At 67.6% G+C, this 57432-nt stretch carries 46 protein-coding genes (1 of these 46 only partly in view); 22 read left to right on the top strand and 24 right to left on the bottom strand.

Features of this window, described 5'->3' with window-relative positions:
• Nucleotides 1-325: 325 nt before the first annotated feature.
• The 4 genes from ACTOWJ_RS27305 to ACTOWJ_RS27320 form a co-directional block, all read right to left on the bottom strand.
• Nucleotides 326-637: a DUF5076 domain-containing protein gene (locus ACTOWJ_RS27305; RefSeq protein WP_441337786.1), complete on the bottom strand. Its 312-nt coding sequence runs from the start codon at nucleotides 635-637 to the stop codon at nucleotides 326-328.
• A gap of 195 nt (nucleotides 638-832) precedes the next feature.
• Entirely contained in the window at nucleotides 833-1135 is a 303-nt protein-coding gene (locus tag ACTOWJ_RS27310) for a hypothetical protein (protein WP_441337787.1), read from the bottom strand.
• Nucleotides 1132-2043 carry an RHS repeat domain-containing protein gene (locus ACTOWJ_RS27315; RefSeq protein ID WP_441337788.1) on the bottom strand — a complete coding sequence of 304 codons (912 nt, stop codon included), beginning with the start codon at nucleotides 2041-2043 and terminating at the stop codon, nucleotides 1132-1134. The genes ACTOWJ_RS27310 and ACTOWJ_RS27315 overlap by 4 nt, the downstream gene beginning before the upstream one ends.
• A gap of 15 nt (nucleotides 2044-2058) precedes the next feature.
• Entirely contained in the window at nucleotides 2059-7317 is a 5259-nt protein-coding gene (locus ACTOWJ_RS27320; protein ID WP_441337789.1) for a hypothetical protein, read from the bottom strand.
• 377 nt (nucleotides 7318-7694) lie between these two features.
• Here ACTOWJ_RS27320 and ACTOWJ_RS27325 point away from each other — a divergent pair, with 377 nt between their 5' ends.
• Both ACTOWJ_RS27325 and ACTOWJ_RS27330 read left to right on the top strand, forming a co-directional pair.
• On the top strand, nucleotides 7695-8402 hold the full coding sequence (locus ACTOWJ_RS27325; RefSeq protein WP_441337790.1) for an aspartate/glutamate racemase family protein: 708 nt from the start codon (nucleotides 7695-7697) through the stop codon (nucleotides 8400-8402).
• An 83-nt stretch (nucleotides 8403-8485) separates the two neighbouring features.
• Nucleotides 8486-9088 carry a cytochrome c oxidase assembly factor Coa1 family protein gene (locus ACTOWJ_RS27330; protein WP_441337791.1) on the top strand — a complete coding sequence of 201 codons (603 nt, stop codon included), beginning with the start codon at nucleotides 8486-8488 and terminating at the stop codon, nucleotides 9086-9088.
• Here the strand turns inward: ACTOWJ_RS27330 and ACTOWJ_RS27335 are convergent.
• Complete coding sequence (locus tag ACTOWJ_RS27335) at nucleotides 9060-9536, bottom strand: Lrp/AsnC family transcriptional regulator (RefSeq protein WP_441337792.1); 477 nt, start codon at nucleotides 9534-9536, stop codon at nucleotides 9060-9062. The genes ACTOWJ_RS27330 and ACTOWJ_RS27335 overlap by 29 nt on opposite strands.
• Before the next feature lie 136 nt (nucleotides 9537-9672).
• Here ACTOWJ_RS27335 and phhA point away from each other — a divergent pair, with 136 nt between their 5' ends.
• The gene (phhA, locus tag ACTOWJ_RS27340) at nucleotides 9673-10566 is read left to right on the top strand and encodes a phenylalanine 4-monooxygenase (RefSeq protein ID WP_441337793.1); all 894 of its coding nucleotides are present in this window, start codon (nucleotides 9673-9675) and stop codon (nucleotides 10564-10566) included.
• A 313-nt stretch (nucleotides 10567-10879) separates the two neighbouring features.
• On the opposite strand, the gene ACTOWJ_RS27345 is transcribed toward phhA, so the two are convergent.
• Entirely contained in the window at nucleotides 10880-11401 is a 522-nt protein-coding gene (locus ACTOWJ_RS27345; protein ID WP_441337794.1) for a DUF6622 family protein, read from the bottom strand.
• A 467-nt stretch (nucleotides 11402-11868) separates the two neighbouring features.
• On the opposite strand from ACTOWJ_RS27345, the gene ACTOWJ_RS27350 reads away from it, so the two are divergent.
• The 5 genes from ACTOWJ_RS27350 (at nucleotide 11869) to ACTOWJ_RS27370 (ending at nucleotide 16526) form a co-directional block, all read left to right on the top strand.
• Entirely contained in the window at nucleotides 11869-12492 is a 624-nt protein-coding gene (locus ACTOWJ_RS27350; protein WP_441337795.1) for a hypothetical protein, read from the top strand.
• Between the two features lie 69 nt (nucleotides 12493-12561).
• Nucleotides 12562-13185, top strand: a complete 624-nt coding sequence (locus ACTOWJ_RS27355; protein WP_441337796.1) for a hypothetical protein — start codon at nucleotides 12562-12564, stop codon at nucleotides 13183-13185.
• Nucleotides 13182-13679 carry a hypothetical protein gene (locus ACTOWJ_RS27360; RefSeq protein WP_441337797.1) on the top strand — a complete coding sequence of 166 codons (498 nt, stop codon included), beginning with the start codon at nucleotides 13182-13184 and terminating at the stop codon, nucleotides 13677-13679. Before ACTOWJ_RS27355 ends, ACTOWJ_RS27360 begins: the two co-directional genes overlap by 4 nt.
• Nucleotides 13679-14494, top strand: a complete 816-nt coding sequence (locus ACTOWJ_RS27365) for a hypothetical protein (RefSeq protein WP_441337798.1) — start codon at nucleotides 13679-13681, stop codon at nucleotides 14492-14494. Before ACTOWJ_RS27360 ends, ACTOWJ_RS27365 begins: the two co-directional genes overlap by 1 nt.
• Before the next feature lie 10 nt (nucleotides 14495-14504).
• Nucleotides 14505-16526 (top strand): carboxypeptidase-like regulatory domain-containing protein, encoded by a 2022-nt coding sequence (locus ACTOWJ_RS27370; RefSeq protein ID WP_441337799.1) that lies wholly within the window; start codon nucleotides 14505-14507, stop codon nucleotides 16524-16526.
• A gap of 151 nt (nucleotides 16527-16677) precedes the next feature.
• On the opposite strand, the gene ACTOWJ_RS27375 is transcribed toward ACTOWJ_RS27370, so the two are convergent.
• The 3 genes from ACTOWJ_RS27375 to ACTOWJ_RS27385 all read right to left on the bottom strand — a co-directional run bounded on the left by ACTOWJ_RS27375 (nucleotide 16678) and on the right by ACTOWJ_RS27385 (nucleotide 20508).
• Entirely contained in the window at nucleotides 16678-18063 is a 1386-nt protein-coding gene (locus ACTOWJ_RS27375) for an FAD/NAD(P)-binding protein (protein WP_441337800.1), read from the bottom strand.
• A gap of 260 nt (nucleotides 18064-18323) precedes the next feature.
• Nucleotides 18324-19679: an alpha/beta hydrolase family protein gene (locus ACTOWJ_RS27380; protein ID WP_441337801.1), complete on the bottom strand. Its 1356-nt coding sequence runs from the start codon at nucleotides 19677-19679 to the stop codon at nucleotides 18324-18326.
• A 91-nt stretch (nucleotides 19680-19770) separates the two neighbouring features.
• Entirely contained in the window at nucleotides 19771-20508 is a 738-nt protein-coding gene (locus ACTOWJ_RS27385) for a hypothetical protein (RefSeq protein WP_441337802.1), read from the bottom strand.
• 158 nt (nucleotides 20509-20666) lie between these two features.
• Here ACTOWJ_RS27385 and ACTOWJ_RS27390 point away from each other — a divergent pair, with 158 nt between their 5' ends.
• The 4 genes from ACTOWJ_RS27390 (at nucleotide 20667) to ACTOWJ_RS27405 (ending at nucleotide 27046) form a co-directional block, all read left to right on the top strand.
• Nucleotides 20667-21806, top strand: coding sequence for a sensor histidine kinase (locus tag ACTOWJ_RS27390; RefSeq protein WP_441337803.1), 1140 nt, complete (start codon nucleotides 20667-20669; stop codon nucleotides 21804-21806).
• Nucleotides 21803-22450 (top strand): response regulator transcription factor, encoded by a 648-nt coding sequence (locus ACTOWJ_RS27395; protein ID WP_441337804.1) that lies wholly within the window; start codon nucleotides 21803-21805, stop codon nucleotides 22448-22450. The genes ACTOWJ_RS27390 and ACTOWJ_RS27395 overlap by 4 nt, the downstream gene beginning before the upstream one ends.
• A 330-nt stretch (nucleotides 22451-22780) precedes the next feature.
• Nucleotides 22781-23668 (top strand): RNA polymerase sigma factor SigJ, encoded by an 888-nt coding sequence (gene sigJ / locus ACTOWJ_RS27400; protein WP_441337805.1) that lies wholly within the window; start codon nucleotides 22781-22783, stop codon nucleotides 23666-23668.
• 150 nt (nucleotides 23669-23818) lie between these two features.
• Nucleotides 23819-27046, top strand: coding sequence for a hypothetical protein (locus tag ACTOWJ_RS27405; protein WP_441337806.1), 3228 nt, complete (start codon nucleotides 23819-23821; stop codon nucleotides 27044-27046).
• Between the two features lie 139 nt (nucleotides 27047-27185).
• On the opposite strand, the gene ACTOWJ_RS27410 is transcribed toward ACTOWJ_RS27405, so the two are convergent.
• From ACTOWJ_RS27410 to ACTOWJ_RS27430, 5 genes are all read right to left on the bottom strand, one after another.
• The gene (locus ACTOWJ_RS27410) at nucleotides 27186-27878 is read right to left on the bottom strand and encodes a helix-turn-helix transcriptional regulator (protein ID WP_441337807.1); all 693 of its coding nucleotides are present in this window, start codon (nucleotides 27876-27878) and stop codon (nucleotides 27186-27188) included.
• 103 nt (nucleotides 27879-27981) lie between these two features.
• Nucleotides 27982-29223: an NIPSNAP family protein gene (locus ACTOWJ_RS27415; RefSeq protein ID WP_441337808.1), complete on the bottom strand. Its 1242-nt coding sequence runs from the start codon at nucleotides 29221-29223 to the stop codon at nucleotides 27982-27984.
• Nucleotides 29224-29240: 17 nt separating this feature from the next.
• Entirely contained in the window at nucleotides 29241-29870 is a 630-nt protein-coding gene (locus ACTOWJ_RS27420) for a hypothetical protein (protein ID WP_441337809.1), read from the bottom strand.
• Between the two features lie 303 nt (nucleotides 29871-30173).
• Nucleotides 30174-31697, bottom strand: a complete 1524-nt coding sequence (locus ACTOWJ_RS27425; RefSeq protein WP_441337810.1) for an ATP-binding protein — start codon at nucleotides 31695-31697, stop codon at nucleotides 30174-30176.
• A complete protein-coding gene (locus ACTOWJ_RS27430) occupies nucleotides 31694-32359 on the bottom strand; it encodes a response regulator transcription factor (protein WP_441337811.1) in 666 nt (221 codons plus the stop codon). Before ACTOWJ_RS27430 ends, ACTOWJ_RS27425 begins: the two co-directional genes overlap by 4 nt.
• Nucleotides 32360-32616: 257 nt before the next feature.
• On the opposite strand from ACTOWJ_RS27430, the gene ACTOWJ_RS27435 reads away from it, so the two are divergent.
• Complete coding sequence (locus ACTOWJ_RS27435; protein WP_441337812.1) at nucleotides 32617-33150, top strand: GNAT family N-acetyltransferase; 534 nt, start codon at nucleotides 32617-32619, stop codon at nucleotides 33148-33150.
• A 123-nt stretch (nucleotides 33151-33273) separates the two neighbouring features.
• Here ACTOWJ_RS27435 and dinB read toward each other — a convergent pair whose 3' ends face one another.
• Both dinB and ACTOWJ_RS27445 read right to left on the bottom strand, forming a co-directional pair.
• A complete protein-coding gene (gene dinB / locus ACTOWJ_RS27440; RefSeq protein ID WP_441337873.1) occupies nucleotides 33274-34347 on the bottom strand; it encodes a DNA polymerase IV in 1074 nt (357 codons plus the stop codon).
• 173 nt (nucleotides 34348-34520) lie between these two features.
• Nucleotides 34521-35150 (bottom strand): hypothetical protein, encoded by a 630-nt coding sequence (locus ACTOWJ_RS27445; RefSeq protein ID WP_441337813.1) that lies wholly within the window; start codon nucleotides 35148-35150, stop codon nucleotides 34521-34523.
• A 33-nt stretch (nucleotides 35151-35183) separates the two neighbouring features.
• On the opposite strand from ACTOWJ_RS27445, the gene ACTOWJ_RS27450 reads away from it, so the two are divergent.
• From ACTOWJ_RS27450 to ACTOWJ_RS27460, 3 genes are all read left to right on the top strand, one after another.
• On the top strand, nucleotides 35184-35675 hold the full coding sequence (locus ACTOWJ_RS27450; protein WP_441337814.1) for a hypothetical protein: 492 nt from the start codon (nucleotides 35184-35186) through the stop codon (nucleotides 35673-35675).
• 189 nt (nucleotides 35676-35864) lie between these two features.
• Nucleotides 35865-36923, top strand: a complete 1059-nt coding sequence (locus ACTOWJ_RS27455; RefSeq protein ID WP_441337815.1) for a class 1 fructose-bisphosphatase — start codon at nucleotides 35865-35867, stop codon at nucleotides 36921-36923.
• Between the two features lie 477 nt (nucleotides 36924-37400).
• Nucleotides 37401-38867 (top strand): sigma 54-interacting transcriptional regulator, encoded by a 1467-nt coding sequence (locus tag ACTOWJ_RS27460; RefSeq protein WP_441337816.1) that lies wholly within the window; start codon nucleotides 37401-37403, stop codon nucleotides 38865-38867.
• 12 nt (nucleotides 38868-38879) lie between these two features.
• Here the strand turns inward: ACTOWJ_RS27460 and ACTOWJ_RS27465 are convergent, their stop codons facing one another.
• Nucleotides 38880-39245 (bottom strand): hypothetical protein, encoded by a 366-nt coding sequence (locus ACTOWJ_RS27465; RefSeq protein WP_441337817.1) that lies wholly within the window; start codon nucleotides 39243-39245, stop codon nucleotides 38880-38882.
• A gap of 555 nt (nucleotides 39246-39800) precedes the next feature.
• Here ACTOWJ_RS27465 and ACTOWJ_RS27470 point away from each other — a divergent pair.
• Entirely contained in the window at nucleotides 39801-40538 is a 738-nt protein-coding gene (locus tag ACTOWJ_RS27470) for a 2OG-Fe(II) oxygenase (RefSeq protein ID WP_441337818.1), read from the top strand.
• Between the two features lie 325 nt (nucleotides 40539-40863).
• Here the strand turns inward: ACTOWJ_RS27470 and ACTOWJ_RS27475 are convergent, their stop codons facing one another.
• Together ACTOWJ_RS27475 and ACTOWJ_RS27480 are read right to left on the bottom strand one after the other, a co-directional pair.
• A complete protein-coding gene (locus ACTOWJ_RS27475; protein WP_057941066.1) occupies nucleotides 40864-41298 on the bottom strand; it encodes a response regulator in 435 nt (144 codons plus the stop codon).
• Nucleotides 41291-42436, bottom strand: a complete 1146-nt coding sequence (locus ACTOWJ_RS27480; protein ID WP_441337819.1) for a sensor histidine kinase — start codon at nucleotides 42434-42436, stop codon at nucleotides 41291-41293. Before ACTOWJ_RS27480 ends, ACTOWJ_RS27475 begins: the two co-directional genes overlap by 8 nt.
• A 144-nt stretch (nucleotides 42437-42580) precedes the next feature.
• Here ACTOWJ_RS27480 and ACTOWJ_RS27485 point away from each other — a divergent pair, with 144 nt between their 5' ends.
• From ACTOWJ_RS27485 to ACTOWJ_RS27495, 3 genes are all read left to right on the top strand, one after another.
• The gene (locus ACTOWJ_RS27485; RefSeq protein ID WP_441337820.1) at nucleotides 42581-44380 is read left to right on the top strand and encodes an SLC13 family permease; all 1800 of its coding nucleotides are present in this window, start codon (nucleotides 42581-42583) and stop codon (nucleotides 44378-44380) included.
• 573 nt (nucleotides 44381-44953) lie between these two features.
• Nucleotides 44954-45172 carry a hypothetical protein gene (locus tag ACTOWJ_RS27490; RefSeq protein WP_441337821.1) on the top strand — a complete coding sequence of 73 codons (219 nt, stop codon included), beginning with the start codon at nucleotides 44954-44956 and terminating at the stop codon, nucleotides 45170-45172.
• Between the two features lie 374 nt (nucleotides 45173-45546).
• On the top strand, nucleotides 45547-47472 hold the full coding sequence (locus ACTOWJ_RS27495; protein WP_441337822.1) for a M4 family metallopeptidase: 1926 nt from the start codon (nucleotides 45547-45549) through the stop codon (nucleotides 47470-47472).
• A gap of 140 nt (nucleotides 47473-47612) precedes the next feature.
• On the opposite strand, the gene ACTOWJ_RS27500 is transcribed toward ACTOWJ_RS27495, so the two are convergent.
• The 3 genes from ACTOWJ_RS27500 to ACTOWJ_RS27510 all read right to left on the bottom strand — a co-directional run bounded on the left by ACTOWJ_RS27500 (nucleotide 47613) and on the right by ACTOWJ_RS27510 (nucleotide 50286).
• The gene (locus ACTOWJ_RS27500) at nucleotides 47613-48767 is read right to left on the bottom strand and encodes a lysozyme inhibitor LprI family protein (RefSeq protein WP_441337823.1); all 1155 of its coding nucleotides are present in this window, start codon (nucleotides 48765-48767) and stop codon (nucleotides 47613-47615) included.
• A gap of 104 nt (nucleotides 48768-48871) precedes the next feature.
• Nucleotides 48872-49075, bottom strand: a complete 204-nt coding sequence (locus ACTOWJ_RS27505; RefSeq protein WP_441337824.1) for a hypothetical protein — start codon at nucleotides 49073-49075, stop codon at nucleotides 48872-48874.
• Between the two features lie 308 nt (nucleotides 49076-49383).
• On the bottom strand, nucleotides 49384-50286 hold the full coding sequence (locus tag ACTOWJ_RS27510) for a LysR family transcriptional regulator (protein ID WP_441337825.1): 903 nt from the start codon (nucleotides 50284-50286) through the stop codon (nucleotides 49384-49386).
• A 130-nt stretch (nucleotides 50287-50416) separates the two neighbouring features.
• On the opposite strand from ACTOWJ_RS27510, the gene ACTOWJ_RS27515 reads away from it, so the two are divergent.
• Nucleotides 50417-52036, top strand: a complete 1620-nt coding sequence (locus ACTOWJ_RS27515; protein WP_441337826.1) for an MFS transporter — start codon at nucleotides 50417-50419, stop codon at nucleotides 52034-52036.
• 387 nt (nucleotides 52037-52423) lie between these two features.
• Entirely contained in the window at nucleotides 52424-54325 is a 1902-nt protein-coding gene (locus ACTOWJ_RS27520) for a hypothetical protein (RefSeq protein WP_441337827.1), read from the top strand.
• A 68-nt stretch (nucleotides 54326-54393) separates the two neighbouring features.
• On the opposite strand, the gene ACTOWJ_RS27525 is transcribed toward ACTOWJ_RS27520, so the two are convergent.
• Both ACTOWJ_RS27525 and ACTOWJ_RS27530 read right to left on the bottom strand, forming a co-directional pair.
• Entirely contained in the window at nucleotides 54394-55401 is a 1008-nt protein-coding gene (locus ACTOWJ_RS27525) for a questin oxidase family protein (RefSeq protein WP_441337828.1), read from the bottom strand.
• A gap of 135 nt (nucleotides 55402-55536) precedes the next feature.
• On the bottom strand, nucleotides 55537-57432 hold the 3' portion of the coding sequence (locus ACTOWJ_RS27530; protein WP_441337829.1) for a glycoside hydrolase family 3 N-terminal domain-containing protein. Its footprint extends 300 nt past the window's final position; 1896 of the gene's 2196 nt are visible here — the last part of the coding sequence; its start codon lies off the right edge, out of view — the gene reads right to left on this strand; the stop codon is at nucleotides 55537-55539.

The raw sequence follows: 57432 nt of genomic DNA on the forward strand, positions 1-57432 counted from the left end.
GGTTGGTGGCGAATCACATAGCCACATTGGCACATCGATGCCGTGGCCGGAGGGACCGCCTTGCAGGCGACCCTCTCGCGCCACCGAAGACTAGGCGGAGGCGCCCATACCATCTGAACAACTCGCCGCAAATAATCTAAAATCCGAACTCAGTGCCAACAGTTCCTTCCACGGCGCATCTGCTCCATTTTCGACAGGAACTTCTAGCACAGTGTCCGCTTACCTTTACCTTCCCGTTCTCCATCGCAAAAGCTCCGTTGCATAAGGGACGTTCCCGGTAGACCCAGCAACATTGTCGCTTAAGAGAGAGTAGTTCAGACCCTCCCTAGTGTTCCTTGTTGAAGCCCCCTCGCATTCGGCTGGTTGGCTTGGATATTTCATCATTGAAGTGCCGGCAGATTGTCTGGAGAGTACCAACATAGTTCTTGTTGTATCCGCTCTCCAACCCGTCAGAGATATGCCGCACCGCATCAGCCAAAATGATGCCCCATGCCTTCTCTTCTGACGCACCGCTCTTTTTCTCATACATACCGATTTTCAGCGAGCAATGTAATCCCTTTTGCGCGATCCAGACACGCAGCATCTCGACAGAGTTCTCGTCCTCTTGAGCTGCCGGTGGAATATTCAGTTCATTCATTGTTCTTTCCTGGATCCCTGACCGGTGGTTCGATTCCTCGAGCACCCCATTTTTCCGCGGCGACCTCATCGCGCTTGTTGTCGAGATCACCCTTTCCTCCGCGCTCGTTCATGCCTTTCTGCTCGACATCCTACCGCTTCCCGCAATATTCACCTTCTCGCGGCATGGCCCGGGCCCTCCCAGGAGTTGTGCGAGTTAAGTGCACATAAACTCTTTTCGCCGAGTTTCATCGAAGCAAACCCGATCAACTGCTATAGAACCGACACCAAGTCCTCCTGGATGGCTGGACCAGGACTCAAGTAATCGCTGCGATTCAAGTAGATCATGACCTACAAAGAAAACTGAATAATTTTTCGAATATTCATCGGTGTTATCGTCGAACGGGCTATCAAGGATCCAGAATCTTGCGTCGTGATCGCCGGCAAGAATTAGTCGTGGAAAATCATGAAAATCTCGGTAGTCCAATATTGTCAGCGGAATGTTTTGTGGGATGTTCATTTAATTCTGTCCTCCTTCAGGACGGGGTTTGGCTGTGGAGGACCGAATGAACTAGCCCGCCCCCCTTCTGTAACGTTTACATGCTGCCCATTGATATTGCCCGAACGCGTTGGTTCGGGTGCAACTTCGACAGTGCCGCCATTTCCTCTGATTTCCCCGGCTGTTGACGGCCTAATCGTGTTATGCGGAACTCCGGCCGAAGCCTCTTCGACCGTGCCACCCTGAGATCCAGAAAATGTAGTTCCAGGTTCCGGCATATCGCCTTGGCCCCCACGAACAATCACGCCTTCGTCTGGAACGTCACCTGGCGCATGAGGGTTACCCTCGCTACTACTCGCGTTTCCTGCTTCCTGCGCTTGATTCATTGCCCACACGATGGCACCACCAATTGCAGTCCCGGCGATCGCTGCTCCATATAAACCTATCTTTGCCGGCGCAACAGCATCTGAAGGATCGGGTGTAACTGCATCTGCGCCAGCAGTCGCGAACACCATACGAAGTGCAAAGAACTCACCCTGTCGCTCATCTGGGTCGGTGAACTTGTAAGGATTGTTGTTGGCATAGAGGTAACGACCAAAATTCGCCCCCGTCATGTTTGCCTGAACCGGATCGACGCTTAAAAAGCGGCCAATCTGCGGGTCGTAGTAGCGTTGCTGCATGTACGACAGCCCGGTCGCTGCATCACTGACATGCCCGGTATAGCCCTGCCCATCTTGCACCGGCCGATTGATCTGCGCTCCATACGGCTCGTACTCAGTACGCTCTATGACGTTCTGATTCGCGTCGGTCACCGCGACCGGACTGCCCAGCGCATCCGTGTGGATGTACTCAATGGCCGTCTGTGCGTGTGCGCTGGACGCCACGCTGGCCAGGATCGCGGCCGCTACGAATTTGGATATCCATTTCATGTCGATCTCCTCAGATCAGTCCATTGGCTCGGTGCGTTGGGTGGCCGGGAACGGCGGGCTCGACCAGGTTGAGCAGCCTCCCGAACCGCAAGCGCGCACCGCGTAGTTCGACGCGCAGTACTCGCTCTTCGACCTGGATGCGATTTGATTCAATGGGCCGCGGTACAACAGCGCGCCGGTGTCCGACGACTGCAGTTCGTAGTTGGTGGTTTTAGCGGCCGCCGTCCATTTGATGGTGCAAGTCTGATTGACGAGTCGACCGTTCAAGGTCTGCCTTAAAAGGTCAGCGAACGTGATGGTCGGCGTCGACGGCGGCAGATCCACGGTGATGAACTGCGCATCGCCGTACGGCCCGCAACCGGCGGGGTTGCAGCCGCGAACGCGGTAGCCGTAACGGCCGTCGCCACGGTTCCACACGGTGGTGTCGCCTCTGCCGTCCTGGTAAATCAGCGTCCAGGCCGCGCCTTCGCGGCTTTCCTCCAACTGATAGACCGTGGCGGTCGCCACGCCGGTCCAGCTCAGGCCGAACGTGCCGGTGTTGCTGCTGACCGGGACATTGACCCACGGTGCCACGGTCGGCGGGCCGATCACCTGGACGTTGGCTTGCGCTGAGGTAGCGCCGCAGCCGGCGGCGTTGCAGGCGCGGACGCGGTAGCTGTAGGTTCCCGTGCTGCCGCCGTGGATCACGCGGCTGGTCGCATTCGCGTCCTGGATCAGACCCCAGCCGCCACCGAGCGCGCTTTGTTCCAGCTGATAGCTCGCCGCGCCGTCGATCGCGTTCCAACTGACCGTGAAGCTGCCCGCGTCGCTTTGCGCCGGCGCGCTGATCGTCGGCGCCGAGCCGGGCGGATACAGCACCTGCACGGTGCTGGCGGCCGAGGTGGGACCGCAGCCGGCCGGGTTGCAGCCCTTGATCCGATAGGCGAACGAGCCACCGGGTTTGCCGGCGAACGATTGGCCGAGGTTGCCGCCGCTGTAGGCCGTCGTCCAGGCGCCGTTATTGAAGCTTTCCTCCAGCACGTAGTCGGTCGCGCCGCCAGCGGCGGTCCAGCCGACGCTGTATTGGCCGTTCAAGGCCGTGGCCGGCAGGCTCAATACCGGCGCGGTGCTCGGCGGACGCTGCACGACCACCGTCGCGGCGGCGCTCCAGCCGCCGCAGCCGGCGCTGTTGCACCCGCGCACCCGGTAACCGTAGCTGCCATCGGTCTTGCCCGAGATCGCACGGCTGCGTTCACCGCCGCTGTACAGGCCTTGCCAGGCGCCGCCATTGGCCTGCTCTTGCAGCTCATAGCTGCCGGCCGTAGTGGTTGCGCTCCATTGAACGGCGAAGCCGCTCTGCGAGACGTAGCTCGGCGCGGTCAGCACCGGGACATCGGGAGCGACCGGTGTGGTCGCGCGAGCGACCAGACTGCCGTTCAACTGGATGTAGGCGATGTCCTTCTCTTTGCGATAGTCGCGCTGATAGCGCAGCACGCCGTCCTGGCCGTACATCGATACGATGTTGCCCAAACTCGGGCTGGTCGAGAGCACACGCCGGCCGTGGCCGTCGTAACGGTAGGTTTCCTTGCCCACCGCTTCGCGCAAGCGGTTGCCGAAGTCGAACTGGAACTGCTGGCCGTTCTTGTTCTCCAGATTGCCCTGCACGTCGTAACCCAGGCCGATCACCGACTGACTGGTGCCGGTCAGTTGCACGTTGGTCAGGCGATTGGAGCCGTCGTAGACGTAGGTGTGATCGCGGCCGGCCACATTGACCGTACGCAGGTTGTCGAGCACGTCGTAGCTGTAGCTGGCCGCGCCGAACATCGCCGAGGTGGCGGCGGTCAGCCGGTCAATGCCGTCGTAAACCATGCTGCGGTTGCCGCGCGCGCCGGGCAGGCCGTCGCTGATCGCGGCCACGTTGCCGTTGGCGTCGTAGTCGTAGTTGTCGTCGTGGACGACCGCGTTGCCGGCATCGCGGCTGCGTTCGGCCAAACCGCGCAGGTTCTGTTGCAGGGTGTGGACGATGCCGTTGCCGTATGCGAAGCGCGACATGCCGCCGTTGGGGAAGTAGCTCACGCCGGTCGCGTAGGCGCCGGCCTGGCGCGGCTGACCCAGGGCGTTGGCGGCATAGGCGACCGGCTGTCCGTTGGGATAGGTGTGCGCCTCGAGATTGCCTTCGTTGGTGTAGGCCGAGCCGATCGCCCAATCGATACCGTCGAACTGCAAACGCTCGCGGGTCAGCAGGCGACGTTTGTTGTACTCGTAGCTGTTGGTCACCGTGGCGCCGCCATTGGCGTTGTGGGTGACGACCGTTTTGACCTGCCCATCGGGGTAGTAATCCCAGCCCTGATTGCCGCGGCCGTCGGGAAAATTCAGCGTCTTGACCCGGTTGCGGCTGTCGTAGCTGCGCGATGCCGCGCGTCCGGCGGCGATCGCTACATCGCGGTTGCAGTTGTCAGTCGCTGGCGCCGCCACGCCGGACGCCGACCAGGCGAGGTTGCTGGCGTCGTCGTAATCGACGATGGTCGCGCCGGTCTCGGGTTCGATCGATTTGCACAGGCGGTTGCGGTCGTCGTAGACGTACTGACGCAAGGCTTGCACGCTGCCGTCGGCATTGCGCCGACGCAAGGCCTGCAACGATCCGAACACGTCGCGGTGCAACTCCGTCGCGATGCCCTCGGGGTGATTGATGCCGACCGCGACGTCGTAGCCGGGCTGATCGTAGGCCTGGAACGAGGTGACCGTCGCCTGCAGGCGCGGATTGGTCACCCGCGTCATCAGCTGCGGCAGGTATTCGGTGCGGGTGATCAGCTGGCCCAGTTCGCTGTCCTGCTTGACCAGCGTGGTGCGGCCCAAGGTGTCGTACTCGGTGTGCACGCCCTGGGTCGGCGCGGCGGCGGTGGCGCCCGGATAACTGGCGAAGACCGGCCGGTTCTGATCGTCGTAGCGCGCCGCGGTGGTGCGCAAGGTGCCGGCCAGATCGGTGCTGTCCCATTCGTGGGTCAACACAGGCCGCCACAACGCGTCCAGGAATAGGTTCTTGATGCGGTTGCCCGTGGTGGTGTTCTGCATCCAATGGCCGGGCGCCAGCCCGTGCTCGTCGATGTCGCGACGGGTGAAACTGATCTGGGTCGCAGACCAGGCGTTGGTGTCGGCGCCAGGGTACGCGATCGTTTGCAACCGGCCCGCCGCGTCGTAGGCGTAGGAGGTGGTGAACGAATTTTCATCCGCCACCGAGGTGATCCAGCCGTTGTCGTCGACCACGGCCGACTCGCCGGTCTGGTCGGGGTAGCCGATCGACTGCGGCAAGCCGCGCTTCCAGTTGTTCAGCGAGATCGCGTTGTTACGCCCGTCGGTCACGCTCGCCAAGGTGCCGTCGGCGTGATAGCCGTAGCTTTCGACCAGACGGCCGAACGAGAAACGCTGCACCGGCTGCGCTTTGTCGTTGTAGACGGTTTCCGAGACCACGCGGCCGGTGTCGGTATTGGTTTCTTTCTTGGGCTGACCGAGCACCCACAGCGCCAGATCGTCGTGGTACTCGCTGGTGTCGCTGCGGCTGCGGTCGCTTTGCGTGGCCGCGGACCACCGACGCACGTTGAGCGGACGCACCAGGGCATCGAAGCTGTTGAAGCTGCGATTGAAGGTGGCGCTGTCCTGGCTGGTGACGACCGACTTCAGCGGCCGGTTGGAGTTAGGCAGGCGATCGGCGTACTCGTCGCCGCTGGAGCCCATCCACGCGGGGAACGGCTGGCTGGCCGCCTCGGCTTCCGATAGGTAATCGTTCTGGACGACCTTGTGGACCGCACCGTTCTTGCGCGTCTCGACGCGGAACAACTGGCCTTCGTTGATATCGCGATCGCGACCGAAGGTGTGGACGTTCTGGGTGCCGTCGGGTTCGGTTACCGTCACCGTCTTGTAGTTCGGTGCGGGCGGCGCGTACTTCGCGTTCCAGCCCGGGCCGATATCCCAACGCGATTCGTCTTGGGGCTCATAGCCCTCGTCCAGGCCGTTGTAGGCGTAGGTGTACACCTGTGGTGCGACATTGGAGCCGGAAATGCGTTTCTCGATAAGCGACCAGGTGTCGTGGTAGGTCGAATAGCGGTTGCGTCGGCTCTTCCCTTCGTCGAAGCCGGTCTCGCAAATATAGGGAACGTTCGCTCTGCCGTGCCGCATCGGCTTGAACACATACTCGCCGACCGCGCCGGAGGGGTGGGTTACTTTGACGGTATACCGAGTGTCCAGAAGGATGGACCCGGGCGAGCATGGAACCTTCTGGTCCTCGTAAGTTTGATTGTTTCGCGGGTCTCTCAAATATTCAGCGACGGAGAGGCGATACGGAGTCGCAGTGCCGGACCCCTCGAACTTCCATTGAGTGCCGTCCGGGTTCTGCACGTTTCCGCCTTTAGCCGACTGATCCGTGAACGTCCAAGTGCGGTTGTTGGCGGTCGCCGTCAGGATATCGGCGTGATAGTTGCCTTCGAACATATGGATGGCCGGCGCCGTGTACGTCATCGTGATCTGGCGGCCATCGCTGGCGTAGATCCGTTTGGGGTAGTCGTACTCCCAGTCGTACTTGACCCAGTTGCCGTAGCGGTCCTCGATCTTGGTGACGTAGAGCTTGAGCTTGTGCCGCGGCATCAGAGCGTTGGGGACGTTGTAGCCCCAGGGATGAGAAATGGTGGAATAGCGCCGATACACCAGCCAATCGAAGGTGTATTTGTTGCCGTCGGGCGCGTAGCCGATCAGGCCCTTGCCGGGTCCGTTCTGCACACTGGGCAGTTCGGAGAAGAACCAACCATCCTTGGTCGCGTAGGTATAGGTGACCGAGTTGTTCGGCTTGACGCGCTTGGGGTCGACCGGGATCTTGAGCAGATCGCCACCACCACCGCCGTTGATCGTCAGCCGGTTGCCGCTCCAAAACATCGAGCGGTCGAAGCTGACGGAACCGTTGCTGACCTGGTGAGGCGGCTCTGGCACCCAGCCGTTGACCTGTGAGTTCTTGGCGGCGTGGATCGCGCTAACGTGCGGGATATCCAAATCCCAGTAGCCATTCAAATGGCCCTGGGTGATGTCGTGCGGGTCGAAGAAGATGCCCAGCCCCACCGGCAACGCGCTGTTGCCCGGAACCGAAATCAGATCGTGGGCGAAACGCACGGTGCCGTTGAACAGATTGACCTTGTCGCCGAAGGCCTCATCGCCCAGCGGCGAGACGTTCTCGGTCGAACGCACGCGCTTGGCGTACTCGTTGGGCCAGTCCGTGCCTTGGGCGTGCGCGGCGCCAAAGGAAAACAACAAGACAAGCGCCATCCAAGCTGCCCCGACCCGGAGCCCGCGGTTGAAGTTTTTACCCGAAGATTTCATACCTTCTTCCATGTCAGTCAGCCATTGCGGCTGGGACTAGTTCCCCCGGGCATTCATTGCCCGCCTTGCACAGGGTCGTGCTCATCGCGACGACCTTGCAGCTGTAGTCTCGCAGAAAACAGGATCGACACCAAAGCGATACGACAAGCGGCAGACTGCGCTTCGGCGACTATTCTTGCGACCGGATCGATTCGCGACAGTACGCGCCGATAGCACTCATGCAAGCCATCAATTGAGTGACCCGACGCCACTCCCACTACAGGCGGCTGGTCGGAGTGCGTGGCTATACTCGCCCCATGAGCCAAATCCCCATGAAAACCCTCGGCCTGCTCGGCGGCATGAGTTGGGAATCCACCCTGCCCTATTACCGCCTGATCAACGAGACCGTGCGCGAGCGCCTGGGCGGTCTGCATTCGGCCAAGCTGCTGTTGTACAGCGTGGATTTCGCGGAGGTCGAACGCTTGCAGCACGCCGGCGACTGGGACGCGGCGGGCGCGCTGCTAGGTCGCGCGGCGCGCTCGTTGCGCGACGGCGGCGCGCAGTTGCTGGTGATCTGCACCAACACCATGCACAAGGTCGCCGATGCGGTGGAAGCGGCCTCGCAGTTGCCGCTGCTGCACATCGCCGATCCCACCGGTGCGGCGATCCGCGCCGCGGGCATGGGCCGGATCGGGCTGCTCGGCACGCGCTTCACCATGGAGCAGGACTTCTATCGGCAACGCTTGATCGAACGCTACGGTCTGGAGGTGCTGGTGCCGCAGGCTGAGGAACGCGAGATCGTGCATCGGGTGATCTACGAGGAATTGTGCCTGGGCAAGATCCGCGAAGAATCGCGCGAGGAGTATCGACGCATCATCGCGGGGTTGGTCGCGCGCGGCGCGCAGGGCGTGATCCTGGGCTGCACCGAAATCGGTCTGCTGATCGGGCCGGGCGATGTCGACATCGCTTTGTTCGACACCACTGCGCTGCATGCGCGCGCGGCCGCGTTGGCCTGCATCGGCGAAACCGAATCGGGCTGAAAGGCGCCACCGCCGCGCGACGGTGGCGTCGCGGCCGCGCTGCCGCCACACTGCGGTCTTGACCTGCGCAAACGGAGCCTGCGATGAACGACCGCCCCAATCCCGGCTGGTTCGGCCGCAACTGGAAATGGTTCGTGCCCACCGGCTGCCTGACGCTGGTGTTGTTCGGCGCGCTGTTGTTGGCCGGTCTGATCGGGCTCGGCCTGAAAGGCGTGTCGGGACTTTTCGCCGGCTCCGAACCGGTCCGGCATTCCATCGAACTGGCCGAAGCCGATCCGGCGGTGGTCGCGGCGCTGGGCAAACCGCTGGAAGCGGGCATGATGATTCAGGGCAGCATGCAGACCCACAACGACGACGGCAGCGCCGATCTGTCGCTGCCGCTCACCGGTCCCAAGGGCAAAGGCAAGCTGTATCTGAAGGCCGAACGCTCGGCCGGGCGCTGGACCTATTCGCTGATCGAGATCGCCATCGACGGCAGCGACCAACGCATCGATCTGCTCGGCAAGGGCGAAGGCGCGAACGGGCGCGCATCGCCGGATCGCGAAATCGCACCGCCGGACATCGATCAGCCGCCTGCGCAAGCGCCGTCGAAACATCCGGCTGCGCCCAAGGACGAATCCGAACAGGACCAACCGCCCGAGGAAGGCGCCCCCAAGGTCAACGCGATGGCAGCGGCAGTCCCTTGAACGCCTTGACCGTGCGCAGCACCAGGCTGGAGTTGATGTCGGCGCCGCCGGCCTGATTGAGCAGGCGGTCGAGCAGGAAGCGCGAAAGATGCTCCAGGTCGCGCACGACGATCTGGAGCAGATAATCCATGTCGCCGGTGAGCGCGTAACAGGCGACCACCTCGTCCCAGGTCTCGACGAACTCGGCGAAGGCGCCGACCGCCTCGCTGTCGTGGCGGCCCAGGCGCACCCGCACGAAGGCCTGCAGGCCCAGGCCCAGGCGCGCGGCATCGACTTCGGCGCGGTAGCCGGAGATCACGCCCTCGCGTTCCAGCCGCTGCACCCGACGCAGGCAGGCCGAGGCCGACAGGTGCACGCGCTCGGCCAATTCGGCGTTGGTCAGGCGGCCGTCGCGTTGCAATTCGGCCAGCAGGACGATGTCGGTGCGGTCCAGTTCGATGGTGGCCATTTTCAGCGCCTTATGCAGTATTGGCGCAACAATATTGCGCCATCAAGGCCGAAATACGCAAGAACGCAAGCTAATTGCGCCAAAACGCGATTAGAGTCGTGTGATCACCTCCCCTCGTGGTCAGGAGCGACCCGGCATGAACACCGCCACCCCGCAGCGCGTCGAACATCAGCTCACCGACAAGGGCTACGTGCCGGTCTATACGACCGCCGTGATCGAGCAGCCGTGGGCGTCGTATTCGGCCGACGACCATGCCGTGTGGGCGCAGTTGTTCGAGCGCCAGCAGCAGGTGCTGGTGGGCCGCGCCAGCGACGAGTTCATCGCCGCGCAACGCGCGATGCACATGACCCCGCACCAGATTCCGAAGTTCGACGATCTCAACCGCACGCTGCGCGCGCACACCGGTTGGGAGTTGATCGGCGTGGAAGGCCTGTTGCCGGAGCTGACCTTCTTCGATCACCTGGCCAACCGCCGGTTCCCGGTGACCTGGTGGATCCGCAAGCCCGAACAGATCGATTACCTGTCCGAGCCGGATCTGTTCCACGACCTGTTCGGCCACGTGCCGCTGCTGATGAACCCGGTGTTCGCCGATTACATGCAGGCCTACGGCCGCGGTGGCGTCAAGGCGCACGGCATCGATCCCGACGCACTGGTGCACCTGACCCGTCTGTACTGGTACACGGTCGAATTCGGCCTGATCAAGCAGGCCGACGGGCTGCGCATCTACGGCAGCGGCATCGTTTCGTCCAAGGGCGAGTCGATCTACAGCCTGGAATCGGATGCGCCCAACCGTATCGGCTTCGATCTGGAGCGGTTGATGCGCACGCGTTACCGCATCGACACCTACCAGAAGACCTACTTCGTCATCGACAGCTTCGAGCAGTTGATGCGCGCCACCGAGCCGGATTTCACGCCGATCTACCAGCGGTTGGCGCACCAAGACTCGATCCCGGCCGGCGACGTGCTCGCGAGCGATACGGTCTACAACCGCGGCACCGGCGAGGGTTGGCTGCTCGACGGCGACGTCTGAGTTTCACTTCCGACTGTAGGAGCGGCGCGAGCGGCGACCGCGACATTTCGACTACGACGAAGGTTACGACGCAGGCAGGGTTTCGCAGTCGCGGCTCGCGCCGCTCCTACAGTCGCTGTCGGCGCGCTAAGCTGGCGCCCGATGACCAAGCTGGCGCATCGGCTGCATGCGCTGGTCGAGGCGGGGCAGTTGGATGAGGCCCGCGCTTTGTTGCCGGTGGAGCGCTCGTATACGGCTCAGGTCGAGGTTTGAGTTTGTCGGCCTTCGCTCAGATCGCGCCGAACCTTCAGTCGATCCGACCGCCAGCGCGCCATCAAGCCGCGCTGGCCACCAGATCCGTCTGCATCGCCACGCGGCGCGCGCTGACGAAGCGGATCGCCCAGCCGATGAAGAAGCCGGCGCTGAAACCGGACACGTACAAGTCCCAGGCCATGGCGCTGTCGCGCATTTGCGGATGCGCCGCGGCGATCATCTGCAGCACGTAGTGGCCGGCGAAGATCGCCAGATTACGCAGCAGCGGCAAGGCGCTGCCGGGTTGGCGCACCAGCCGGTTGCGATGGTCGAAACGCAATGCCGACGGCGACAGCGACCAGGCGCCGAGCGCGCCGCCGATCAGGGCGCCGCCGATCCAGCGGCCGAGGCTCTCGATCGGCGTGCCGCCGGCGTGCGCGAACAGACCGCACAAGCCCCAGGCGATGAAGATCGCCGGCACCGTCCATACCCGCGCCAGCGGCAAGGTGCTCGCGCGCAGGCGCCTGGCGCCAAGCCAGATCAGCACCGCGAACAGTGCGAACACCCACAGGGGCGTGTGGGTCAACAGGGCGGACAGGAACATGGCGAACCTCGGAGAGCGGCAGGGCGGGGCCGCGACACGCGGGCGGCGGTCGCGGCGGTGTGGCGCTCATGCTCGGCCCGCGCCGGCGCGGGGCGCAGTCCCGACGGTCACCGATCCGGCCTGCCGGAAGTCACTTCGGCGCCGCAGACGGTTGCCGACGGGCCGGGCGACATCGCCTGCGCTCGGTCGCGCATCGGCTCACCGCGGCCTTCGGCCGAAGCCTCGCCTGCGCCGGTTGGTCCCGGCACGTCACATGATCCCGGTGCCACCTGACCAAACACGACGGTTCACGACCCGCCGGGGAGGTCGCCCTGCTCTTTGGTAATTCGTCACATTTTTAACTAAATCGATCACGTGCCCATAACAAACCGCACTGCGATGTAAATCACGTTTATGGCATGGATATTGCGGTGTTTGGCGGGAGCTCCGGATTCCCCGGCAGCCTTTCTGCGGAACCCCAACCCATCATGCGCAAGCTCACGAAAGCCCTTCTGGCCGTTTCGCTGCTGGCCAGCGTGCCCCTGATCGCCCAAGCCGAGTCCCAGTTCACCACCGGCAGCACCACCCCCATCACCGCGACCGCGCGCCTGGACTTCCAGATCACGGTGCCGAAGATCCTGTTCCTGCGCGTGGGTGCGGGCAGCGATTTCGCCGCCGGCACGACCATCAACCAGATCGCCTTCGCGGTACCGGCGAACGGGATCGGCAACGGCACCGCCGTCGCTGCCACCGCCGCCTCGGGCGATCTGGCCGATGGCGCCGTCACTGCGAAACTGGTCGGCAACAACGGCAGCATCAGCTTCTCCTCGACCACGCTGGGCGCGCTCGGCAACGGCTCGGGCGACACGATCTCCTACAGCCAGATCGCGGTTGCTTCCGATCCGGGCTCGCTGGCCGCCAAGTTGCTGCATCCCACGCTGGCCGACGGCGCAACCACCACGATTGCGGTCGCACCGGCCTCCGGCAAAGTGGTCAACTCCGATGCCAAGTGGACCTACACGTATCGCAACAACAACCTGGTCGCACCGGGCACCTACGGCGGCGTGAACGCCAACAACAGCCGCGTCACCTACACCGCTTCGATGCCGTAAGCGGCATCCCACGCGCGTCCTGCGTCGCCGCCGATCCGGGCGGCGACGCGCTTTCCCCAGAGATCGACCATGACCGCACGTTCCCGCGGCTGGGCGCTGTTGTTGCTCGTCTCGGCATGGAGCCAGGCGGCCGACGCGTTCACCACCACCATCCAGCCGGGCAGTCGCGCGATCTATCTGCGCGTGGGCAACGGCGTGTTCACCGGCAACTACAGCAGCGGCGGCACGCCCGGTTCGGGCGGCACGCTCAATTTGGTCTCGGTGACGGTGCCGGCGGCGGCACTGGGCAACGGCGTGGATCAGACCATGACCACCAACGCCACCCAGGCCAACAGCAACTACGACGGCTTCGCGTTCTGCAACGTGCCCGCGCAGATCTACGTCGGCGGTTTCTATCGCCGGCCCGGCATCACCGGTACCGCGACCCTGAGCGCGAATGCGCCGGCCGGCCTGACCAACGCGCAGGGCCAGACGATCGCGTTTTCGCAGATCACATGGACCAGCAGCGGCAACAACGAAACCGGCGCGCAGCCGATCCCGGCCGGGCAGTTCACCGGCGGCAGCCAGACCCTGGCCAGTTTTCCGGTCAACACCTGGCGCGAGAGCTGCCACAGCTTCAGTTATTCCAACGACGCGCTGGTCGGCGCCGGCGTCTACACCGGCCGGGTGACCTACACCTTGAGCGCGCCATGAGCCGCGCCATCGATCGCGCGAAGATGCGCGCCGCGGCGCTGGGCGTCGCCAGCGCGCTCGCGCTGTCGGCCGCCACCGCGCCGGCGCTCGCGGCGAGTTATCGCGTCGACGACAGCGGCACCCAGGTTTCAGCCCCCAACGTGCAGATGCGCTGGGATTCGCCCTTGCCCGGCGGCGGCGCCGGCAGCGGCGTGACCGGCGTGCTGGATGTCGCGCTGCGCTTGAACGTGGCGACCTGGCGCGGCCGCGTCGGCCGCGTCTACATGAGCTTGCCGGCGTCGCCGTCCGCTCCGCTCACCGCGACCTGGACCAGCCAGGGCCGTTTGCTGCCCGGCAGCCTGCGCGCCGGCGAACGCGGCCTGGTCTACAGCGGACTGATTCCCGAGACCGCGCTGGAAGACCACCTGCGCCTGAGCCTGCGCACCGACGGCCAGCGCCTGCTGCGCGCGGAAACGCTGAACTTCACTTTCGAAATCGACCTGGACGAACTCTGATGCGCCGCTCGCTTATCGACGCCGCCCGACTGCGCGGCACCTTGTTGTTGGCGTTGTGCGCGCTGGCCCCGACCTTCGCCACCGCGCAGGGCTTTTCCGCGCTGGTCTCGCCGCCGCGCTTCGAGGATCGCGCCGGGCCAGGCACGGTGTATCGCAACGTGGTGGAGATCACCAACGTTTCCGGCGCGGCCGCGCGCTACAGCCTCAAGACCGCCGACTGGCATCTGGATGCGCAGGGCTCGGCGGTGTTCGACACCGCGCTCGCGCCGGGCAGTTGCCGGCCATGGGTGGGCCTGGAGGCGGCGCAGATCCAGGTGCCGGCCAACGGCAAGCGCCGCTATCGCTTCGAAGTGGCGGTGCCGGCCGACGCGCCGGTCGGCGAATGCCGCTTCGCGATCTTGTTGGAAGGCGATCCGGAGATGCTCGGCGGCGCGTTGGCGCTGCCGGTGTCGGGTCGCATCGGCATCATCGTGTACCTGGGCATCGGCGACGCCGCCGCGCGACTGCGGCTGATCGGCACCACGGTCGGCGATGTCGAAGGCCGCAAGCTGCCGCTGCTGCAAGTGCGCAACGACGGCAACGCGCACACCCGACTCGAAGGCCTGATCGACGGCACCGACGGCAACGGCCGCAAGCTGAGTTTCATACCCGGCAGCCTGCCGCTGATGCCGGGCGAAACCCGCACCATCGCGCTGAATCCGCAGGCCGACGACGACGCCTCGGCGGCGCCGACCATCGTCTATCCGCTGCAGCTCAAAGGCGCGCTGGACTGGGACAAGCAACGCTTGCCGATCGACACCCGACTCGATCCGTGAGCGCGCGCCGTTGAAGTCGCCCGCGTTCCCGCGCTCCAGGCTCGCCGCCTGCCTCGCCGCCGCGCTCGCTGCGGCAGGCGCGGGCGCGCACGCCGGCGAAACGGTGGGCGAGGGCGACGGCGCGACGACGGGCGAATACCGCGATCGCATCATCGCCGCGCAGGCGCTGGCGCCGTTGCCGCCGGACGAGGGCGAACGCGGCGACAGCGACGGCTTGCCACGTTCGCTGCGGGTGCAAGTGGACTGGGCCCGCAACGAGCAAGGCGAACAACGTTACGACGAGCAAGGCTTGTCGGCCGGCGGCTATTGGGAAACCGCGAACTGGGGCAGTTGGTCGCTGGACGCGACCGCCTTCCATAGCGACCGCGAGCGCAAGAACGGCCGCGGCGGCTCGGGCGGGGCAGCGACTTTGTGGCAGCGCGGCCTGTTCGTCGACGGCGGTTGGCGGATCGACAACGGCCTGGGCGCGATCAACACCCCGTCGCTGGATCTGCAGCGCAATCAGTACCGCTTCTTTCTGCCGACCGTGTCGCTGGCCGGCCTGAGCACGCAGTGGAATCGCGACGCCGACGGCCTGAGCCTGTACGGCGCGTTCGGCCGCGCCGGCGTCTACCAGGGCACCCGCGTGGTCGGTTTCGATGTCGCCGACGGCCGGGTCGGCGCGCTCGGCGCGCAGTGGCGACCGGCACCGGGCTGGACCGCGTCGGCCTCGCTGTTGAGCACCGACGGGCGCATCGTGCCCGACGCGCTCGGCCAGCCCGGTCTGGCCGGCGGTTCCAGTCAGGCCGTGCATTGGGCCGCGGCCTGGGGCTCGGCGCACGACGCGGTGCAGATCAATCTGCTCAACAGCCGCGGCCCCGATCCCAGCGTGCTCGATCCCGGCGCGGTGCGCACCGACGCCACCGGCGGCTGGATCGACGCCAGCGCCCGGCGCGGTCGCTTCCGCCATAACTACGGCGTATTTTCGCTCGACCCGGGACTGGTCTGGGGCGCGCTGCCGATCAACCGCGACGTGCGCGGCGGCTATTACCGCATCGGCTATCAGTACGGGCGTTGGATCTGGAACGCCGGCGTGGACGAGATTCGCTCGATCAGCGGCGAAGGTTTCGACGGCCGTTACGCGACCGCGTTCGCGCGTTATCAGGCCAGCAACTCGCTCGGTTACGGCGCCAGTGCCAGCCTGCGCCAGGTCGAAGGCAGCGACAGCTATGCGCTGCAGACCTTCCTCGACCGCCGCAGCGACTGGGGCCTGACCCGATTGCAGTGGGATCAGGCCGGCGGCGGCGGCGACATCGGCCGCAGCTGGCAGGCCAGCATCGATCAGGCGCTGCCGTTGCGCGAAGGCCGGCGCCTGTCGGTCTCGCTGGGATATGGCGAACTCGGCCAGCCCGACCAGCGCAGCGCCCGCAGTACCACGCTGTCGTTGTACGGCGGCATCGAACTGGGCCAGCGCTGGTCCTTGGACGGCAACGCGCGCTGGACCCGCGGCGACGGCCCGTCGGCGCTGCGCGGGGTGGATCTCAATCTGGGTTTGAACTGGCGCATCGCGCCGGGCTGGGGCTTGAGCGCGGCGCTGTATCAAAGCCGCGGCTCGCAGCGTTCGCCGTTCGCGCTGGATCCGCTGGCGCTGGATTCTCCGTTCCAGAACCTGCCGCGGCAACGCTCGGGTTTCCTGACCTTGCGCTACGACTACAACGCCGGCCGGCCGCTGCCCGTGATCGGCGGCGCGCCGGGCGCGGCGACCGGCGAGATCGCCGGCTCGATCTTCCTCGACGACAACACCGACGGCGTGCGCGCCGCGTCCGAACTGGCCGCGGCCAACGTCACCGTGGTGCTCGACGGCCGTTATTCGGTGCGCACCGACAGCAACGGCCAGTTCGCGTTCGCGCGGGTTTCGGTCGGCACGCACCGGGTGCAGGTGATCGCCGACAACCTGCCGCTGCCGTGGTCGGTGGAGGAGGGCGCGCTGCCGGTGACGGTGGAGGTGCGCGATACCCGCAGGATCGAAATCGGTGCGACGCGGATACGCTGAGGCGCGATGTTGCACGAGGTCTTTTGTGGGAGGGGCTTTCAGCCCCGACGCTTTTCGATCGGACATGGACAAAGTTTCGCTGCGAGCGGATCGAAAAGCGTCGGGGCTGAAAGCCCCTCCCACAACAGCTGCCGCAACGAAACCTCGGGCCTTAAGCGATCGCCACCCGCTCCGCCGCGCGCCCGGCCACCGCCGAAGTCGCCAACAGCCGCCCGGCCAACTCGCGCGCGGCCACCCGCAGCTCGGGCACCGCGGTGATCTCCCACAACTGCGCGCGCAGCAGCGGGCCGATCGCGTACAAGCCGCGCACCGCCACACCCTTGTGATCGAGCACTTCGAACTGCGCCGAACTACGCAGGCCCAGGCCCAGCGGATCGGCCGCGACCAAGCCCGATTCGCGCAAGTGCGCGATCAGCGGATGGGTGGTGCGTTCCACATCGGTATCCAGGCCGGTCGCGCGGATCAACGCATCGAAGCGTTCAGTGTGCAGGCGCTGACCGCCGCGTTCGCGGATCAACGCCTCGACCGCGTCGTCGCCGCGGCGTGCGCGCAGTAACCGGCCGGCGCGCACCTGCAGTTGTCCGCTGTCGCGCAGCGCCTGCAGTTCCTCGGCCAGTTGCGGAGCGATGCGGTGACGCACGATCTCCCAGTACGAACGCAGGTGCCGCAGGAAACTGGCCCGCTGCGCCGTCGGCAGTCCCTGCCAGAAGTTCTGCAGATGCGGGCGCAAGGCGTCCACCAGACTGCGCCAGTCGGCGACCACCGGCGCCAAAGTGCGCAAGGCCCGCGACAGTTCGCGCGGCGCATGCCGGTCGAGTGCATGCAGCACCGCCGGCGGCAGAGCCACGGCCGGCGGCGGCGTTTCGCCGTGCGCGCGCGGCAATAGGCCATGGCGCGACAAGGCCACGATCGGCCCGCGATGGCCGCGCCGCTGCAAGGTGATCACCACATCGGCCATGGTCAGGCCGGTGCCGACGATCAACAGCCGCGCATCCGGCGCGATGGCGTCGATCGCGCCGTCCTGCCACGGCCAGCCCAGGTAACTGGAATGCACCGCCAAGCGCGGACCGACGCCGGGCAGCGGTTGCGGCGGCAAGGCGCCGAGCGCGAGCACCACCCGATCGCTGACGAAGTCGCTGCCGTCGGCCAGATGCACGCGAAAACCCGCCGAGGCGCGCTCGACCGCGATGGCCTCGTGGCGGATCTGACTGAACGCCGCGGTGCTGCCGACGACCGCGGTCTGCAATTGCGCATGCAGGTACTCGCCGTAGAGCAAGCGCGGCAGATAGCTGCCGCGCGCGCGGTCGGTCAGGTTGAGCCAATCGGCGAAACCGCCGGGGCGATCGGGCGTGGCGCCCAGATCGCTGGCGCGCACGTTGAGCAGATGCTCCGGCCGCGCCTCGCCGTAGGCCACGCCGCGTCCATAACTTTCCGGCTGCCCGACCAGGCACAGTTCCACGCCCGGTCCGGCGTTGCGGGCCAATTCGCTGGCCAGCGCACTGCCGCTGAAACCCGCTCCGACGATCGTGATCCGCATGAGGCTGCTCCTGCGACGCGTTGGGGAGCAGATGTTCTATCCGCTTGCGCCGCCGACCGTGTAAAGCGGGGGTTACCGCTTCGTAAAGCGACGCGCACGATGCGGAACTACGTTATGACGATCGGGTATGAGATTCGACGCGAAACTGCAAACTGGGTTGGAGTCGCTCGCCCGATCGCTTGCTGGGCTTCTCTCGGGTCGCCCTCTCCCGCAAGCGGGAGAGGGCGACAAAAGCGGGGCATTGTCGTAAACGTTCGGACTCACTTCGGCCCTGCCAACTGCTTCGCCGTGCCATACGGCCAATGCTTCAGCGTGCCGTCCTTGATCCAGTCCAACTGCATGCGCACATAGCCATCGGCGGTGCGGGTGTGTTGGCGCTCGCCCTTGGCGTCCTTCTCGAATTCCAAAATGCCATGGTCGGCCTGCGGGAACACCACGCTGGCGATCGGCCGACCAGCGTCGCCGAGCGCCTTGAGCCGCTTCTGGGTTTCTTCCGACGGCGCCTCGACGTCGTCGCCGCCGAGCACCCACAGCTGCGGCGTCTTCAAGGTGCGCAGCACCGGCATCGGGTCGTAGTCCCAGCTGACTTCGAAATCGAACTTGGCCATTTCGGCGATCGCTTCGGCGCGTGTGCGCAGCGCGATCAGACCGGTGTACTCGCCCTTGAGCGCCTTCCACCACGGCTCGCCCTGGTACTTCTCGCGCAAGGCGTCGATCTGCTCGAACCCGCGCGCGCCATTGCTGGAGGCGACCACGCCGGTGGCGTCGCTGACTTCGCGTGCCTTGCGCAACGTGTCGGCATCGCCGAAACCGGCCGCGCGCAGATCCAGCACCACTTGATCGCGGTCTTCGGACAGCACGCTGTCGGCCAAGCCGAAGCCGACGAACACGAACTTCGCCTGCGAGGTCTTGCTCGCCGCCAACGGCGCGACCCAGCCGCCCTGGCTGCCGCCGTGGAAACCGATCCGGCCGATCCGCTTGCCGCCCAGCCGCCGCGCTTCGCGCAACGCCGCCGCTGCGTCGTCGGACAGATCGTGGAAGTTCTGCGAGTACTTGCCGGTGGAGCCGCCGGTACCGCGCTTGTCGTAGACGAAAACACCCACGCCTTCGGCGGGGAACAGGTGCTGCTGGTAATAGCCGTCGACGCCGGAATAACTCTCCGAACCGTGCACCATTACGATCACCGGCACGTTCTTCTGGCCCCGCGGCAACACCAGACGCCCGCGCAGGCTCACGCCGTTGCCTTCGAACTTGGTGTCGACGATGTCGAATTCGATTTTCTTTCCGGTGTGGCTGGCGTACTGGATTCGGCCTTCGGCGCAACTGCCCAGCGACACTTGCACACCGTCGGACTGGTCGGTCCAACCGCGCGTGCTGACCCAGCCGCCGTCCTTGGGCGTGAGCTTGCCGGTGCGGCCGTCGATCAAGCGCCAGCGCAGCAGCGAAGGTTTATCCAAGGTGCCCAGCGCGACCACGCTGCCGTCGTCCAGACGGTAGGCGCCGGCGTGGCAGCGCGCGTCGATCTTCGCCTCGGTGGCCGGCGCGGCGGCGGATGCGCCGGCACTGGCCAGCAACGCGGTCAACAAGACAGTGGTGCGCAGGACGGAAGCGTTCATCTAGGTAGCCGTAGAGGGAGGTCGTGGCTTGTGATGCGCGTTGCGCCATATCCGTTGCGGCCCCGCTGCGGCAACGCTCGACACTTTCGTTTCAGCCGCCGATGTGCTGTGCCTGCGCCCGCACCGCGGGTTTGCGCGCGGACCGCGGACCCCAACGGCGGTCGGCCCACAGCTTGGCGGCGATCGCGGCCAGCAACGGACCGAACCACGCCACGTAATGCAACGCCGCGCCATCGATCATCGGCAACAACCGCGGCAGGCCGACGCCCAGGAAGGTGATGTGCACGGCGATGCCGTTGCCGATCATCGCGGTGTAGTGCTCGACCAACCACCAACGAGGTCGCGCGGCCAGACGGTCGCGAGCGCGGCGCTTGCGCAGCATGTCGATGCCGATGTACAGGCCGATGCTGGAAAATCCCATGAACAGCGGCGCTGCGATCTTCACGCCCAAGGCCAACATCGCCGCGCCGGAAACCACCGACAGCGCGGCGAGCGCGGTATAGACCGGCCCGGTGTAGCGCTGCACATCGCGCTTATCGACGATCGCGCGCCAGCCGACCCAGGTGCCGGTGGCGGTGATCACGATCAGATAGCCCAGGAACGCGGCGGTATAGAGGTTGCCGTTGCGCAACGCGTACAGCGTCATCGCCACCGCGGTGACGACGATGCCGGTCATCGCCAACAAGAACAGCTGGCCAGCACGCCGGTGCAGATCGCTGCCCTTGTGCGCCAGGCCGGCGCTCCAGAAACCGATCAAGGCCAGTACGCCGATCGCGATGTGCACGTACTTGACGACTGCGTAGACCTGCTGGATGAAGACGTGTTCCATGTCCGACCTCCCGCCCGGCGGACGTCGCCGGGGCAGGCTCATGGTGGTCCGCGGGCGGCGCCGGGGCAGGGCCCGCCGGTCACGACCTGGACCTGCCGGAAGTCACTTTCTGCGCCGCGAGCATTGCCAGCGCCGCGGCCGCGCCGCAGCATGCCGGCATGACCACCCTGCTGCGCCGGACCGTGCTGCAACCGATGAACCTTCCGGCCTTGCTGACCTGGCTGGCGGTGGCGTTGTCGCTGCGCTATGCCCAGAACCCGACTTCGCCGGTGCTGTGGCTGGCGATGCTCGGCTTCGCGGCGGCCTTCCTCGCCCACGATTTCCTGCCCGACCGCCGCGTCTACGCGCGCGCGGTGCTGTTCGCGCTGGAAGCCGCGAGCGCGCTGACGGTGTGCTGGTTCGCCTCGCGCGGCGGCGCATCGCCGGCCTTGCTGGTGGTGATGGTCGCGCACATGAGCATGGTCTATCCGCGGGGCGTGGTGATCGTGTTGTCGGTCGCGATCAACCTCGCGCTGTACCTGGTCCTGGTTCACGCGCACAGCCCCGCGCCGCTGGTGATCACCCTGATCTTCGCCGGCTTCCAATCCTTCGCCGCGCTGATCGCGCGTTACGCGCGCAGCGCCGAGCAGACCCGCGACCAACTCGCCCTGGTCAACGCCGACCTGCTCGCCACCCGCGCCTTGCTCGCCGACAGCGCGCGCGACGCCGAGCGCCTGCGCATGGCGCGCGAACTGCACGATGTGGCCGGGCACAAGCTCACCGCGATGATGTTGAACCTGCGCTTGTTGGCCGCCGAACCGGATCTTGGCCAACGCCGAGAAGTGCAATTGGCGCAGCAGTTGGCCAGCGAGCTGCTCGGCGACATCCGCGGCGTGGTCCAGGCCTTGCGCGACGCGCGCGGGCTCGACTTGGCCACCGCTCTGCGCGCGCTGGCCGCGCCGATGCCCAAGCCGACGCTGGATCTGAGCATCGACGCGGACATCCATCTGACCGATCCGGCGCTGGCCGAAACTCTGTTGCGGGTGGTCCAGGAGGCGCTGACCAACAGCGCTCGCCATGCCGAAGCCGATCGCGTGAGCGTGGACATCCGCCGCGACGGCGCGACGCTGCGGATACTGATCGAGGACGACGGCCGCGTGCGCGGCGCCCTGCACGAGGGCAATGGCCTGGCGGGCATGCGCGAGCGCGTCGCCGCCGCGGGCGGCATCATGGCGCTGTCCCACAGTCCGCGAGGCGCGATGCGCATCGAAGCGAGTTTTCCCTTGAACGGCGCCATCCATCCGGTCGCGCAAGCATGAGCGCCGACCCGAAACCGCCGGTGCGGCTGGCCCTGGCCGACGACCAGATGCTGGTGCGCGCCGGTCTGCGCGCGCTGTTGGAGCGCCTGGGCCTGCAGATCGCCTTCGAAGCCAGCGACGGTCAGGCCTTGCTCGATGGATTGGCCGACACCCCGGTCGACGTGGTCCTCAGCGATATCCGCATGCCCGGCCTGGACGGCATCGACGCGCTGCTGAAATTGCGCGAACGCGGCGACCGCACGCCGGTGCTGCTGCTGACCACCTTCGACGAGAGCGATCTGCTGCTGCGCGCCACCGAAGCCGGCGCGCAGGGCTTCTTGCTCAAGGACGCCGCGCCGGAGGATCTGCGCGCGGCGATCGAACGGGTCGCCGCGGGCGAAACCCTGCTGCAGCCGGTCAGCACCGAACCGGTGCGCGCGCGCTATCGCTATCACGCCGACGACGCGCCGCGCGCGCTGTTCACCGAACGCGAAGTCTCGGTGCTGCGGCTGATGGCCGGCGGCTATTCCAACAAGGAAATCGCGCGGGCGATGTTCCTGGCCGAGGGCACAGTGAAGAACTACGTGTCGGTGATCCTGGAGAAACTCGACACCCGCGATCGCACCCGCGCGGTGCTCAAGGCGATCACGCTGCGGGTGATCTGAGCCCGCAACATCCCCCTGTAGGAGCGGCGCAAGCCGCCACTGCGACACCGCAACTACAGCGAACCGCAACGCTGAGCGATCAACCTGCCGCCGGGCCTGGGTCGTTGGCGCGGTGTCGCGGTCGCGGCTTGCGCCGCTCCTACAGGGAGGATCACGAAAATTATCGCGGGCGTGTCACGGGCGCTGCACCTGGATCGTCGAACCCATGCACGCGCGCATCCACCGGAGCCTCCGGCCCCGGCACTTGCAAGCCGACACCGCCATCGCCATCGTCTGCGACCCCAGGCGCGGCGACCCGGCCCCCTGCGTACCGTTTTCCGATCGAGCCCGATGACCACCGCCGACGACACCCGCCTGTTCGCCCAAACCGCGCCGATGCTGACCGGCCTGGCCTATCGCATCCTCGGCTCGCGCGCCGACGCCGAGGACGCGGTCCAGGACACCTTCCTCAAATGGCAGGCGGCCGACCGCGCCGGCATCGACAACCCCGGCGCCTGGCTCACCACCGCCTGCACGCGCCGCTGCATCGACTTGCTGCGCTCGGCCCATCGCACCCGCGTGGACTACGTCGGCGATTGGCTGCCCGAACCGATCCACGCCGAAACCGCCGGCCAGCCCGAGGAACAACTGGCGCTGGCGTCCTCGCTGTCGACCGCGTTCTTGCTGCTGCTGGAACGGCTGACGCCGAAGGAGCGCGCGGCCTATCTGCTGCACGAGATCTTCGAGCAGCCCTATGCCGACGTGGCGCGGATCCTGGAGATCGAGGAAGCCGCCTGCCGCAAGTTGGTGCAGCGCGCGCGCAGCAACGTCGAACAGGCCAAGGTGCGCCACGTCACGCCGGCCGAGCAGCAGGACCGCCTGCTGGCCGCGTTCGAGACCGCGATCGTGCAGGGCCGCACCGCGCCGCTGGCGGCGTTGCTGTCGGAACACATCGCCCTGCATTCCGACGGCGGCGGCAAGGCCACCGCGGCGCCGCACGCGCTGCACGGCAGCGGCCAGGTGCTGGGCTTCATCGAGTCGGTGCTGCACCCGGCTTGCCGCGAGGACCGCTGGCTGTTCGTCGACCTCAACGGCTCGCGCGGCGTGATCCTGGAACGCGCCGGCAAGATCGAGGCGGCGATGAGCTTCGGCTATGAGGAAGACGGCCGCCTGCGCGATATCTACATCATGCGCAATCCCGACAAGCTGGCGCGGCTGGAGGCGGTGTCGATTCGATGAATGCGCAAACGGCGCTGACACAATGACTACCGCGTCGCAAATCGCCTGAAACCCGCGCTTTTCCCCCGAAAAACCTAGGGTACGCCCCAAGGCGCGCGAAACCGGTTCGCTCACTAGGCTCGCGGTGTCAGGTCACTTCGGGAGATTGTCATGGTCGATGCCATCCGTCCGCAGGCGCCTCTGCCGCTGCCCGAGCCTGAGCCCGAACCGGAGCCGTTGCCGACCCTGGCCGAGTTGCGGCGCGCGCAACAGTCGCTCGAACCGCCGGCTTCGACGCCGCCGGTGATCGCAACGCCGGTCGCGCCGGCCAAGCCGGCGCTGCCGCCGCTGGAACAGGCCCGCGCCGACGTCAGTCTGGCGCGCCAAGTGCAGCGCCAGGCGCGCATGGACGCGGGCTTCTCCGATACCTCCGGGCAAGGCCGGGCGACGCTGATCGCCGCCGAAGACAGCCTCACCCAGGCCGAGCTCGGACTGGCCCGGCTCGATCCCGGCCACGTCATCACCCCGACGCGGGTCGACGCCTTCGTCCGACGCGCGCCCGAGCAACAGCAGACCATCACCGAGTACCAGGCCTCGCGCGTGGTCAACGCCGGCGCCAACGGCGGTATCGAGAATTTGCGCGGCAACCTCGCCAACGCGGTCGAAGGCGTGCGCTTGGAACAGGCGTACGGGCCCTTCGAGGACAAGCCTTCGCAAGTCGATCTCAACAATGCGGTCGAGGGCGAGCTGGCGGTGCTGACCAACGCGAAATTGTTCGCGATGAACGCGCCGCCGGAAGCGCGCCGGGCGCTGACCGATCAGATCATCCAGCAGTACGGCAACGATGTGTTGGCGCGCTACCAGGACGATCCGGCCTTGGCCCAGCCGCTGCGCGAGGCGATCGACAGCTTCCGCGCCGATCGCTGGGTGCAGGACGCCACCACCACCGCGAGCGCGGCCAAGCAGCCGGCCGATCAGGTGCAGCAACTGACCGCCTCGCTGAATCAGGTGCCGGCGGAGTTGCAACCACGCCTGACCACCTTCGTGCTCGGCACGCCGCAAACCACGCGACTGCTCAGCCAGGCGACCCAGTGGGCGGCCCAGCCCGCGATCGCCAACGGCGATGCGCGCGCCACCGGCGACCGCTTCGCCCAGCTCGCCGCGCAGCCGATGCCGGCGATAGTGCGCGACGAACTGCTGCGCACCGGCGCCCAGGCGATCAGCGCCGATTTCGCCGCCAACAGTCCCGGCTTCGCCGGTCTGGACCGCATGCAGACGCTGCTCACCGACCTGTGCAACGATCCCGACGGCCGCGCGCTGGGCCAAGCCCTGGTGCCCGAACTGGCCACGGTGGTGCGCAACAACCGGGCGCTGGCCGCGCCCGGCGAGGTGGCGCGCGATATACCGGTGACGATGTCGGTCACCGCCGCGGTGCGCAACGGCGAAGACCCGGCGCTGGCGATCGAACTGGCGCGGCAGTTCGCCGCGACCGGCGACACCTACGGCGCGCGCACGGTGATGAGCGCGGTGGAGAGCGGATTCGACCAGTTGCTCGGCAACGCCCCCGACGATGCGATCGGGGATCTCAACGCGTCCTTGAAATTGATCGATGGCACGCAGCGCTTGAACGGCAGCCTGCCCGACCGGCGCGCCGCCATCGACGGTTTCTATGCCGGCGATAAAGAGGCGCGGGCGAGCCGCGACCAGGTCGGCGATTACGGCGCCGCGGTGTTCAACAGCTTCGCCCAACTCAACGATTTGCCGCCGGCCTTGCAGGCGACCCTGGATTCGCCGGGTTTCGTCGATGCTTCCGGCCGGACGATCGACCTGGGCATCACAAGCGATCCGGCCGCGGTACGCAGCGAAATGCTCGCCGAAACCTTCAAGGATCCGTTGGTGATGCAGTCCATCGAGGTCGCGCTCGAACGCGATCCCTCGCTGCTCGGCGGGGACGCCGCGCAGAGCTTCATCTCCGGCCTGGGCGACGCCGGTCTGGGCGACCAGCACCTGGCCGTGAAGGCGCCGAACGTGATCGACGTGCCCGATCCGCTCGGCGATGCAGGCGATATCACCGAACAGAACGCCGACATCACCAAGGCCCTGGACCCGGCCCGCGATTTCGCCGCGCGCGTCGGCGAGAAATGGGTGTCGAACATGATCAACACCCAGATCGGGGAAAAGACCGCCGGCCTGGACCTGAACGACGTCTCGGCCAACACCGTCGACCCGACCGGCGCGACCACGACCAATGTCGCGCAATTGCAGGAGCGTCTGCGGACCAAGATCGCGTCCATGCCCGATTCGTTCTACCGCGGCCTGGGCGTGCCTCGCACCGCATTCGAGGAGGCGCTGCGGATCACCGACGCCAATCTGCCCCAAGCCGGCGACACCACCGCGGAGATCGCCGAAAAGCTCGGTCGGATCAACGCCGGCCTCAACGGCCTGGCCGATGGCAGCGGCAACAATCTGACCGAAGACACCAGCATCATGCGCAAGCTGCGCCTGGTCGGTAACGCCGCTCCGGCCGCGGCGCTGGTCGATTCGCTGACCCAGCTCGCCGGCGAACCCGATCTGGGCAATTCGCTCACCTTTGTCGGCGAGCTGGCCAACGTGACCAAGGCCGGCGCGGAATCCCTGGTCGCCCTGGGTGTCGGCGCGCAGGACGGCAAGCTGGCGTTCCTGGCCGGACAACACGCGACCGGATGGTCGAGCCTGACCAACAAGGCGCTAGGCGCGGTGGGCCTGTTGGGCGACGGCGTCAAGGTCTTCCAGTCCACGGCCGAGGGCAAGTACGGCAAGGCCGCGCTGGAACTCGTCGGCCTGAGCGGCGCGGCCATACCGATCTTCGTCAGCGGCGGCCCGGCCACGCTGATCGGCGGCGGCCTGGTGGTCGGCTCGATGCTCGCGGTGAACCAGTACGAGCACGTGGAAGCCTCCAATCGCTTCGATACGGCCGCCACGCGCGAACTGTTGACTAAGCTGGGCCTGGAGTCCGACGCGGCCGACTCGCTGGCCGACCAGAGCGCCAACGGCCACAGTCCGGTCGACCTGTTGACCTTCTACGCAAGCAGCCGCGGCCTCACCCCCGAGCAGACACGCACCTGGATCAACAACATCGACGCCACGCGCGTGGACGGCGGCAAGTCGCCGCTGGATCTGCTGCGCGACAACCTGCATCTGACCCTGGATGCGATCGACGGCGACCCGAGCAAGCTGCCGGCGACCGACCCGAACAGCGACACCGATTTCCTCGACCACAGCGAAGTGTCCGGCGGTTACCGCGGCGGCCGGATCAAGAACGGCGAGACCTTGATCCGCGAAGGCAACCGCGCGCCCGAATCGATGCAACAGATCGACCAGATGCTCGACGTGCTGGGCATCGCGCGGCCGGGGGCGTGACTGGGCGAGCGCGCGACTTCATGCGCGCGCGGCTGCGGTGAGCGTTGCTGGAAGTTGTCGCGTCGGGTGAGGGCTCGCCGCCCTTGCGCGGAGCGGCCGGTTGTCGTGCGCGCTTCGCCGAGGTCACGATCCGAGCGCGTCAGTCCGAACCGCGCGCGCCCACCGAACGCAGATACGCGTCCAGACCGCGCTCGCGACCCTCGACGAAGACCTCGCCGGTCAACACCTGCTCGACCATGCGATCGGGGCGGAAACTACGGAAATCCTCGCGCAGCCGGCACCACGCGCCCAGGGTCCAACTGCCGCCCCAGAACGACAGGCACAGCGGTTCGATCTCGCGCCGGCTCGCGCGCGCTTCGCCGTCGCGGTACAGCAGCCGCAGCACTTGGCGCTCCTGGACCGCGCCGTACAGCAGGTCGATCAGACCGCTCGCCTCGATCCGATTGTCCAATTCCGGAGCGAAGATCCGCGTGCGCGCGCTGCGCTCGCGCAGCTCCGGCGGCAACACCGCTTCGATCTTCAACAACGCCGCGGTGGCGCCGCGGCCCAGGCGCTCGCCACCGAAGGCACGCACGAAGCGGCTGCCGACGACCAACGCTTCGAGCTCGTCGGGATTGAACATCAGCGGCGGAATGTCCGCGCCCTTGCGCAGCAGATAGCCCACGCCGGCCTCGCCCTCGATCGGTACGCCGGAACGCTGCAGGTCGGCGACGTCGCGGTAGATCGTGCGCAGCGACACTTCAAGCGTATGCGCCAGCTGCTGGGCGGTGATCGCTTGGCGGCGGCCGCGCAGGGCATGGATCAGCAGGAACAATCGGTCGGCGCGGCGCATGCCGCATGATCCCGCGCGGCGCGGCGCCGCTCAAGCGCGAGATTTGCGATTCGCGGCCGGCACCGCAGGCGCACGGCACCGCGCGACGGCCCGCCGCGCGCGTTCACCCGCGCAGTTCCGAGCGCGCGGCCGGCGACAGCCGCCGCCGCTGCGGCACTTGCTTGAGTTCGCCGAGCATCGCGTCGGCCAGCGCCGCGCGCCAGCGCGGATCGGCGTCCAATCGCGCCGCGTGATCGCGTTGGGTCGCTTCGTCGGGATAGCTCGCAAACCACGCCAGCACCTGTTCGCCCTCGCGCACCGGCAGGCGCGGGTAGCCGTTCGGCGTGGCATCGGTGACGTAGACGGCCTGCAATCGCGCGCCGCCTTCGCTCAGCAACGGCGCGAAGTCGCGTTCGAAGCGCGCGAGGAACCCGTCGTGCGCCGGCGCGTTCAAGGCGCACAGGCCGGCGATCATCACTTCATCGGCCCGGGCGCGGCTGCCGACCGGTTCGCGTTCGCGCGCGGCCCGGGCGAAGCCCGAGTCCGGCCGCGCCGGCTTGAGCATCAGCACGTCGTCGTTGTCGAGCAAGGTGGCGTTGGCCGCCTCGCGATGGCGCTTCCAGGTCGGGCCGGAATAGAACGCGTCCAACGAGGCCGCGCGCACGGCGTGATCGGGAAAACCGCGCATCCAGGTGTAGCGATCGCCGTCGTCGAGATCGCGGAAGTGGCCGATCACATGCATGCCCAGGGCTTCCTGCGACTCGATGAACTCGCGTTCGAACAGTTCGATCAGGTCCTCGCGGCGCCCGGGATTCATGCGGTACTGGCGCAGTTCGATCACCGCGTCCTCGTGCAGCAGGCGGCCGTGCTCGTCGCTGCGGCGCATCCACATATGCCAGTTGGTTTCCCAGGTGCGACCGCCGTCGGCGGAGAAGGCTTGCTGCCAGTGCGCGGTGTTCGCGCTGATCTCGCTCCAGATAAAGCGCGCCTGCACCGGCCGGCCGTCGTGTTCGAGTTCGCCGATGAAGGTGCCCACGCCGTGCTCGAAACCGCCGACCACCGGCGGCTCCAGCGCGCCGTCGTGGCTGCCGGCCCAGTAGATGCTCCATTGCCGGCGCTGCAGGTTGAACAACCGCAAAGTCATGCCCTGGAACGCGTCGTCCAGACCGGGCCGGTGCCAATCGCTGAGGAAAGCGTCGACATTGCCCAGCCCGTCGAGCACCGGCTCGCAGGTCTGCCGGGCGGCGAAGATTTCCCAATCGTCGCTGCCGCTCAGACGCTGGCGCAGGCGCTCGTTGCGCACTTGCCAGCGGCCGTACAGGAAATCGAAATCGTGGCGGCCGTCGGCGGCCTTGGCGTCGTTCATCGCCCTCGCTCCCAAGCTCATGCCAACCGGCTCATGTGCATGACCCAGTTGGTTTCCCAACTCTTGCCGCCATCGGGCGAGAGCGCCTGCTCCCAACGCACGCTGTCGGCGCGGATGTCGAACCAGCGCGCGCGCGAGGGCAGCATCTTGCCGTCGTGCAGCTCCAGTCCTTCGAACAGGCCGACGCCGTCGCGGAAGCCGCCGATCAGCGGCGCTTCGAGCATGCCGTCGCGATCGCTGGCCCAGTACACATGCCATTGGCGGTCCTGCGGGCGGTACAGGCGCAGGGCGAAACCTTCGATGCCGCCGTTCCAGTCGGTGAGGTAGCGATCGACGCTGCCCAGGCCGCCGAGCACCGGCCGGCATTCGTCGCTGGCGTCGAACTCGATCCAGTCCTGGCTGCCGGCCAAGCGCTTGGCCAGGCGACGGTTCTTGACCTGCCAACGGCCGTGGTAGAAGTCGAAATCGTGGCGGCCGTCGTCCGCGGCGCGGGCCGGTTCGGGCGCCGATGGCTCGGACTTACCGTGTCGGCCCGCGCTCACCACCGCCGTTTGCGCCTGCAGCGACGACGACAGCGCCGCCAGCGGCGCGACGGCGCCGAGCTGGAGCATCGTCCGACGTCGCTGATCCACGTCTTTGTTATCCACCGCGCGCTCCCCTCACCGTGCCGATCGCACTCGCACACGATGGGCGAGGGCTGCTGCCAGCCTGTTGTCAGCAGGCGGCGTGGAAAGGTGAAAGCGCGACGTGGGAACAAGACGCGGATGGTTTACGCGCAAATCCTCCACGCGCTTGGTCGGAAGGCGATCACAAGCGACGCAGGCGCTTGCCCCCACTCAAAGGGGCGAACTCACTCGCTCGGCACCGCCCCCATGAACTCGCCTTGCAGTTCCCCCCTTTGAAAAGGGGGGCTAGGGGGGATTTGCTTTTATGCTCCGACGCCCAGCCCACTAACCCGCAGGCGCCGCCGGAAACCGCACGCACACCTCGAACCCCCGGCCGGGGCCGCGCGGGTCGTCGCTGGCGCGTTCCAGCCCCGGGCCGCAGGTGATCTTGGCGCCATGGGTCTGGGCGATGCGCGCGACCAGCGACAGGCCGATGCCGCTGCCGCCGTCGGGGCTGCCCGGCGCGCGGTAGAAGCGATCGAAGATGCGCTCGCAATCCTCCGGCGACACGCCGCAACCGCCGTCGGCTACGCGCAGCATCGCCGTACCGTCGCTCTGCGCCTCGCACGACACCGCGACCCGGCCTTCGGCGCCAGCATGGCGCACCGCGTTGTCGATCAGATTGCGCAGCAAGATGCCGAGCTGATCGACATCGCCGAGCACCGGCGCCGGACCGGCGCGCAGGCTGATGCGCTGGCGGCGTTCGCGCGCCAGGGTTTCGAAGTCGCGGATCACCAGCACGATCAGGTCCGACAGATCCAGCGGCGCCAGCCGCACCGATTCCTCGCCGGCGTCCAGGCGCGCCAGATCCAGCAACTGCTCCGACAAGCGCGCGCTGCGCTGCACACCGGCATTGAGCCGGACCAGCGCGGCGTTCTTCTCCTCCAGGGTGGTCGCGCGCAACGCCAGTTCGGCATGGGTGCTCAACACCGCCAGCGGCGTGCGCAACTCGTGCGCGGCATCGGAGATGAAACGGCGCTCGTTCTGGACCGCGGCGTCGACGCGTTCGAGCTGATTGTTGAAGGCGTCCACCAGCGGCCGGAACTCCGACGGCAAGGCCTGGGTCGGCAGCGGCGTGAGATCCAGCGGCGGGCGCCGCTGCAGCGTTTCGCGCAAGGCGGTGATCGGGCGCAGCGAGCGGCCGATCACTTTCCACGTCGCCAGCCCGAACAGCACCAGAATCAGCGCGGCGGCCAGCAGGCTGCCGACGATCCAGCCCCGCAGTTCCTGGATCGCCATCTGCTTGCTGCGGCCTACCTGCACGATCAGGCCGCGCTGGCGATCGGTCAGCGTGTACACCTGCCAGCGCTCGCCATCGATCGTGCGCCGGGCGAAACCGTCCTTGAACGCCGGATTGAGGGGTTCGAAAGGCGCGGCCGCCGAATACACCACGTTGCGGCCCTGCGCCCACACCTGAAAGGTCATCTTGCTGTCGGCCTGCACCGGCACGGTGACCCGCTTGGGATCGCGCGAGGGCAGCCGCTCCAGGCCTTCGGGCATCGACGCCAGGATCTGTTCGGCGATCTCGCGCAGCGAGTTGTCGAGCATGCCCGAGTGTTCGCGGCTGAGCTGCCAGACCTGACACGCCAACCAGACGAACCAGGCCAGCAGCACGGTCTTGATCAACACCCAGGTCAGCTTCCAGCGCAGCGAACGGCCGCCGGCGAAGGATTCGTGCTGACGGCACCGCTCGCGCCAGGCGCGACGGCGGCGGCGGCGTTCGCGCCAGCGCTCGCGGCGCTGCTCGTGTTCGGCCGGGGCGTGTTCGGCCGGCGCGTCGACGCGCTCGGGCTGCTCGATCGCGCTCATGCCGGCCCGCCGCCGATGCGGTAGCCGTAGCCGTGCACGGTCACGATCAGTTGCTCGCCGAGTTTGCGCCGCAGTTGATGCACGTAGACCGCGATGGTGTTGCTCTCGATGGTGCCGGAACTGCCGTACACCGCTTCTTCCAACTGCTCGCGGGTGACCGCGCGGCCCTGGCGTTCGAGCAACAGCATCAAGGTGCGGAACTCGTGGCCGCTCAGCGCGACCGGTTCGCCGTCGCGGGTGACCAGGCGTCGCGCCGGGTCCAGCACCACGGTGCCGCAACTGAGCACCGGCGACACCCGGCCCTGGCTGCGCCGCATCACCGCACGCAATCGCGCGCACAGCTCGTCGAACTGGAACGGTTTGACGATGTAGTCGTCGGCGCCGGCGTCGAGTCCGGCGATGCGCTCGCTGAGTTTGTCGCGCGCGGTCACGATCAACACCGGGGTGGCGTCGTAACGGTTGCGCAAGGTGCTCAGCACGCCGAGTCCGGAGCCGCCGGGCAGGCCGACGTCGAGCACCACCGCGTCGAAATCGTGATCGACCAACGCGGTCTTGGCCAGGGGCGCATCGGCGACCCAGTCCACGCGCCAGCCGTCGTGCACCAATCCCGCGCGCACCGCTTCGGCCAGCATCGCGTCGTCTTCCACCAGCAGAATTTTCATGCCTCGTCTTGCGTCATTTGGCCGCATCGCCGTTGTGCACGGTGCGCTGGCACGATTAAAAACTTCTTAAAAGGCGGCGCGCACGATGCGGCTGCATTCTCAGTGGAACCCGCCGTGACCGCTGTCCGCCCGCCGTCGTCGCCGAGCTTGTCGCCGCCGATGCTACGCCCCCGAAGGCCGGTGCGTCAGGCCGCGGCCCGCGCCCGGGCCGTCGGCGATCGGCCCGATCAGCCTCTCCCCCCAACCGGAAGCCCGCGATGACCCTCCAATTAGCCGCGTCCGACTCCGCTCCCGCCGCCGCGCGCGAGCCCCTCCGCCTGACCGTGCGTCCGGTGCAGCCCGCCGATGCGCAGACCCTGATCGCGCTGTGCGAGGAACACGCCGACAGCCGCGCGCTGGAACGGCGTCCCTACGGCCCGCCGCGCGCGGATGCGATGGAGCTGATGGAGGTGTTGTTCGAACCGCCGTTCGGCGCCTGGGCATGGTTGGCCGAGGTCGACGGCGCAGTGGTCGGTTACGCCAGCGCGACCGCGGGCTTCTCGATGCTCGAACGCGCTTACTGCCTGCAGTTGGACGATCCTTACGTACGCCCGGCCTGGCGCGGACACGGCGTGGAAGCCGAACTGTTTCGCCAGGCGCTGTATGCGGCGCAACGCTTCGGTTGCCTGAACCTGCAGTGCCAGTCGCCGCTGTGGAGCGAGGCCGCGCGCGAACTCGACGCGCCGTTGCGCGCGGTGCGGGTGGAGGCGGTGAAGTATGTGGTGCGCACGCAGACAGAGGCGGTGGTTTGAGGTGGTCGCGATACCGTGGCCGCTGCGGAAAGATTCGCGACGGCTTCGATGCGGCGACGGCACATCAGTGCCGCGACCACGCCAATCACGCCACGGCGCAGACCTGTTTCGTCCGGATCTCGCTCACACCACAACCTCAACCCCATCGGCAAACAGATCTGACTGCGCGATCGCGTCGAGCTCCTCGGAAAACCCCGACACGCCCACGCCGACCAACCGGTACAAGGTCGACACCGGCAGCTCCACGCGGGCGCGCAGAGCGCAGGCCAGATCGGCCAGTTCCATCTCGCTCGCCGGCGGCTGCGGCGGAGTCAGGCTGCGGGTCAGGATGCGGAAATCGGAGGTCTTGAGCTTGAGCACCACGGTGCGCGCGATGCGCCCGGGATGCTGCTGCAACTCGCGCTGATACCCGGCCCAGGTCTTGCCGGCCAGCGTGCGCAGATCGGCTTCCACCTCGCTCAGCGGCAGGTCGCGTTCGAAGGTGTCCTCGGAGGAAATCTGCAAGGTCGGCCGCGACGGCTCGACCGGATGATGATCGATGCCGTGCGCCAGTTCGTGCAGGCGCCGGCCCCAGCGCCCGAAACGCTGCTCCAGCGCCTGCGCGCCCAGCGCGCGCAGATCGGCGACCACGCTCACGCCCAGCTCGGTCAGTTTGCGTTCCATCACCTTGCCCACGCCCGGCAGGCGCCCGACCGGCAACGGCGCCAGAAACGCTTCGACTTGATGCGGCTTGACCACGAACAAGCCGTCGGGCTTGTTCCAGTCCGATGCGATCTTGGCCAGGAATTTGTTCGGCGCGACGCCGGCCGATGCGGTCAACTGAGTCTCCTCGCGGATCGCATCGCGGATCGCCTCGGCGGTCGCGGTCGCCGACGGCAGCCCGGTCTTGGTCGCGGTGACGTCCAGATAGGCCTCGTCCAGCGACAGCGGCTCGATCAGGTCGGTGTGGCGGGCGAAGATCTCGCGCACTTGGCGCGAGACCGCCTTGTAGCGGCCGAAGTCCGGCGGCACGAACACCGCATGCGGACACAGCCGCTCGGCGCGCACCGCCGGCATCGCCGAGCGCACGCCGAACTTGCGCGCCTCGTAACTGGCCGCGCACACCACCGAGCGCGCGCCGCGCCAGGCCACCACCACCGGTTGGCCGCGCAGTTCGGGCGCATCGCGCTGCTCCACCGACGCGTAGAACGCGTCCATGTCGACATGCAGGATCTTGCGGTTGGAAACGGACACGGTACGCGGGCCGCAGGGTGACGACGCATAGTAGCTCGGCCGTGACCGTCGGCCTGGAGTGACGCGCGCCGCGGATGCTTTGCGAGCGCCGTCGCGCGCAGGCCCGCATCGACGAGCGGCGCGACGTATGCGGGTGGTCAGAAGGTCGGCACCAACAGATTGATATCGTTCACGCCGGCGCCGTAGACGCCATCACTGTAGGCGAGTTGACGCGGATTGCCGAGCGCGGCGATCAGTTGGTCGAAGGCCGTCGGAATCGTGCCCTTCCAGGTCGGGATCTGGCCGATCACGAGCGCAGTCAGCGGATCGTAGTTCCAACCTTGCAGCACCTTGGTGACGGTGGCGACGTCGCCAACGCCAAATCGGGTGCCGTCGGCAGCGTCGATCGCCAGATGGATGCCGATCACATCGGCGCCGTTGTTGTTGCGCGCGGCGATGCCGATGCACGAGGGGGAGCCGGTGAACTGGACGGTGGGCCGGATGTGGTTGCTATCGCTGGAGACGGTGGCGGCCGCGGCCCATTGGTATTCGGCGATCGCCAGCGCATTGCCGGCCGGAGTAAGGGTGTAAGGCATCGCTGCGTTCCTGTGCGCGGCGGGATGCCGCGTCGCGACGATGAAACGCCCTGGTTCCGCGTTTGCGCCATGGGGACCGTGCGCGCAGGTGTCGATACCGGGTTCGCTCGCGCTTGGCCGCTGCTGCGTGTTTGCTTGCATACCTCCGGCGCAGGCCAGCCCGTGCGCGCACGCGGCGATGCGGGCGGCCATTCACGTGGTCGGCGCGACCGCGTTCTGACGGACATGACTTACGAACTTCGCATCGCCCCGCCCGACCACGCCGCGACTGCCGCGCAACCCTATTTCGCCGGGCTGCCAGCGCCGGACTCGCAGGATTTCGAGTCGCTGTGTCGGTTCTGCGAAGACCATCGGGTCGCGGTGCTGGGTTCGCTGCCATGGATCGCGGCCGAGGTCGCCGACCTGGGCGGTTTCGAGGCGATGCTGCGGCTGGTGCGCCATCAGGGCGGCCGTCGGCTGTATCTGCCGCGCGGCCGCGACGACTGCTCGATCCGGCTGGGCGTGCGCCTGGACGCGACCAGCCACCGGCGCCTGCTCGACCGCGCCAGCACTGCGGGCACCATCGAGATTCCCTCGGCCTGGGGCGTGTTCGTCGGCCTGCGCCGGGTCGCGATCCGCGCCGCGGTGCGCGCCGGACGCAGCCAGCGCGAGGTCGCGCAGGCCTTCGGCGTGACCGAGCGGCACCTGCGGCGCGAGGCTACGCTAGCGACACTCTGACCCACAGGCTGGCGCCGGTTACCGCTCCTGGCCTGAGAGCCTCGCACACCGACGCAACCGCCGGAGCAACTGTTGTGCTCGCGCAGCCCAGTCCCGCCCCTTAAAAACTGAACGTGCCCGCCCGGCGGACTCGGCCCGGTCGCCCGCATCGGCGACAATGGCCGCCCTCGCCGCCACAGCCCCGAGCCCATGTCCTCCGTCAGCCCCAGCCCCAGCAACACCGGTATTTCCCTGACCCGCTATCTGATCGAAGAACAGCGCGCCGAGCGCATCAATCCCGACCTGCGCTTGCTGATCGAAGTGGTCGCCCGCGCCTGCAAGACCATCTCCATCGCGGTCGGCAAGGGCGCCCTGGGCGGCGTGCTTGGCGAAGCCGGCACCCCCGGCTCGGCCAGCATGAACATCCAGGGCGAAGCGCAGAAGAAGCTCGACGTGCTCAGCAACGAGATCCTGCTCGAAGCCAACGCCTGGGGCGGCCACCTGGCCGGCCTGGCCTCGGAGGAGATGGACACCTCGCACCCGATCCCCGACGTCTATCCGCGCGGCAACTACCTGCTGCTGTTCGATCCGCTGGACGGTTCGAGCAACATCGACGTCAACATTTCCGTCGGCACCATCTTCTCGGTGCTGCGCGCGCCCGATGGCGTGACCCAGGCCCAGGACAAGGATTTCCTGCAGCCGGGCACCGAACAAGTCTGCGCCGGCTACACCACCTACGGCCCCAGCACCATGCTGGTGCTGACCATCGGCAACGGCACCCATTCCTTCACCCTGGACCGCGAAGTCGGCAGCTTCGTGCTGACCACGCGCGACATGAAGATCCCCGAAGACACCAAGGAATTCGCGGTCAACATGTCCAACCAGCGCCATTGGCAGCCGCCGATGCAGGCCTACGTGGGCGATCTGCTGGCCGGCAAGGAAGGCCCGCGCGGCAAGGACTTCAACATGCGCTGGGTGGCCTCGATGGTCGCCGACGTGCACCGCATCCTGACCCGCGGCGGTATCTTCAGTTATCCGCTCGACGCCAAGTGCGCCGCCCAGGGCGGCAAGCTGCGGTTGATGTACGAGGCCAACCCGATGAGCTTCCTGGTCGAACAGGCCGGCGGCGCGGCCAGCACCGGACGCCAGCGCATGATGGAAGTGCAGCCCACCGGTCTGCACATGCGCGTGCCGGTGTTCCTGGGCAGCAAGAGCGAGGTCGAAACCGCGGTGCGCTACCACCGCGAGTTCGACGCCGAACAGGGCTGAGCCCGCGGCGGGCGCCGCGCGTTTGGCGGGCCCTTTTTCAGGAGGAGTCGCCATGCCGCGGTGATCGTGCGCAAAGGCAAATCCCCCGGTGCGGTTCGCTCGCCGCGACTACCGACAACGCAGGCGCCCGCCCCTTTTTAAAAGGGAACCGATCGCCGCGCATCGATAAGCGCTTGGCTCGCGCCAGTCCGTCGCTTCGAGTCGGTTGCGCAAGCGTTGCTTCACCGTCCCGTTCCTTCGAAAAACAGAGGAGGGGATTTGCTCTTTTGCTGCTCCTCACCTGGTCGCCGCGCCAATTCGATCGAGACAACACGGCCACCCAAACCGAATCGCCCCATTCACCCCGGCTCACCGCCGCCCGTATAAACGCAGCGCGCCCGCCCTACCGGCCGTCGGTGACCGTCTTTCGCAACGTCCTGCGTTGGAGTAAGAACTTGCGGTAAATGCAGGCGCATTGCGCCGGCGGGGGACGACATCATGGCCAACAGCATCCGCGGCGACCTGGGGAGTCGTTACGCGTCCGGCACCTCAGCCGCCAAGGCCACCGCCGCGCGCGGCGACGGCGCGCGCGAACTGATCTACCTCTGCCCCGGCGGCGCCGGACGCATGCACGCGCTCGCGCCGCTGCAAACCCTCGGCTGGACCCTGCGCCGCGCCGCCGATGCGCGCGCCGCGCTGCGCCAACTGCAGTCCAGTCCGCGCCTGCCGCATGCGGTGCTGATCGATCTGCGCGAAGGCTTCGATGCGCGCGACCTGGATGAGTTGGGCCCCGCGCTGGCCGCACAGAATGCCGGTTGGATCGCCGGCGTCGCCGCGGCCCAGCTCGACGACGAAAACGCGCGTCGCCTGATCCGCGATTACTGCTACGACTACGTCACCCTGCCTTGTCCCGAGGGCGTGCTGCACACCGTGATCGGCCATGCCCACGGCATGGCCGCGCTCGCCTGCGGCGCGGGCAGCGCCGATGCGATGCACAGCGGCGGCAGGGACGGCATGATCGGCGAAAGCGAGGCGATCCGCGCGCTGTGCCGCGGCCTCAACAAGGCCGCCTCGACCGACGCGCCGGTGTTCATCGCCGGCGAAACCGGCACCGGCAAGGAATTGGCGGCGATGGCCGTGCATCGCCAGTCGCAACGCAGCCGTTATCCGTTCATCGCCATCAACTGCGGCGCGATCGCGCACGACCTGGTCCATTACGAACTGTTCGGCCACGAGCGCGGCGCGATCGCCGGCGTGCAGCAACGCAAGCTCGGCCGGATCGAAATGGCCGACGGCGGCACCGTGTTCCTCGACGAAATCGGCGACCTGCCGATGGACAGCCAGGCCTCGCTGCTGCGCTTTCTGCAGCAAGGCTCGATCGAACGCGGCGGCGGCCACGAACCGGTCGCGGTCGACGTGCGCATCGTCTCGGCCACCCACCACGATCTGGACCAGGCCGTCGCCGACGGCCGTTTCCGCGCCGACCTGTATCACCGCCTGTGCGTGCTGCGGCTGCAACAGCCGCCGCTGCGCGAGCGCGGCGGCGACATCGATCTGCTCGCCGATCACGCCTTGCAGCGCTATGCGCAGGAAACCTCGCGCGGCATCAAGGGCTTCTCGCCGTGCGCGCGCCAAGCCATGCACCGCCACCCCTGGCCCGGCAACGTGCGCGAACTCATCAACCGCGTGCGCCAGGCCGTGGTGATGGCCGACGGCCGCTACATCACCGCCGCCGACTTGCAGATCGACGATGCCACCGACGGCGTGCCGATGACCCTGGAAGAAGCACGCGATCTGGCCACCCGCGAAGCGATCGAACGCGCCTTGCACCGCAACCGCCGGCGCTTGGGCGAATCGGCGCGCGAATTGGGCGTGTCGCGGGTCACCTTGTATCGGTTGATGCAACGCCTGGGCATGCGCGGCAGCGAAGACGAGATCGACGACGACGCGGTGCGCACGGCCTGACCGGCGCCGGGATCAACCCGGGTGGTCGCCGGATTCGTCCGCGACCGGCGTTTCCACCCGCTGCAGGCTCACCTCGATCGCCTCGATGCCGGCGGTCGAAGCGGTCGTGCTCCACAGGCTCAACTCATCGATGATCAGCCCGCTCAGGCTCCAGCCGTGGCCGGCGCGCTGCGCCAGGGCGATCGCCGCCACCACGCTCTCGGGCCACGAAGCGGTCGCGTGTTCGCTGTGCGCGTCGATCTTGAAACCGCCCTTCTCATAGGGCGCGACGGCCAAGGCCGAGGGCTCCACCTGCGCGCGCTGGAAATGGCGCGAAGCCACCGCGCGCGCGGCCGGCTCGGTGGTGGCGGAAACGAACAAGCGCCAATGCAGATTCATGAGCGTGCGCGGGACCGTGCGGAAGAAGGAAACGTTCGTGGTACGCAGACTATTGTGGCGCGTCTGCGGATTCTTGCGCGGCGCGCGCGGCCGCGCAATTCGCCGTCGCTCATGCGCGAGTCAGCGACACGTTTCAAGCGCGACGGCGATCCGAATGGCGCGTCTGCAGGCCGGCTGAGCGCGCCCATCGGAAAGGTCGCCAAGTCCGAACAGGGCGAGGGCGGCTCGGGTTCGCCGCTTCGCCGAGCGTACGGTTCGACACTGCGCGCGAGGCCGCGGCGCGCGCGCAGGACGGTGAATCTGAACGGATCTTCTCACCGCGCCGGACCCGGCCGAGATCGCGCATACCGCGCTCGCGGCCGGACAGCGGGCCCGCCCATGCTCCTGATCGCTTCAGGCCGTCGCTGCCGCCGCTCAAACCCGCTCCGACGGCCGAAACGGCTCGGCCGGACCGCATTCGCGACCCGTTTTTTTTGCAAGCCTCCGCGCGCATGCGAGGATGTGGGCTGTCCACGCGCCTACCGTTGGCGCGTTTTCTCAGAGCCATCGCCCGCCATGTCATCCACAGCCGACACCGTTGCACCCGCCGCCGCCGGAGACGATTTCATCGAGGTCTACCCGCAAGCGCTCACGCGCGAGCAGTGCGCCGAGCTGGTGCAACGCTTCGACGCCAGCCGCGACAGCGAACCGGGCCGGGTCGGCGGCGGAGTGATCCCGGATCTGAAGGACAGCCGCGATCTCACCATCACCGGCCGCGAGGGCTGGAAAGACATCGAGGTCGCCTTGAACCTGGCGGTGTTCCGCGGCCTGCTGCTGTACCTGCGCCGCTATCCGCACACCATGATCGCGCCGCTGATGCTGGAAACGCCCAGCGTCGACGGCAAGCGCCACCGGCTCACGCCCGAGCGCATGGCCCAGATGGACGACAACGCGCTGGCGCCGGTCGCGCAGACCGTGTTCCGTCCCGGCGCGATCAATCTGCAGCGCTACACCGCCGATCGCGGCGGTTATCCGTACTGGCATTGCGAGCTGTATCCGCGCGATCCGCACGCCGAGACCCTGCATCGCCACGTGCTGTGGACGATCTATCTCAACGACGGGTTCGAGGAAGGCGAAACCGAATTCCTGTACCAGCGGCGCAAGATCGCCCCGCGCGCCGGCGATCTGCTGATCGCGCCGGCGGCGTTCACCCACACCCATCGCGGCAATCGGCCCAAGGGCGGGGACAAGTACATCGCCACCAGCTGGATTTTGTTCCAGCGCGCGGAGCGGTTGTATGGCGGTGGCGGCTGATCAGGCGTTCGCCGGACGGTTGCTGCGCAGCAGGGACGACGGCGCGAGCCTGAAGCCCTGCGGTCGCGGCTTGCGCCGCTCCTACAGGGAGGATTTCCGGCTATTTCGCAGGCGGCGGCGCAGCGATTGTAGGAGCGACGCAAGTCGCGACCACGAAACGTGGACGACGGCGCGAGCTTGAAGCCCTGCGGTCGCGGCTTGCGCCGCTCCTACAGGGAGGATTTCCGGCTATTTCGCAGGCGGCGGCGCAGCGATTGTAGGAGCGACGCAAGTCGCGACCGCGAAACGTGGACGACGGCGCGAGCTTGAAGCCCGCCACCGCGCCTCAAGGATTACGCGGATGGTTCAACACCAGCCAATACAATCCGACCTGCTTGACCGCCCACACGAACTGCTCGAAATCCACCGGCTTCTGGATGTAGCTGTTGACCCCGAGCGCATAACTGGCCTCGACATCGAACGGCTCGGTGCTGGTGGTCAGCACCACCACCGGCAAGGTGCGGGTGGGCTCGTGGGCGCGGATCGCCTGCAGCACCTCGCGCCCGTCGACCTTGGGCAGGTTGAGGTCCAGCAGCACGATCGAGGGCAGGTCGGCCGGATCGCGGTCGGAATAGCGGCCGCGGGCGAACAGGTAATCCAGCGCCTCGGCGCCGTCGCCCATCACCACCAGCCTGTTGGCGATCTTGGCCTCGTCGAAGGCGAGCCGGGTCAGCTCGACGTCGTCGGGGTTGTCCTCGACCAGCAGGATTTCCTTATGCATTCGGCTTTTCCTCGCCCGCCGATACGACGGGCAGTTCGACTGTAAACGTACTGCCCGCGCCGGGTTGCGAATGTGCGCGCAACTGGCCGCGATGCCGCTCCACCACCCGCCGCGCGATCGCCAGGCCGAGGCCGTGACCGCCGCCCTGGTCCGGCCCGTGCAGGCGCTGGAAGGGCTCGAACAGCTTATGAGCATAGCGCATGTCGAATCCGGACCCCTGGTCCTGGATCGACAGCAGCAGGCGTCCGCCGGCCACTTCGCCGCGCACCTGGATATTCACCGGCGCGTCTTCGGCGTCGCGCTCGCGGGAGAACTTCCAGGCGTTGTGCATGAGCTGGTTCAACATCAGCTTGAGCAGGCGTTCGTCGCCCTCGACCTGCAGCCCGGGCTGCACGTTGATCTCGCCGCGATGGCGCGGATCGGTGTCCTGCAACTCGGCGCCGACCCAATCGGCGAGCAGGCTCAGGTCGACCGGCGCGATGCGCATGTCCGCGCGGGTCACATGCGACAGCTCGGTCAGCGCGGCCAGCAGGCCGGTCATGCGCGAGGCCGCGGCGCGGATCCGCGCCAGGTAGTCGCGGTCGGTTTCGTTCAGGCGTTCGACGGCGCGTTCGCCCAGCAAAGCGGAGAAACTTTCGATCGAACGCAGCGGCGCGCGCAGATCGTGCGCGACCGCGTCGGCGAACAGCTGCAGCTGACGGTTGGAGGCATCCAGCGCGGCGCCGTGTTCGGCCATGCGCACGCTCAGCGCCATGCCGGCCGCGCGCTCGCCGCGGATGTCGCGCATGTGCGAGATGAAGTACTGCGGCGCGCCGTCTTCATCGCGCATCACCGCCACGTTGAGCTGCACCCACACGTCGCTGCCGTCGCGGTGCACGTAGCGCTTGTGTTCGTCGACCGAGGCCAGCGCGCCGCTGACCAGGGCGGCGACGAGGTTGTCGCTGATCGCCAGATCGTCGGGATGGGTGACTTCGCTGTAGTGATGCCCGGTCAACTCGTCGATGCGGTAACCCAGCATCGCGCACATCGCCGGATTGACCTCCAGCCAGATGCCGTCGGGCGAGACGATCGCCATGCCGATGTTGGATGCCGCCATCGCCAGACGGAAACGGTCGTCTGCGGCGGAATGGGCGGGCATCGAGGTCTGCGGCAGGGTCATCGCGTAAAAACGGCGGGCACGGTGTGGGCGTGAAGTGGCCGCAGAGTGTAGCCAATCCGGTCGTGACGGCGCGGTGGACGCTGCACACGGCTTCGACACGAGCCGGTCCAGCACAATGCCGGCATGGATTTCTCACAGATCGCCTTCCTGCTGATTCTGGGCGCAGCGCTGTATCTGTTCGTCAGCGAGCGGTTGCGGGTCGACGTCACCGCCATGCTGACCCTGCTGGCGCTGGTGCTGACCGGCGTGCTGGACGCCAAGCAGGCGCTGTCGGGCTTTGCCAGCGAGCCGGCGATCATCGTCGCGGCGGTGTTCGTGATCTCCGGCGGGCTGGCCGCCACCGGCATCACCGAGCGCCTGGGCCAATGGATCGGCCACGCCGCCGGGCACAGCGAGACCCGCGCGATCGCGGTGACCATGCCGGCGGTGGCGGCGCTGTCCTCGTTCACCCACCACGTCATGGTCACGGCGATGATGCTACCGATCCTGACCCGGTTCGCGAAATCGCGCGGGCTGTCGGCTTCGCGTCTGCTCATGCCCATGTCGTTTGCAGCCTCTTTAGGGACAACCTTGACCTTGGTCAGCGCGCCGGCCTTCCTGCTCGCCGACAATCTGATCGAACGCACCGGCGCGCCGGGCCTGGGCATCTTCTCGATCACCCCGATCGGCCTGGCCCTGATCCTGGTCGGCGTGCTGTACATGCTGGCGATGCGCTGGATCCTGCCCAAGCGCGGCGGCGAGCACGGCGACGACGGTTATCTGCGTCTGGACCGTTACCGCACCGAGCTGGTGATCGTGGAAGGCTCGCGCTGGAGCACGCGTCCGCTGGCCGAACTGCAGAAGGCCCTGGGCGACCGCTTCGTGTTGACCGGCTGGCTGCGCGACGGGCAGCGGCGCCAGGACCTGGGGCCGAGCAGCCCGCTGATCAGCGGCGACATTCTGCTGGTGGAAGCCTCGGCCGACGCGCTGGCCTCGCTGCACGACGACGCCGGCCTGGACCTCAACGCGATCAAGCGCTTCGGCGAACATGCCGACGGCGACGGCGAGGCGCAACTGGTGCAGGCGGTGGTCGCGCCGGGTTCGGAATTCATCGGCCGCAGCGTGCGCGAGCTGGATTTCGCGCGCCAGTTCCATGCGGTGATCGCCGGGCTGTGGCGGCGTCAGGGCGCGGTGGCGCCGCGGCTGTCGGACGCGCGCCTGCGCGAGGGCGATCTGCTGGTGCTGTGGGGTCGGCCGGCGCGCTTCGCCGAACTGGCCGCGCACCACGGCTTTCTGATGCTGGTGCCGTTCGCCGGCGAAGCGCGCCGCCGCGTCCGCGCGCCGCTGGCGCTGGGCATCCTGGGCATGACCGTGCTCGCCGCGGGGACCGAATGGCTGCCGGCATCGCTGGCGTTCCTGCTCGGCGCGGTGGCGATGGTGGCCACGCGCTGCGTGGATGTGGAGCAGGCCTATCGCGAGATCGACGTGCGCATCTTCGTGATGATCGCCGGCGTGATCCCGCTGGGCGTGGCGATGGAGCAGACCGGCACCGCGCAACTGCTCGCCCAGGGCATGCTGCAGGTGATCGCCGGCTGGCCGCCGCTGGCGATCTTGCTGGTGATGTTCACCGTCGCCGCGCTGCTGACCCAGATTCTGTCGGATGCGGCGACCACGGTGCTGCTGGGGCCGATCGCGATTTCACTGGCGCAATCGCTGGGCCTGCCGGCGACGCCGTTCGTGGTGTGCACCGCGCTGGGCGCAGTGGTCGCGTTCCTGACCCCGATCGGTCACCACGGCAACCTTCTCATCCTCGGGCCCGGCCAGTACCGCTTCAGCGATTTCCTGCGGATCGGCTTGCCCCTGACCGTGCTCATCGCTTTGGTCAGCGCCTGGATGGCGCGCTGGTTGTGGCTCGGCGGGCCGTTGTGGCCCGGACTGTCCTGAGCGATCGGCGCGCCGCCGCCCTGACCGACTGCCGCCGGCCCGCTGGCGCAGACCAGCAGCAGGCTCAGCGCGAACAGCAGGCGCGAAGGCCGCGGCCCGGCCGATCTCGACCGCAGCGGGGAGCGCAGAGACATCGTCCTGGCGGTCGCGAACATGGTCGGTCCTTGTCGAGCCGCTGCGCCGCGGCGCGAACACGCTAAGGCGACGGAGGAGCGGGCGAATCCGTCGAAAGTCGCGGATGGCGTGGGGCGACAGGGGTTTGTTCATAGGGGCTCGGCTCCCTCTCCCGCTTGCGGGAGAGGGTTGGGGTTAGGGCGCTTTTCAGGCGGGCGGAGGACGGGCTTCGGGACTGGCGCGTTGTTAATCGCTTGCGGCTGATCAGACATTTCCTACACCACGCCCTGTGGTCCCCTGAGGGTAAAACCTGAACCACTCAGTCACCTTATGCACGCCCCGGAAGCACGACTTATGCGCCGGCAACGGACGCCGCTCAGCACACGAATGAGTCGCCGCCTTGAGCAAGCGGTCCAGCTGGGCCGGGGCACTCCGTTTCTTCGATGGTCGGCCGCTCCTATGCGCTACACCGTGCAACTCAACGAATCCACCTACCTCGGCCGCACGTTGTCGTGCGATGTCGCCGACGAGCGCTTCGACAATCCGTCCGACGCGTCGGCCGCGGCCAAGACCGAGGCCTTTCATCTGTCCGTGCAGCTCGGCGTCGCCGTGTCGATCCGCATTTTCGAAGACAGCCGGATCTATCTGTCGCACATCATGCCCGCGCCGCGGCGCTGAAACGCCGCGCCGTCGCGCGCGGCCATCGACCCGGCCCGCGCCGAACACGGCCCCGATCCGAACCCGCCAAGCCGCGCCGCGTTCAAGCCCGCATTCGGGCGCTCATCGCATCGCTCTGTTAGACGCGCATCGCATTTCGCGTCGGTCATGCATCGTTCGCGTGCCCGCGAGGTGGGGTAGAGCGTGCCCGTGAGCGTTCGCATGGATGGGGAAATGATGGAAGGTCGCGTTCTTACTCGTCGTAGAACGCAATATTCCGGGTATTACAAGCTCCCTGCCGTTGTGCAGTAACGCCGATTTCGCGACACCGATCGCGAAACGACGACTTTGCGTTCTTTCCTATTTTGCTTCGCATGACTCGGAGACAACCTCGCATGACCATGAAACAACGCGTGCTGACCGCATCGATCCTGCTCGCGATCACCGGCACCACCGCGACCGCGCTGATCACCGCGCAGCGCGACGACCTCGATCGCAGCGCCGCGCAAGGCCAGCCGTCGACGCAAACCGCTCATACCACCGCTTGGGCTGCGCAGTCGCCGCTGCAGATCGCCGCGCACGCCAGCGCCACCAACAGCTTCGCCGACGCCTCCGCGCGTTCGGGCGCCACTCCGGCCGCGCAGCTCGAACGCCATCCGGCGGTGCAGCGCGCGCGCGAACTGCTGCAGGCGCGCAAGGCGCGCGACACCGGCGCGCAAGGCCTGGCCAGCGGCAACGCCGGCGCCCAGGCGATGGCCGCCGAAACCTATCGGCCGCGCGATGTGGTGGTCGAAGCCGACGGCAGCGAACACGTGCGCTTCCAGCGCGACTACCAGGGCCTGCCGGTGATCGGCGGCGACCTGGTCACCCACGCCAAAGGCGGCCTGCTGACCTCGATCAGCAAGTCCCTGGACCTCAAGCTCGGCAATGGCGCCGCCGCCGCGCCCAAGCTGTCGCAAGTGCAGGCCATCGCCGACGCGGGCACGCATTTCGCTGGGCGTTTTCTCGAAGCGCCGAAGTCGCGCATGGTGTATTTCGCCAAGGACAACCAGCCGACCCTGGCGTATGAAGTCAGCTTCCGCGGCCTCAACGCCGCCGAGCGTCCGGTCCACGACCTGATCTATGTCGACGCCGACCACGGCGGTTTCCTCGGCCGCGACAGCCGCATCTACACCGCCGAAGCGGCCGAAGGCGACGGCTTCACCATCACCCGCGGCAAGGTGGCGATCTCCACCAGCAAGGTCGACGCGGAAGAAAGCGACGGCCGTGGCGCGGGCTATCTGCTGCGCGACGACAAGCGCGGCGGCGGCAGCGTGCACAACACCGGCGGTACCGTGGTCGACCTGGTGTTCGGCGGCGGCGACTTCACCGCGCCGCCGATGTTCGACGCCGACAACGTCTGGGGCAACCAGCAGATGACCAACATCGAGCGCACCGGCGTGGAAGCGCATTACGGTGTGTCGAAGACTTGGGACTACTACAAGAAGTTCTACGACCGCGTCGGCATCTTCGGCGACGGCCTGGGCGTGCAGAGCTTCGTCAATGTCACCTTCAGCTACTTCGGCTTCATCGACATCGGCGGCACCAACGCGTTCTGGGACGGCGACGCCAAGCGCATGGTCTACGGCAACGGCGATTACGGCGTGTCCAATCCGGTGGTCGCCATCGACGTGGCCGGCCATGAGATGTCGCACGGCGTGACCCAGGCGACCTCGGGCCTGCTGTATTCCGGCGATGCCGGCGGCTTGAACGAAGCGACCTCCGACATCCACGGCACCCTGGTCGAGTTCTTCGACAACAGCCCGAAGGATCCGCCGGATTACCTGATCGGCGAGAACGTGATGCTGAGCGGCGTGCCGCTGCGTTTCATGTTCAAGCCCAGCCTGGACCAGGACGAGGACGGCAACGGTTCCTACGACTGCTACCCGGCCGGCGGTTTCGATCCGGAAAACCAGGCGCACGATCCGCACTACACCTCCGGCATCGGCAACCACTTCTTCTACCTGCTCGCCGAAGGCCAGAAGGTGCCCAAGTCGCATCGCAAGACCGTGCTGGCCTCCGACCTGGTGTGCAACGGCGCGACCGGCCTCAAGGGCCTGACGCCGACCGTCGCCGGCCAGATCTGGTACCGCGCCAACACGCTGTACCTGACCTCGCAGTCCAGCTACCCCGACGCGCGCGTGGCCACCCAGACCGCGGCGCAGGACCTGGTCGATCGCGGCCTGCTCAAGGCCAGTGCGGTCAAGACCGTCGCCTGCGCCTGGGAAGCGGTCGCCGTGCCGCTGCCGGAAGGTTCCACCGCCGCGCGCTGCAAGAACTGAACTGAGCGAACACTGAGTCGTACCCGGGCTCGGATTGGTAAGTATTGACGGTTGTTGCGGCCCCCGTTGCAGCGATGCGGCGGGGGCCGTTCTTTATCCGTCGGCGACGTGCGCCGACGGCGCGCATCGGACGGTGCGCATCACTTGAGCGGCAGATAGCGACCGGTCAACGATCCGCGATAGCCGCAATGGGCCGAGCGGCCCTTGTAGTCGCCGCGTTCGGGAAAGCGTTCTTGCACCTCCAACGCGCCGCCGTCGCGGGCGAAACGCAGCTGGCTGCCGTCGTCGCCGTCGATCGTCAGGACCGCGCCGACGGGCTTGCCGCTGCCGTCGAATTCGCAAATCCAACGCCCCAGCACCGGCTCGGCGCCGTCCGCGTCTACCTCGATGCGGCCCTCGCCCACGGCCTTGAATGAGGCCTGGTTGGCCGCATCGCCCCACAAACCGGTCAGACCCTCTCGCGGCCGGGTATCGATGCGATCGAGAAAAACCAGGCGCGCGTTGAGATAGTCCTTCAGCCCGTCGCCGCCGCCGCGGCCGTCTTTGCCGTCGCGATCGAACCACGCATCGCGCCGGCTCAGGAAGTCGCGCTGATCGCTCTGCAGGGCCTGCGCCGCGCCCGGGTCCAACGCGGCGCGCACGCGTCGGTAGCGCGAGGCGATGGCGCGATCGGCGCGCGCCAACGCCGGCTGCGCGCAGATCGCATGCTCGGCGTCGCTGCCGGCCTTGGCGCAGTCGAAGGACGGCTTGCGAGCCGCGGCGGCCACGGCCGGATCGGTGGATTCTTGCTTGAAGAAATCGAATGCGGCGAACTCGACCGGGTTGACCCAGTCCTGCGCGACGCGCAGATAGCGCCGGCCCGCGTCGATCTTGGTCTTACAGGTGGCGGCCCGGTCGTGGACCCAGTGCAAGCGGTCAGCGCACATCAGCAGGTAAGACGGGTGTTCGGACCGCGGACGCGGATCGCAGGCCTGGTCCGGACCGACCACGCAACTGTCCGGATCGAACGCGATACGGTTTCCTTCGACGCTGCCCTTGAACAGATCGGTGCCGCCGGTGTTGCTGGCGCGCCAGTCCCACGCGCCGCGTATGCGATCGCCGTGGCGCTCGAGTTGCAGTTGGCTGCACCACAGCTCGCCCTGGTAGCCCTGGCAGGCCTCCCAGAAACCGTCGAAGGCTCTGGGCGCCGCCGTCTGCGTGGCGGCGGACAAGGCGCACGAGGCGAGGGCGAACGCCGCGGCCAGCGCGGATGCTCGGCGGCGAATGCGGCGGATCGAGTTACGACGAACGGACATGGCCTGATTCCATGGCGATGAAACATCGGAAGAATGCGATCGAGCGTATCGGCGACGCGGATCGATCGACGACGAGCGCCCTCGATCGCGAATCCGACCGGCGATTACGAATAGAACGGAATCCGCTGCAGCTTGTAGACGCCCTCGACCTTCTTGAACACGCGCTGTTGGTAGATGTCGTCGTTCTCCAGCAAATACCCGCCCGCATCGATCGGCCACAGGTTCTGCACCTCGCCGTTCTCATCGGCGCTCTCGTCGATGGCCTTGGAGTAGCCGAGCATGCGATCGGCCTTCAGGGCCGCGCGCACGGATCATCGGAATTTCTGGTGGCGACATCGCGACAAAGTGCGGCGCCCGCGACCGGGCGCGCGGCGATCGGTTTTCGATAACGCGTTTCGACGGCGCGCGGCCGCACGCCCGGATCGGCGCAGCCGGTGTTTCGACGGGGGTGTCGGGTTCGCGCATCCGTGCGGTGGTCGGTCTTCGAAAGAGAGGACGCAGACGGCCGAAGCGTGCGGGCCGGCGTATGCGCCGCCATCCACGCGGCGCGTTGCCGGCATTGTCGGTCAGCTTGGGTCGGCGTGCCAGAGGCGGACACCGCCCAGGCCGCGCGTGCTCACGCCAGCGGCTTGTGCACGAACAGATGCTCGTCGACGAAATCCAGGAACACTCGCAACTTCGGCGAAACGTGCTTGTGCGCCGGCCACAGCGCCCAGAACTGTCCGCGTTGGGTCTCGAAGCCCGGCAGCACCCGGCGCAGACGGTCGGCGGCGAGATGATCGCGGACCAGGAAATCCACCGAGTACACGATCCCCAGGCCGTGCACCGCGGCCTGCACCGCCGCCTCGCTGTTGTTGCACACCAGCGCCGCCGGCAGATGCGGCGGGCTCTCGCCCGGTTCCAGCCGCAACGACCATTCCTGCAGCTTGCCGCTGTTGGCGAAGCGGAAGTGGATGCACTCGTGCGCTTCCAGATCGGCCGGCGCGCGCGGTTCGCCGCGCCGCGCCAGGTACTCGGGCGAGGCGCACAACATGAAACAGAACGGCCCCAGGCGGCGCGCGCGCAAACGCGAGTCGGGCATGTCGCCGCTGCGGATCACCGCGTCGAAGCCGCCTTCGATCACGTCGACCATCTGGTCGTTGAAGTCCAGGTCCAGCTCGACCTCGGGATAGCGGCGACGGAACTCGCCGAGCACCGGCACCAGAAACTTGTAGCCGTTGGTCGGCAGGCTGACCCGCAGGCGCCCGCGCGGCGCCTGCATGGCATGGGTGAGCATGGCCTCGGCTTCTTCCAGCTCATCCAGCAGCGGCTTGCAGCGCTCGTAGAACTGCCGGCCCTCATCGGTCAGGCGCACGTTGCGGGTGTTGCGCTGGAGCAGGCGTACGCCGAGCTGCTGTTCCAGCTTGGCCACGTTCTTGCCGACCGCCGAGGACGACACGCCGAGCTGGCGCCCGGCGGCGACGAAGCTGCGCAACTGCGCGGTGCGTACGAACGCCAGCAGACTGCCTAGTTTGTCCATGTCAGCTGCATTCTCGGCCCGGGATCTGGCGCTGATTATGGCCAATCGTTCCGCAAAGCACGAACTGGAACGGTGTTTTTCGCCAATTGCAGCGCAACTAAGCTGGTCCACCCGATTCCACGGCGCCCCCATGCCGCTTCCTGATTCCCCCGCCGCCGCTTCCGCGCCCGGCCGCTACGACCGTTTCCTGATCCTCGGCGCCGTCTGCCTGGCCGGACTGGTGCTGCCGCTGAGCTTCACCGCCCCGCCGGTGGCGATTCCGGCGATCGCCGCCGAGCTGGGCGGCAGCCCGGTCGCGCTGAACTGGATGACCAACGCCTTCATGCTGGCCTTCGGCAGCTGTCTGATGGCGGCCGGCACCTTGGCCGACACCTACGGCCGCAAGCGGGTGTTTTCGATCGGCATCGTCGCCTACGCGGTCGTCTCGCTGCTGCTGGCGCTGGCGCCGAACCTGGCCACGCTCAACGGCCTGCGCATCGCCCAGGGCGTCGCCGCGGCATTGGCGCTGGCCGGCGGCAACGCCGCCTTGTCGCAGGAGTTCCACGGGCCGGCGCGGATCCGGGCCTTCAGCCTGCTCGGCACCGCGTTCGGGCTGGGCCTGGCGTTCGGCCCCAGCCTGGCCGGCTGGCTGGTGCAGAGCCACGGCTGGCGTTCGGTGTTCCTGTCGAGTCTGGCGATCGCGCTGCTGGCCACCGTGTTCGGCGTGCCGCGCATGCGCGAGTCGCGCGATCCCGACGCGGGCGGGCTGGACTGGCTCGGCAGCCTCAGCTCGACGGCGATGCTGGCGCTGCTGACCATCGGCGTGCTCGAAGCGCCCGAACGCGGCTGGAGCGACGGTTGGGTGATCGCCTCGCTGATCGGCGCGGCGCTGCTGCTGGCGGTGTTCGTGCGGGTGGAGAACCGCGCCGCGCGGCCGATGCTGGACCTGAGCCTGCTCAAGTACCCGCGCTTCGTCGGCGCGCAATTGCTGCCGATCGGCACCGGCTTTTGCTATCTGGCGCTGATCATCGTGCTGCCGGTGCGGCTGATCGGCATCCACGGACTCAGCGCGCTCGATGCCGGGCTGATGATGATCGCGCTGTCGGCGCCGATGCTGGTGGTGCCGTTCCTGGCCGCGCTGCTCAATCACCGCATCGCCGCCGGCACCTTGTGCGCGGCCGGGCTGCTGTTGGCCGCGGCCGGCCTGGTGTGGTTGGGCGCGCAAGCCGCGGCGGGCTCGGTGTCCGGGTTGATCGCGCCGATGCTGCTGATCGGCGCCGGCTCGGCGGTGCCGTGGGGCTTGATGGACGGCCTGGCGATCAGCGTGGTGCCCAAGGAACGCGCCGGCATGGCCGCGGGCGTGTTCGGCGCCAGCCGGGTATCGGGTGAGGGCATCGCCTTGGCGATCGTAGCCGCGGCCCTGGCCGGCCTGCTGCAACTGCGCCTGCACGCGACCGGCGACGACGCGGCCGCATTGGCCCAGGCCGCGCAACGGCTGGCCACCGGCGACCTCGCGCGCGCCGCGGCGCTGCTGCCGCGACTGGATGCGGCCACGCTGGCGCTGCGTTACGACCAGGCCTTCGCCTGGCTGATGTACGGCCTGGCCGGCGCGACCGCGGCGATCGCCACGGTGGTGTACGCCCTGCTCGGCAACGCCAGTGCGCATGCGCCGGAGCAGGGCTCGGCTTCGCCCGCCGTTGCCGCGACCGCCGCGATCGAACCGGCGACGAGTTCACCGGCCGGCGAGCTCGCCGACGAAGCGGCCTGCTGAGCGATTCGGGGCCTGTCCGGTACGGGCCCCCTCGGCGACCGGCCGACGCCGGTCGTCCAAAGCGATCCCTCGCGACCGGTCCCGCAGTCTGCGCCGGGCCCGGACAGTCCACGCCATGGCACGTATTTGGCGCCTATAGATGTAGCTGCATGAGCTTCGTATACACATCTCGTATGCCCGGATCCGCCACGCGTCTACGCGCCGCGGCCTGTGCTCAAGCATGAATCTAGTCCCGACGGCATGTCCGTTCTGGGGACCGTACGCCGATCCGGTAGCTGACCCACCGTTTCGGCGCGAGTTTGCACACTTTGAACGCACGCAATGCGTTCCGTGAGCCAGCGCCGAGCGGCCGAACCTTGGCCCGTACGTCGCTGAGACCGCTGATCGATGGCTTCCAACGCCTCCCACCTGCCCGCCGATTTGAGCGTCGCCCCCGACTCCGGAGGGCGGCGTCCGCGCCTGCCGCGTCGGGGCCGCCTGATCGCGGCCGGCCTGGCCCTGATACTGGTCCTGGTCGGCACCACGGCCACCGCCTATGCGCTCAAGCAGCGTCAGCACAGCGAACGCGACGCACGCATCCACGCGCAGGTCGCGCAACTGTTCGCCTCGCAGCTCGGCGTGGGCGCGATCTGCCATCTGGGCGCGGCGCCGTTCGCCAGCGATCGCGAACTGGGCGCGATCGAAACCCGGCTGCGCCGGCTGGCCACGCCCGACCAGCCGATGACCCTGGCCTGCGGTCTGTCGGCGCTGGCGCGCAGTCACGCTCTGAGCGGCCATTACCCGCACGCCGAACGTCTGGCCACCGAATCCACCACGCTGTTGCGCGAAGCCGAACTGAGCAACCTGTCGGTGACCGCGACCTCGGTCTCGCTGTTGAATTTGCAAGCGCGCTACGCGCCCGCGGAACAAGTCGCCCGCGCCCAACTGCGCCGCGACGACGGCGCGCTCGATACCGCCAATCGCCTGGACAGGTTGCGGCTGCAGATCGAACTGGCCCGCGCGCAATGGGGGCTCGCCGACGACGACGGCGCAATGCATACGCTGGAATCGGCGCTGGCCCAGGCGCGCACGCTGGTCCCGCCCGACGCGGCGCTGATCGCCGAACTGCTGACCCAGCGCGGCGAATGGCGCGGGCGCCGCTTCGACTTCGGCGGCGCCGAGCGCGACCTCAACCAAGCCATCGCGATAAACCGTGGCGGCGCCCAGGCTGACAGCGCGCGCTACTACCTGGTGCGCATGCTCAGCTACAGCGAACAAGGCGATCGCGCCGTCGCGCAAGCACAACGGTTGGTCGCCGACCGTCGCGGGCACGTCGGCGAGCGCCACCCCGATACCGGCCGCGCCTGGACCGCTTTGGCCGACGCCTTGTACGGCACCGGCCGCTACCTGGACAGCGCGCGCGCGCTCAACCGCGGCAAGGTGATCGTGCTGGCCAGCTACGGCGCCGAGCATCCAGAGTACGCCGAGGTGCTGCGTCTGGAATCGCAGCTCGACTACATGAACAACCGCTACCTCGACAGCGTCAGCAAGGCGCGGCGCGCGGTGCGTATCTGCGAGCGGGTGCTCGGGCCGACCCACGAGTTCTCGCTGCGCGTGCGCTTCAATCTGGCGGCCAAGCTGACCTTCGGAATGGACAGCGTGTGGGGCTCGGCGCCGTACCGCGAAGGCGTGGCGATCCTGGAAGAACTGGTGCAGACCGCCAGCGAGGCCGATATCCCCGCGCCTTACGAGAAAACCGTGCTGGCCGCGGCCTTGGCGCTGCGCGCGCCCGAGCGCGAGCTGCCACGGGCCGAACGCCTGCTGCGCGACGCCCAGAGCGAAGTCCGCCGTTACTTGCCCGCACGCAGCCCTTCGCGTTTCAACATCGACTACACCCTGGCCTGGACGGTGTATCGCAGCGGTCGCCAGGCGCAGGCCGACCGCCTGTTCGCCGACTACGTCGCCGCGCTCGACAACGGCGCCTCGTTGCCGCTGGCCCAGCGCATGCTGATCCACGACGTGCTGCTGGTGCGCTCCTGGTACGCCATGGCCACCTGCCGCCGCAACGACGCCCTGGCTTTGTTGCGGCAGGCCGAGGACAACGATCGCCGCTACCTGCCCAGCGCGCTGCCGCACGCGCGCACGGTCCGCGACACCATCGCCCAGATCGAACGCCACGGCACGCTGGGCGAGCGTTTCGGCCGCGAACGTCTCGGCCTGGATTCGCCCCGGACGGTCGACGCGAAACTCTACTTCGACGCGTCGGCGCGCTCGCAGGATTGCCCGCGCGGCCTGTTGGCCAAGGGTTGAACGCGAGCGAACGGCGCGATGCCGACTCGACGCGGAACACATTGGCGCCCGTCCGCGCCGGGCGGGCCTCAGGCCGACACGCCGGCTTTGCGCGCCGCCACCTGGCGATACGAGTCGTCTTCGCCCAACGCCGATTCCTGCCACGCCGTGTAGACCAGTTTGACGACGTGGTCGTCCAGGCTGTCGCGACCGCGTTGCACGATCGTCTCCCACGGCGCATCGGTCGCGACGCTCGCTGGCGACGCGCGATTGCGCGCCACGGCATCGGCGACCGTGGCCACCGCCAGCAGCACGCCCCGCCACAGATAGCGGCAGGCCGCGTCGCGATCGGGCATGAACCGCTGCAGCGTTCTCATCGCGTGGGTCGCGGTGACCGTATGCAGCACGGTGAAATCGTCGCCCGACGCGTATAGCTGCAGCACGGCCTGGCGGATGCGTTCCAGACTCAGCGCGGGCGGTAGCGGCACGCCGCGGGCGAAGAACGGATCGCGCGAGACCGCGAGCATTCGGTCGACGATCGGTCCCTGGTAATCCCGGCGGTCGTCGAAACGAGCCACGACCTCATCGATCAACGCCTGCGGCGAACGCTCGTCGGCCCACCAGGGCATCGCGAAATCGACGTACTCGGCCGACCACGATGCGAGCGCGTCGGCGAGTTCCTCCACACAGCCGGACTCGACCGCGTACGCGGTGCGGATCAGGTCATGGAACGCCGAGCTGGCCACGCCGGGCAACAGGCGCGCAATCCACTGCGCGAGCACGGCCGGCGCACCCGAGGCATCCAGTTGCGCGGCGAAGAACGCCGCATCGCGCGCGAACTCGCCCGCGCCCAAATGCGGCGGCACATGCGCTGCATCGGCTTGAGCCGCTTGGGTTAACTCGGGCCTGGGTTGCAGCCGCCGCGCGTAACGCTTGGCGAAGCGATCGATCTGCGCATCGTCGGCGCCCATCCGCCACAACGCAATCGTCGCCATCGGCAGATGGTTGGAGAGCCGCTCGCCGTACAGCGGTGAGTAACGCCGGAACGAACGCAGCATCCGCTGCAACGGCGCGTCGTCGGTCCGACGCGCGATCATCGCAGTGCGGCCCCCATCCTGCGGATTTGACGCCGAGACCGGCGCGTGTCGCAACGATAGGCACCGCGGCGACGATCGCCCGGCCTCGCGCGGACCACGTATCGGATCGCGCGCGCGCCCGCAGGCGACATGACGTCAGCCCGCGCCCGAAGCCGCGGGTCGCAGTTCGAAGGACACCGGATCGCCCGTAGTCGCCGACGGCGCCAGCCACAGATCGAACAGGCCCGGTTCGGCGATCGGCCGGTTGTCGACGCCGCGGAACTGCAGATCGTGGCGGCTCAAGCGAAACTCCACGATCCGGCTTTCGCCCGGCGCCAAGGCGATCTTCTCGAAACCCTTGAGTTCGCGCAGCGGCCGCACCCGGCTGGCGACGCGGTCGTGCACGTACAGCTGCACCACTTCCTCGCCGCCGCGCGTGCCGACGTTGGCGATGCGCGCGCGCACCGCCAGCGTTTCGTCCCACTCCAGTTGCGGCGCGCTCAACTCGACTTCGCCGTACTCGAACCGGGTGTAAGTCAGACCGTGGCCGAACGGATACAGCGCGGTATTGGCAGTCTCGCGCCAACGTGTGCGGAAGGCTTCGAAACCGCCCGGCTGATACGGCCGGCCGGAGGACGGATGGTTGTAGTAATACGGCTGCTGCCCCGATTCGTGCGGGAAGCTGATCGGCAGCCGTCCGCTGGGGCTGTGATCGCCGAACACCAGATCGGCGAGCGCATGCCCGGTCTGGCTGCCGAGGAACCAGGTCACCAGGATCGCGTCGGCCGCCTGTAACGCCAGGCTCAGCGCGAGCGCGCGGCCGTTGCGCAACAGCACGATCACCGGCGTGCCGGTGGCGATCACCGCCTCGACCAAGGCCTGCTGCGCCGCCGGCAACACGATCTGGGTACGCGACTGCGCCTCGCCGGTGAAACGGGTGGGCTCGCCGACCGCCAGGAGCACCGCCTCGGCGTCGCGCGCGGCGGCCACCGCCGCTTCGATGCCGCCCTCGATCGCATCTTCAATCTCGCAGCCTTCGACCACGGTCAGCGAATCGGGATCGTCGAGCGCCGCGCGCAAACCGGTTTCCAGGTCGATCTCGCGGGTGCTGTCGCCGAAGATGTTCCAGCAGCCGGCCAGGTTCTCGCGATCGCGCGCGAACGGCCCGATCAAGGCGATGCGCTGTCCCGACTTGCGCAGCGGCAACACGTCGCTCGCGTTCTTGAGCATCACCACCGACCGCCGCGCCGCATCGCGCGCCAGCGCGTCGTGCTCGGCCAGATACGGCGCCGGCCCTTCCGGCGGCACCACCAGCGAGCGATACGGATTGTCGAACATGCCCATGCGCGCCTTGACGTCGAGGATGCGCCGTACCGCCGCGTCCAGCGTCTGCAGGCTGACCGCGCCTTCGGCGACCAAAGTCGCCAGATGATCCATGAACACGCCGCTCTGCATGCTCATGTCCAGACCGGCGTTGAGGCTGAGCTGCGCGGCGTGTTTTTCGTCGGCGGCGTAACCGTGCGCGATCAGTTCGAAGTCGGAGGTGTAATCCGACACGACGAAGCCTTCGAAGCCCCATTGCTCGCGCAGGATGCCGGTCAGCAGATCGCGATTGGCCGTCGCCGGCACGCCGTTGATGTCGTTGAACGAACTCATCACCGTCAACGCGCCGGCGTCGATGGCGGCCTTGAACGGCGGCAGATGCACGTCGTGCAAGGTCTGCGGCGACAGATCGACGGTGTTGTAATCCAAGCCCGCGCTCACCGCGCCATAGGCGGCGAAATGCTTGAGCGTGGCCAGCAACGAATCGTTCGCGGTCAGGTCCTCGCCCTGAAATCCGCGCACCCGCGCCGCGGCGAACTGCGAAGCCAGATAGGTGTCCTCACCGGTGGTCTCGGCGACCCGGCCCCAACGCTGGTCGCGCGCGACATCGACCACCGGCGCGAAGGTCCAATGCAAACCTTCGCGCGTGGCCTCCACCGCCGCCGCGCGCGCCGTCCGCCGCGCCAGCTCGGGTTCGAAACTCGCCGCTTCGCCGAGCGGAATCGGAAA

Origin of the sequence: Lysobacter sp. CA199 (assembly GCF_052078715.1) — a bacterium.
Classification (GTDB): Bacteria; Pseudomonadota; Gammaproteobacteria; order Xanthomonadales; family Xanthomonadaceae; genus Lysobacter.

Bases quoted from the DNA above. Each gene is read 5' to 3' on its own strand.
- ACTOWJ_RS27305 (WP_441337786.1), bottom strand. From the start codon at position 637: ATGAATGAACTGAATATTCCACCGGCAGCTCAAGAGGACGAGAACTCT.
- ACTOWJ_RS27310 (WP_441337787.1), bottom strand. From the start codon at position 1,135: ATGAACATCCCACAAAACATTCCGCTGACAATATTGGACTACCGAGAT.
- ACTOWJ_RS27315 (WP_441337788.1), bottom strand. From the start codon at position 2,043: ATGAAATGGATATCCAAATTCGTAGCGGCCGCGATCCTGGCCAGCGTG.
- ACTOWJ_RS27325 (WP_441337790.1), top strand. From the start codon at position 7,695: ATGAAAACCCTCGGCCTGCTCGGCGGCATGAGTTGGGAATCCACCCTG.
- ACTOWJ_RS27330 (WP_441337791.1), top strand. From the start codon at position 8,486: ATGAACGACCGCCCCAATCCCGGCTGGTTCGGCCGCAACTGGAAATGG.
- ACTOWJ_RS27335 (WP_441337792.1), bottom strand. From the start codon at position 9,536: ATGGCCACCATCGAACTGGACCGCACCGACATCGTCCTGCTGGCCGAA.
- phhA (WP_441337793.1), top strand. From the start codon at position 9,673: ATGAACACCGCCACCCCGCAGCGCGTCGAACATCAGCTCACCGACAAG.
- ACTOWJ_RS27345 (WP_441337794.1), bottom strand. From the start codon at position 11,401: ATGTTCCTGTCCGCCCTGTTGACCCACACGCCCCTGTGGGTGTTCGCA.
- ACTOWJ_RS27350 (WP_441337795.1), top strand. From the start codon at position 11,869: ATGCGCAAGCTCACGAAAGCCCTTCTGGCCGTTTCGCTGCTGGCCAGC.
- ACTOWJ_RS27355 (WP_441337796.1), top strand. From the start codon at position 12,562: ATGACCGCACGTTCCCGCGGCTGGGCGCTGTTGTTGCTCGTCTCGGCA.
- ACTOWJ_RS27360 (WP_441337797.1), top strand. From the start codon at position 13,182: ATGAGCCGCGCCATCGATCGCGCGAAGATGCGCGCCGCGGCGCTGGGC.
- ACTOWJ_RS27365 (WP_441337798.1), top strand. From the start codon at position 13,679: ATGCGCCGCTCGCTTATCGACGCCGCCCGACTGCGCGGCACCTTGTTG.
- ACTOWJ_RS27375 (WP_441337800.1), bottom strand. From the start codon at position 18,063: ATGCGGATCACGATCGTCGGAGCGGGTTTCAGCGGCAGTGCGCTGGCC.
- ACTOWJ_RS27380 (WP_441337801.1), bottom strand. From the start codon at position 19,679: ATGAACGCTTCCGTCCTGCGCACCACTGTCTTGTTGACCGCGTTGCTG.
- ACTOWJ_RS27385 (WP_441337802.1), bottom strand. From the start codon at position 20,508: ATGGAACACGTCTTCATCCAGCAGGTCTACGCAGTCGTCAAGTACGTG.
- ACTOWJ_RS27390 (WP_441337803.1), top strand. From the start codon at position 20,667: ATGACCACCCTGCTGCGCCGGACCGTGCTGCAACCGATGAACCTTCCG.
- ACTOWJ_RS27395 (WP_441337804.1), top strand. From the start codon at position 21,803: ATGAGCGCCGACCCGAAACCGCCGGTGCGGCTGGCCCTGGCCGACGAC.
- sigJ (WP_441337805.1), top strand. From the start codon at position 22,781: ATGACCACCGCCGACGACACCCGCCTGTTCGCCCAAACCGCGCCGATG.
- ACTOWJ_RS27405 (WP_441337806.1), top strand. From the start codon at position 23,819: ATGGTCGATGCCATCCGTCCGCAGGCGCCTCTGCCGCTGCCCGAGCCT.
- ACTOWJ_RS27410 (WP_441337807.1), bottom strand. From the start codon at position 27,878: ATGCGCCGCGCCGACCGATTGTTCCTGCTGATCCATGCCCTGCGCGGC.
- ACTOWJ_RS27415 (WP_441337808.1), bottom strand. From the start codon at position 29,223: ATGAACGACGCCAAGGCCGCCGACGGCCGCCACGATTTCGATTTCCTG.
- ACTOWJ_RS27425 (WP_441337810.1), bottom strand. From the start codon at position 31,697: ATGAGCGCGATCGAGCAGCCCGAGCGCGTCGACGCGCCGGCCGAACAC.
- ACTOWJ_RS27430 (WP_441337811.1), bottom strand. From the start codon at position 32,359: ATGAAAATTCTGCTGGTGGAAGACGACGCGATGCTGGCCGAAGCGGTG.
- ACTOWJ_RS27435 (WP_441337812.1), top strand. From the start codon at position 32,617: ATGACCCTCCAATTAGCCGCGTCCGACTCCGCTCCCGCCGCCGCGCGC.
- dinB (WP_441337873.1), bottom strand. From the start codon at position 34,347: ATGGACGCGTTCTACGCGTCGGTGGAGCAGCGCGATGCGCCCGAACTG.
- ACTOWJ_RS27445 (WP_441337813.1), bottom strand. From the start codon at position 35,150: ATGGCCGCCCGCATCGCCGCGTGCGCGCACGGGCTGGCCTGCGCCGGA.
- ACTOWJ_RS27450 (WP_441337814.1), top strand. From the start codon at position 35,184: ATGACTTACGAACTTCGCATCGCCCCGCCCGACCACGCCGCGACTGCC.
- ACTOWJ_RS27455 (WP_441337815.1), top strand. From the start codon at position 35,865: ATGTCCTCCGTCAGCCCCAGCCCCAGCAACACCGGTATTTCCCTGACC.
- ACTOWJ_RS27460 (WP_441337816.1), top strand. From the start codon at position 37,401: ATGGCCAACAGCATCCGCGGCGACCTGGGGAGTCGTTACGCGTCCGGC.
- ACTOWJ_RS27465 (WP_441337817.1), bottom strand. From the start codon at position 39,245: ATGAATCTGCATTGGCGCTTGTTCGTTTCCGCCACCACCGAGCCGGCC.
- ACTOWJ_RS27470 (WP_441337818.1), top strand. From the start codon at position 39,801: ATGTCATCCACAGCCGACACCGTTGCACCCGCCGCCGCCGGAGACGAT.
- ACTOWJ_RS27475 (WP_057941066.1), bottom strand. From the start codon at position 41,298: ATGCATAAGGAAATCCTGCTGGTCGAGGACAACCCCGACGACGTCGAG.
- ACTOWJ_RS27480 (WP_441337819.1), bottom strand. From the start codon at position 42,436: ATGCCCGCCCATTCCGCCGCAGACGACCGTTTCCGTCTGGCGATGGCG.
- ACTOWJ_RS27485 (WP_441337820.1), top strand. From the start codon at position 42,581: ATGGATTTCTCACAGATCGCCTTCCTGCTGATTCTGGGCGCAGCGCTG.
- ACTOWJ_RS27490 (WP_441337821.1), top strand. From the start codon at position 44,954: ATGCGCTACACCGTGCAACTCAACGAATCCACCTACCTCGGCCGCACG.
- ACTOWJ_RS27495 (WP_441337822.1), top strand. From the start codon at position 45,547: ATGACCATGAAACAACGCGTGCTGACCGCATCGATCCTGCTCGCGATC.
- ACTOWJ_RS27500 (WP_441337823.1), bottom strand. From the start codon at position 48,767: ATGTCCGTTCGTCGTAACTCGATCCGCCGCATTCGCCGCCGAGCATCC.
- ACTOWJ_RS27510 (WP_441337825.1), bottom strand. From the start codon at position 50,286: ATGGACAAACTAGGCAGTCTGCTGGCGTTCGTACGCACCGCGCAGTTG.
- ACTOWJ_RS27515 (WP_441337826.1), top strand. From the start codon at position 50,417: ATGCCGCTTCCTGATTCCCCCGCCGCCGCTTCCGCGCCCGGCCGCTAC.
- ACTOWJ_RS27520 (WP_441337827.1), top strand. From the start codon at position 52,424: ATGGCTTCCAACGCCTCCCACCTGCCCGCCGATTTGAGCGTCGCCCCC.
- ACTOWJ_RS27525 (WP_441337828.1), bottom strand. From the start codon at position 55,401: ATGATCGCGCGTCGGACCGACGACGCGCCGTTGCAGCGGATGCTGCGT.